Raw genomic sequence first — 56856 nt, forward strand, 5'->3', positions numbered from 1 at the left:
GACGTGGCAGTCGTCGCAGCTGTTGGTGCTGGGGATGTGGTTGCCGGGCTTGCCGGTGGCGGTGCTGCCGTTGTGGCAGCTGGCGCAGGCGCCGGTGACCGAGGCGTGGTCGAAGCGGACGTCGGTCCAGTCGGTGGTGACGTGGCAATCGTCGCAGCTGTTGGTGCTGGGGATGTGGTTGCCCGGCTTGCCGGTGGCGGTGCTGCCGTTGTGGCAGCTGGCGCAGGCGCCGGTCACCGAGGCGTGGTCGAAGCGGACGTCGGTCCAGTCGGTGGTGACGTGGCAATCGTCGCAGGTGTTGCTGCTGGGGATGTGGTTGCCGGGCTTGCCGGTGGCGGTGCTGCCGTTGTGGCAGCTGGCGCAGGCGCCGGTCACCGAGGCGTGGTCGAAGCGGACATCGGTCCAGTCGGTGGTGACGTGGCAGTCGTCGCAGCTGTTGGTGCTGGGGATGTGGTTGCCGGGCTTGCCGGTGGCGGTGCTGCCGTTGTGGCAGCTCGCGCAGGCGCCGGTCACCGAGGCGTGGTCGAAGCGGACATCGGTCCAGTCGGTGGTGACGTGGCAATCGTCGCAGCTATCCGTGCTTGGTACGTGATCACCGGGCTTGCCGGTGGCGGTGCTGCCATCATGGCAGTTGGCGCACGTACCGCCGACGGCGGCATGGTCGAAGCGGACGTCGGTCCAGTCATCGGTGACATGACAGGAATCGCAAGTGTCAGCGCTCTCGACATGGCCCTCGGGTTTGCCGGACGCGCTATCACCGTCATGGCACTCGACACAGTCACCGGTGACGAGGGCATGGTCGAAGGCGAAGGGATTCCAGTTCTGGACGGTGTGACATTGGTCGCAGCTGTCGGAAGCAGGCGGGTGCGATCCGGGCTTGCCGACCGCCATCTCATTGTCATGGCAGCCGACACAGGTTTCCGGGGTGTCGGTCAGGACGCCGTCCAGATGGCAGCTTTCGCAGGCCAGTTCCCCGTGGGCGCCGTCCAATGCAAATCCGGTTGCGCCGTGATTGAAGTCGGAGAAGGCGCCCGCGATGCCCTCCTCATCCTGGGCCCGGAGGCTGGACCCCAGCACGACAAGGCAGATCAGAAGCAGGACCCGAAGACCCCATGCCACGGCGACGGCCAGCCCGGCGGTTTGGGGCCTTCTCTGGACGCCAACGGCGCTTGCGCCATCCGGGTAACACATATGGCAACCCCAGTACCGCTTGAGTACCGCTCAGAGGACCAGATTGCCTTCGAGACGTGCAGCACGGCCTGTGGCCGGGAAACCGGCGGGCAACGCGGTCGTCGAATTGCCCAAAGATAGCTCCAGCCCGATTTTTGAGCAACCTCGGCGTTGGCCGGCTGTGGCCTTCGGCAGCATTTCGCTGTCGTGAGATTGAGGATTGGGTTGCCGATATACTAGATGATCGAGCAATCCACGCGAGGCTTTTGAAGCGTCAATCCTCCTGAAAATCGCGCCTTCGCAACCAGAGGTGCAGGATATTTCGCAGCCCGGCCGCAATGCGTTTCTCTTGGGGAGTGACGCCTTACAGGACGGTTCGTCGTTCACTGCGGGGCGAGAAACATCGACCAAGCCTCTTCATCCGGGTTCCAATACAGGTCGACCCGAGGCCGCCGCGGGTCATTTCCGGGTCAGAGCCCTGCTTCCTATCGAATTGTTTATCCTCAGCGAAGACATCAGCCCACCAAATTTGAAAATTGGCGTTCTCATGAAATACGCCCTCGCAGTTTCCTGCGAGAGCGCATGCCCGTTTTACCGATAGTCAGGGCCATCAGGCCTTGGCGGTCGCCTTCGAGGGCTTCGCCGCATTGACCTCGCCAACCGCCAGCGCGGTCAACTTGGCGTTGGTCGCCTTCTCCTGATCGAGGATCTGGGTCAGCAGGTCGTGCGCCTCATCCTCGCCGAGTTGGCGCGCCCATTCGCGAAGCGTGCCGTATCGGGCGATCTCGTAGTGCTCGACCGCCTGGGCCGCGCCGATCAGCATCGCATCGAGAGCCGCACCCTCGGCTTCCTCGATGATGCCATCGGTCTCCTTGATCAGCCCCTCGATGGCATCGCATTTTTCGCCTTCGGCTTTCTTGCCGATCGCCTTGAAGACCTGGTCGAGCAGCTTGATCTGCTCCTTGGTCTCGGTCAGGTGCGCCTTCAATGCTTCCTGAAGATGGGCACTGCCCGCGGCCTTTGCCATTTTCGGCAGCGCCTTCGTCAATGCGTTCTCGGCATAGTAAATGTCTTGCAGCGTATGCTCGAAAGCGTCGTTCAGCGTCTTCATGATGAGCCTCGTCACTTGCGGGCACCGCGCCCGCGCTGCCGAGAAACGAGCAGAACCGTCCGGCGTTCCCTGCGCTCGGCACGGAAAGCGAGAGATGGCGCATTTGGAGATGAGAGTGCGCGCGGCGACTTGGCCATTCCGCCGAGCCGGGCCGGGGAAGAAGACCAATTCCTGCCGCCGCGACCGACCAATGCGTGATGGAGAAGTGATGAGTGTTCGCAGGCGTGTCGGGCCACCTTGGAGGCTCGCCATGACCGCTTCGGGCTAATAGCGGAGGGAGAGACGCGGCCGAAGCTGTCCCCAGGATGGAGATCCTCAGGGAAACAGCCCTCGGCCGCATTTCATTTCATGGTCAGCCGGACAGGGCCGCCTGCAACGCGTAATAAGAGCTCTTCGGGGTCCGCTCCAGCGTTTCGAAATCGACATGGATCAGGCCGAAGCGCTTTTCGTATCCCCACGCCCATTCGTAGTTGTCGAGAAGCGACCAGTAGAAAAAGCCCTTCACGTTGGCGCCGCCCTTGATGGCCCCGCGCGCGGCTTCGAGATGCCCGGCGATGTAGCTGGTGCGCTCGGCATCGGTCACGGCGCCGTCCGTGACCTCATCGGCCCAAGCCATGCCATTCTCGGTCACGTAGATCGGAAGATCCCCGACATAGTCGCGGGCCATCCGGGTCAGAAGGTTGCTCAGTCCCTCGGGGTAGATCTCCCAGCCCATCTGCGTCTTCGGCAGCGGCCCTTCATGCCCCTTGGTGGCGGGCCAGGGCGCGCCGGGGACGGCGGAGACGATGCCGCGCGAGTAGTAGTTCACGCCGAGCCAGTCGATCGGGGTGGAGATCGTCGCCATGTCGTCCTGCCAGTTCGCCGGCAGATGCGGCTCCAGCCCCTCGAGCGCGGCCTGGGGGTAGGTGCCCTTGGCGACAGACTCGATGAAGAAGCCGTTGTTGATGGCATCCGCCGTCGCCACGGCCTTTTCCTCGCCCTCGCGGAAAGGCAGGATGTCGGCAAGGTTCAGAACGATGCCGAGATTGTCGTGGCCGAGGCCGCGCAGCCGCTCGACGCCGAGCCCGTGCGCAAGCTGGACATGGTGCATGGCGCGGGCGGCGGCGCGGATGTCGCGCAGGCCCGGGGCTTGCTCGCCGAGGTAATGCGACAGCCAGCTGACGCACCACGGCTCGTTGATCGTCGCGGTCCGCTCGATTCGGTCGCCGATCCGCGCCATCACCACTTCGGCGAAATCGGCAAAGCGCAGGGCGGTGTCGCGGTTCATCCAGCCGCCGTGATCGGCCAGCGCCGAGGGCAGATCCCAGTGGTAGAGCGTCAGGAACGGCCGCAGTCCGCGATCGATCATGCCGTCGACGAGACGGTCGTAGAAGTCGAGCCCCTCCGGGTTGACGGTCCTGCCGTCGGGCATCACCCGGGCCCAGCTGGTCGAGAAGCGATAGGCGTCGAAGCCGCCGTCGCGGATCAGGTCGAGATCGCTTTCCCAGCGGTGGTAATGGTCGCAGGCGAGCGACCCGTCCTCTCGGCGCACGACGTTGCCGGGCGTCGCCGCAAAGCTGTCCCAATGCGACGAGCCGGCGCCGCCGAACTTGTGCCCCTCGATCTGGTAGGCCGCGGTGGCCGCGCCGAAGACGAAGCCTTCGGGAAAGCTGGAGCGAGGGGGGATCGGCACATTGCGCGCGGTGCCGGGCTCCGGGCTGCGGTCAATACAGATGGCATCTGACATAGTGGTTCTCTTCGAGTTGGGTGATGGGCGGCATGTCGGCATGGCACTGGTCCATGACCTTCAGGCAGCGCCCGGCAAACGGGCAGCCCCGGCTTTCGGGGGTGCGCATCGGAATTTCCGCCTTCTTCGCCTTGCGCTCGCGGGTCTTGCGGATGCCGGCCTCGGGCACGGCGCTGATCAGCAGCTGGGTATAGGGGTGGCGCGGCGACTGGGTGACGCTGTCGCTCTCGCCCCATTCGACCATATGGCCGAGATACATGACCGCCGTGCGCTCGGCGAAGTAGCGCGCCGTGGCGATGTCATGGGTGATGTACATGAAACCGATCCCCTCGCGCTTCATGTCGTCCATCAGGTTCAGGATCCCCAGCCGGATCGAGACGTCGAGCATCGAGATCGGCTCGTCCGCGAGGATGAACCGCGCCCCCACCGCCAGCGCACGGGCGATCGCGACCCGCTGGCGCTGGCCGCCCGACAGCTCGTAGGGGAACTTGCCGGCGGTCTGCGCGGCCGGCGACAGGCCGACCCGCTCCAGCGTCGAGATGACCCGCGCCTCCACCTCCGCCGCGCTCAGCTCCGGGGCATGGATGCGGATTGGCCGGGCGAGGTGATGGCGGATCGTGTGCACCGGGTTCAGCGAGCCGAACGGGTCCTGGAAGATCATCTGGACCTTGGAGGCGTAGTCGCGCTGGCTCTGCCGGAAACCGGGCGCGGTGATCTCGACCCCATCGACGCGGATCGTGCCACCGGTCGGCGGGGTGATCCGGGCGATGGCGCGGGCGCAGGTGCTCTTGCCGCTGCCGCTTTCGCCGACGATGGCCAGCGCTTCTCCCGCGCGCAGCGACAGGCTGACACCGTTGGCGGCGCGCAGGTACCGCTTGCGGAACAGACCGCCGCCCACGGGGAAGTCGATGACCATGTCCTCGACGGTGATCTCGGCGATATCGCTCATGAGGTGGCCTCCTCGACGACCTTGGTGTCGGCCTCCGTGGCCGCGCTCACCAGATGACAGGCGGCGAGATGCGGCGGCGTCTCGGCCACCGTCACGAGCCGGGGCTCGTCGGTCTGGCAGCGCGAGATGCAGGCCGTGCAGCGCGACTGGAAATTGCAGCCCTGCGGCAACTGAAGCAGGTTCACCGGGTTGCCCGGGATGCCATGCAGCCGCGTCTTCGGCCCATGAATGGTAGGGAAGGAGCCGACGAGACCCTTGGTGTAGGGATGCCGGGGTTGTTCGAGGACCTGCCGGGCCTCGCCCAGCTCGACGAGGTTGCCGGCATACATGATGCCGATCCGGTCGCAGATCTCGCCCATCAGCCCGAGGTCGTGCGAGATGAACAGGATCGCGAAGCCGTAGCGCTCCTTGAGGTCCTGCAACTCGTCCATGATCTCGCGCTCGACCACCACGTCGAGCGCGGTGGTCGGCTCGTCCATGACGATCAGCTTGGGGCGCAGCACCAGCGCGATGGCGATCACCACCCGCTGCCGCATGCCGCCCGAGAGCTGGTGGGCAAAGGAGGTCATCCGCGATTTGGCGATGCCGACCGTCTCGAGCAGCTCCTCGCCCCGGGCCCAGGCCGCGTCGCGGGAAATGTCCTGGTGCGCGAGGATCACGTCGATCAGCTGTTCGCCGATGGTGATCACCGGGTTGAGCGCGTTCATCGCGCTCTGGAACACCATCGCGGTCTCCTTCCAGCGGAACGCCCTGAGTTCCCGGTCGGACATCTTCAGCACGTCGCGCCCCTCGAACAGGATCTCGCCCTCGGAGATCAGGGCGGGCGCGTTGTGCATCCGGGTGATGGCGAAGGCGAAGGTCGACTTGCCGCAGCCGGATTCACCCGCGAGGCCCACGGTCTCGCCGGGATGGATGTCGAGTGTGACGCGGTTGCAGGCCCGCGCGTTGAGATTGCCGACGACATAGTCGACCGAAACGCCGCGACAGCTCAGCAAGGGTTGGGCGAGGGGGGTGGGGTTGCCGTCCATGGTCTCAGGCCTCCTAACGCTTGGCGTTGATCTCGGCGTTCAGCCGGCGCCATGTCCTGAGGTAGGAGCCGGTCTTGAGCTTCGGGTTCGAGATCTGGTCGATCGAGATGTTGATCAGCGCGAGCCCGCCGCCGACCAGCGCGATGAAGCTGCCCGGCACGATGAAGTCCCACCATGCGCCGACGAAGAAGGCCGCCGAGGATTGCGCCCAGTAGAGCATGGTGCCCCAGCTGGTCACCGTCGGGTCGCCGAGGCCGAGAAACTCGAGTCCCGCCTGCGCGCCGATCGCGTAGAGCGCGGTGCCCACGAACATGCCCGCCGCGAGGCTGACGAGGTTGGGCATGATCTCGACCACGATGATCCGCCACTTGGCCTCGCCCATGATCTCGGCGGCGGTGATGAACTCCTTGTTGCGCAGCGCCAGCGTCTGCGAGCGCATCACCCGCGCGCCCCAGGGCCATGAGGTCAGGCCGAGGATCAGCGCGATCACCAGCGGCCCGACATTGCCGAGGAAGGCCGCGAGGATGATCAGCAGGGGTAGCTGTGGGAACACCAGCATCACATTGGTGACGGCCATCATGATCTCGTCGGTGCGGCCGCCGAAATAGCCCGAGGAGACACCCACGGCGAGCGCGATGATCGAGGTCACCGTGGCCGCGGCAAAGGCCACCATCAGCGACACCCGGCCGCCATAGAGCGCCTGCGACCAGACATCCTTGCCGGCGCGGGTCGTGCCCATGACGTGCTCCGCGCTGGGCGGCTGGTGGCCGCGAGCCACGCGCTTGTCGGGATCGAAGCCGGTCAGCGCCGGAGCGGCGAGGCACATGGCGAGGATCAGCGCCACGATGGTCGAGCCGACGATGCCGGCGGTGTTGCCGCGATAGAACCCGGCGATGCCGCCCAGAAGGGAGAGAAGTCGTGTCATGTCGGCCTCATTTGCGCAGTCGGGGATCGAGCCAGACGTAGAGGATGTCGGCGACGAAATTGGCCATCAGCACGCAGATGACGATGAGGAGGAAACAGGCCTGCATCAGCGGGTAGTCACGCGCCGCCACGGATTTGATGATCAGCTGGCCGATGCCGGGATAGTTGAACACGGTCTCGATGAAGACCTGACCCGCCACCGCGAAGCCGAGTGCCATCGAAACGGCGGTGACCACCGGCAGGATCGCGTTGCGGGCCGCGTAATGGGTCATGATCCGGCGCGAGGACAGGCCCTTGGCCTTGGCCATGGCGATGTAATCCTCGCCCAGCACGTTCACCATCGCGTTGCGCATGGTGAACACCCAGGTCGCGATCATCGACAGCATCAGCGTCACCAGCGGCAGCACCGCGTGATAGGCGACATTGGCCAGGAAGCCCGGCCGTAGTCCCGGGTCGAGATCCGGATCGAAGCCGAAGCCGAGGGGGAACCAGCGCAGGGTCAGGGCGAAGACGAAGAAGATCATCAGCGCCGTCACCGCCTGCGGCATCGAGGCGATGAACTGCCAGAACACTGGCATCACCCGATCGACGAAGCCGCCACGATTGTAGGAGGCGTAAAGCCCGATGAAGCAGCCGATCACGATCGACAGGATCGTCGCGATCCCGGCGAGGAACACGGTCCAGGGCAGGGTGTTCGACAGAACCTCGGTCACCGGCGTCGGGAACAGCATGATCGACGGGCCGAGATCCAAGGTCACGACGCTCTGGAGATACTGCAGGTATTGCTGCCACAGCGGCGCGTCGACGAAGCCGAGCATTTCCTTGTAGGCGGCGAGCGTTTCCGGCGGCAGCTTCCCCCCGGCGGCGGCGAACATCGCGTCCACCGGATCGCCCGGCATCAGCCGTGGCATCACGAAGTTGAAGGTGATCGCGACGAAGATCGCGACGCAGTAGAAAACCAGTCGTCTCAGGATGAACGCCATTCGAGAGGCTCCTCCGGGCAAGGGGACGGGCGGGCAAGGGGACGGGCGGGCATGGGGAGAGACGGACCCGGCGGGCAAACCCCGGGCGGCGTCGTCGCAGGCTGGCTGCGCGGTGCGGCTGCGGGTGGACCGAGGACCACCCGCATGCCGGCTCACTTCTGGTAGAGGCCTTCGAAGACCGCCAGCTTGCGCCCGACCGAGTAGAAGACCGGCTGCACCACCGAATTCTCGGCCGTGGGCCAGCCGCCGATCCGGGTGCTGTTGTACTGGTACCAGGTCGGGTTCGAGAACAGCGGCACGAAGGGCATGGTCTCGCCGGTATAGACCATCAGCTCGGCCAGGATCTCCTCCCGGCGGGTGGCGTCGGTGGTCTGGCCGTATTCATCGACGAGCGCGCCCATCTCGGCGGAGGCCTTGCCGTGATTGACGTGCCAGCCCTGGCCCACGCGGCTCGGGTGGTAGTAGTCGTTATAGGTCTGGATCGGATCGACGCCGGCGGTCGACCAGCTCATCGACACCTCGTAGCTGCCTTCCTTGAGGGTGCTGTCATAGACCGACCAGTCGACCGTCTCGGTGCTGGCCCTGATCCCCACCTCGGCGAGGTACTCGGTCACCATCTGCGCCGACTGCACCCAATCGGTCCAACCGTTGACGACCTGGATGCCGAAGTCGATCGGCGCGCCATCGGGCGTCTCGCGGAAGCCGTCGCCGTCGATATCGACAAAGCCGGCCTCGTCCAGAAGCGCGATCGCGGCGTCGGGGTCATAGGCGACGTACTGGTCGTACTCGGCGTCGACCTCGTCGTTGAAGCTGGCCGCGTAGTATTCGCCCAGGCCCGTCGCATGGGTGGCGATGGTCGGATAGCCATAGGCCGCCATGTCGACGATCGTCTCGCGGTCGAGCGCCATCGACATCGCGCGGCGGAACGCCAGGTCGTCGAACGGGGCCTTGCGGGTGTTGAGGTAGAGATTGACGAGGTCGTTGGCCGGGTACCAGAAGCCGTGGTTCTCGGGGTCGCGGGCGACATAGGTGCTCTCGATGTCGGCGATGAAGTTCGAGCCCCAGTCGATCTCGCCGGCCATCAGGGCGGGCTGGATCTGCGCGTTGTCCGAATACTGGCGGAACTTGATGCAGTCGAGGAAGGGCAGACCGTCGCCCGCCTTGTAGTAATGCGGGTTGCGGCAGATCTCGACTTGGTTGTCGCGCATCGTCACGACCTCGGTGATCGGGCCGGAACCCACCGGGTCGGAATTCTTGAAGGTGATCTTATCCTCGACATCGCGCCAGACATGCTCGGGCACGATGTAGATCCCCTCGACATACCAGTCGAAGGTCGAATCCGGGCGGTTGAAGGTCACCCGCACCGTGGTCGGATCGACCGCTTCGACCGAGGCGAGCAGTTCGTCGGCCCATTTGCCGGTCTTGTCGAGGGTCGCGTCCTCCTGGCCGAGGCTGATCGAGTAGGCCACGTCGTCGGCATCGAGCACCTCGCCATCCGACCAGGTCAGGCCATCGCGCAGGGTGATGGTCATCGACATCAGGTCGTCGGCATAGGTGAACCCCTCCGCGAGGCGGAAGTCGATGCCGCCCTGCATCACGTTATGCGCCCAGAGCGGCTCGAACATCGTGCCGCGGACCAGATCCTCCTGCGCGTTCGAGAACGGGTTGAAGTCCTCGACGAAGGTGGCGGTGATGATCGGTACCGTCAGCGTGCCGCCCTGCGGATGCGCGCCTTGCGCGCTGGCGATGGCCGCAGCCGCTGTCGTGGCCATGGCCGACGTGATCAGGATCGAACGCTTCATGATGCTCCTCCAAGCGCAGTCTGTAACGTTACAGTGGGTTCTATAACGTTACAGTACGTCCAATCAAGCGGTATTGAGGCGGGGTTGGCTTTCGGATAGCAACGCAGGATCGAGGAGGGGGCCGTCATGAATGATATCAAGGGCCAACCGCGTGACCGGAGCACCCGGCCGACCCTCAGGACCATCGCCGAGCTGAGCGGTCTCGCGGTGACGACGGTGTCCCGCGCGCTGGGCGACGCCCCCGATATCAGCGCGGAAACCAAGAAGAAGGTGCGCGAGATCGCCGATTCGGTGGGTTACACGCCGAACCGGGCAGGGGTCCGGCTGCGCACCGGCCGGACCAACGTGATCGCCCTCGTTCTGGAGCCCGAGCCGGACGGGCTGAACATGTCGCCACGCATGATCGCCTCGATCGCGCAAGCGCTCGCGGGCACGCCCTATCATTTGGTGATGACGCCCGAGATGCCGAACCGGACGCCGCTGGACGCGGTTCGCTACATCGTCGAGACCCGGTCGGCCGATGCAGTGATCATCAACAAGATCCAGCCCGAGGATCCGCGCGTCGAGTATCTACGCAGGCAGAATTTCCCATTCGTCACCCATGGACGGACCGTCTGGGCGGACGACCATGCTTACTTCGACTACGACAACAGGGCGTTCGGCCGGGTCGCCGTCGAGACCCTGGCGCGCCATGGGCGCAGCAACCTGCTCCTGCTGGCACCGCCGCAGGACCAGAACTATGCGCGGGACATGATCGACGGCGCGGTCGAGGCGGCGGGGGAGCTCGGCCTCTCTTTGACGCTGGCGCAGGAGATGACCAGCGACAGCAGCGAGGCGGAGATCCGGCGCGGCCTCGCCCGCAGTCTCGAGGCGCATCCCGAACTGGATGCCCTTATATCGTCCAACCCGAACGGCACCATGGTCGCAACGGCCGCGATCGAGGCGACGGGACGCGTCATCGGCGAGGATTTCGACGTCTTCTCGAAAGAGACCATTCCGTTCCTGAAGCTGTTCCGCCCGCAGATCCTGACGCTGGTCGAGGACATCCAGAAGGCGGGCACGTTCCTGGCCAAGGCAGCCATCCACGAGGTCGCCATGCAGGGCGGCGACCACATGCAGATGCTCGATCGCCCGGAGAATGGCGCGGAAACGAGCTGACGGACCTGCAGGCGAACGAACTGCAGGTTCTCATGGTGTTTAGGCGACCTCCTGCAACAGGGCCGCAAACTGAGCGCCTTGTGCTTCTTGGTCATCAAGCGCAGTCGATGCCTTGACGGGGACCGTCTAGGGCAACGATTCAGGGCATCGGGTCCGGGACAGTCCGGCTGCGACATCCGCCTTCCTTTCTGCCTGCCTGCCAAGTGGTCCACGTGGCAAGCTCCGCGTCCGGCGGTATGGTGGCTCTGCGTCGGGACGCCAATCTGGCGAGCGGAATCGGCGTCCCACATGCCAATTGGCTCGAGTGTCTCAACACGACCCGGCGCTCAGCGCGATGCCCCTATGTCACCCGCGGTCTCCGTGAAGCGGAGCTGCTGAAGTCAGCTTCCGATCAGCCATCCAACAGAAGCTGGAGTGAACATGTGTTCATAAAATTGCCTGCGGGATCTTACTGTCTGGGCTGGCTACCAGCGCTCTATCTGAAATCTCGAGGGAGCCCATAGGAATTCTTGATCGCGCCACGATGAACAGTTGTGCGACTAGTATATCATATGTTATTACCCGTGGAGGTCCACCGAGGCGCTGGGTGCAAGCCCGTAGCTGCCTGGGACTTGGTTGAGAGCCAATCAGGGGAGGCGACATGGCCGAGATCTATGACCACAAGGGCGATCCAGTCCGCCACGGCAGGGCACGTGTGAACGGGATCCGCATGCACTACGTGACCGCCGGCCAGGGTGAGCCGCTGCTGCTGCTGCACGGCACGCCGAAGACCAGCCATTACTGGTACCGGCTGTTCCCGCTGCTGACGCAGCACTTCACCGTAGTGGCGCCCGACCTGCGCGGCTTCGGCTACACCGACCGGCCACCGGCTTCCGAAGGCTACGACTCGCTGACCAACGCGACCGATGCCGCCGAACTGATGGCGCAGCTCGGCCACGAGACCTACCATGTCCATGGCGAAGACCGCGGCGCGGAGTTTGCCTATGTGCTGGCCGCCAGTTTCCGCGAGCGGGTCCGCACCCTGTCGTTCTGCGAGATGCTGCTCTCGGGGCAGGGGCTCGAGGAATGGTCGAACTTCACCACCGACAACATCTCCGCCCAGTTCCGCCAGAAGGGCGTGTGGGTCTGGCACATCCCGTTCTTCTGGATCCCGCATATCCCCGAGATGCTGATCCAGGGCCATGAGCGCGAGTTCTGGGAGTTCTGGATCAAGGCCGAAACCTACAACCCCAATGCCATCACCGACGAGGCGATCGACGAATGGATCGCGCGGCTGATGGCGCCGGGCGGGTTGCGCGGGGTGCTGGAGACCTATCGCGCCGGGCTGAAGAACGCCGAGATCAACGCGCGGCTCAAGCAGGAGAAGCTGACGCTGCCGATCATGACCGTCGGCGCGCCCGAGTTCTTTGGCCCGCTGGTCGAGGAGCAGATGCAGAAGATGTCGACCGGTGTCGAGCGCGCCGAGGTGTTCGAGGAGTGCGGCCACAGCCTCGCGCTCGAAGCGCCCGAGCGGCTCGCCGGAATGCTCAAGGACCACATGCTCGGCCGGTCGGGCATTGCCCGCGCCGCCGAGTAGCCCCCATCCCGCATAAGCAACGGAGGAGCACGCTTATGTCCACCACCCGTCTCGCCCTTTGGTCGGCCACCATGCTGACCGCCACCGCCCTGCCGCTGTTCGCCCAGGACGGATCCAACATCGGGGATGTCGATCACCCGTTGTGGTACCAGCCGCCGAGCGCCGAGACGCTCGAACTGGCCAAGATCGACGATCTGTCCGACACCGTGGTCAGCGGCGGCCCGCGCGGCGAGGAGGGCGTGCTGGCCTCGACCCTCAACATCACCGAGGAGCAGGCGCAGAAGATCCGCGACGGGAAGTTCACCGCCGCCATCTCGATGGGTTGGCTCGGGGATGACTGGGCGACCCAGCAGCTGATCGGCCTCAACGAGACCTTCGAAAAGCTCGGCATCGAGGTGGTCGCCGAGACTAACGCCAACTGGGACGATGCCAAGCAGCTCGCCGATCTCGACGCGATCGCGGTGCTCAAGCCCGACCTCGTGGTGTCGATCCCGCTCAACACCCAGACCACCGCGAGCGCGTTCCAGTCGCTGGCCGAGGCCGGCTCGGAGATCGTGTTCATCGACCAGGCCGCCGACGGCATGGATGCCCCCGGGGATTACGCGGGCGTGGTCTCGTCGGACAACCTCGCGCTCGGCATGTATCTCGCCGATCTTCTGGCCGAGCGTAACGGCGGCACGGGCGAAGTCGGGGCGATGTACTTCGCCAACGATTTCTACGTCACCAACCTGCGCTATATCGGTTTCGTCGCGCGGCTGATGGCCAAGTATCCCGACATGAAGCTGATCGCCGCCGCCGGTCATGACGATCCCAATAAGGGTCAGCAGGTGGCGCAGGCGATGATCGCCCGCTACCCGGCGATGCAGGGGCTCTACGCCTCGTGGTCGATCCCGGCCATGGGCGCGGTCGCCGCCGCGCAAAGCTACGGCCGGACGCCGCAGGACCTGCCGATCGTCAACGAGAACTTCGATCAGATCGTCGCGGCCGACATGGCCAATGACGGCTTCATCGCGGGCATTTCCTCGCAGCGTCCCTACGATCAGGGCGTGGCCGAAGCGACCATCGGCGCACTGGCGCTGATCGGAGAGGACGTGCCCGACTACGTGGTGGTGCCGCCGCTCAAGGTCAGCCGCGACAATCTGCCGGCCTCCTACGAGACGATCTACCGTCTGCCGCTGCCCGAGCAGATGGCCGCGAACCTCGGCCAGTAACGTCCAGGCATCGGGCGGGTCGCGACCGGCCCGCCCGATGCCCGACCTGTTTGATCCGGAGGAGGTCCCATGACCAACCTGCTCGAACTGCGCGACATCGAGAAATCCTTCGCCACGATCCCGGTGCTGCGGCGCGCCAGCTTCGAGCTGCGCTCCGGCGAGGTTCACGCCCTGATGGGTGGCAACGGGGCGGGCAAGTCGACGCTGATGAAGATCCTTACCGGGGTCTATACCAAGGATGGCGGCAGCCTCGTCTTCGATGGTCGCGAGGTGGAGCTATCGGGTCCGCGTGACGCCGAGCGCCTCGGTATCGCGATGATCTTCCAGGAATTCAGCCTGATCCCGACGCTCACCGTCGCCCAGAATATCTTCCTGCACCACGAGCCCCGTGCGGGCGGCTTTCTCAACGATGCCGAGGCCGAGCGGCGCGCAGCCGGGATCCTCAGCGATCTGGGCGAGGACATCGATCCGCGTGCCTTGGTCGAAACCCTGAGCGTCGGCGCCTGCCAAATGGTCGAGATCGCCAAGGCGCTCTCGAAGAATGCCCGTGTACTGATCATGGACGAGCCCACCTCGTCGCTCTCGGAGGCCGAGGCCCGGACATTGTTCAGCCTCGTACGCAAGCTGAAGTCCGAAGGCATCTCGATCGTCTACATTTCGCATCGTATGGCCGAGATCTTCGAGATCTGCGACCGCATCACGGTGATGCGCGACGGCCATGACGCTCTGACGCGCTCCACCGGCGAAGTGACGATGCAGCAGCTCATCGAGGCCATGCTGGGCGAGGGGGTGGAAGCCTCGATGCAGTATCAAGCGCGGCCCATCTCCGCCACGGCAGCCACCGTGCTCGAGGTCGAAAATCTGACGCTGGAGGAGAAGGTCGTTGATGCGAGCTTCACGATCCGCGCGGGCGAGATCGTCGGCCTCGCCGGACTGACGGCCTCAGGCCGCACCGAGATCGCCGAGGCGATCTTCGGTCTCAGGCGCATCCGCAGCGGCGAGGTCCGGGTCGATGGCAAGCCTGTCCGGGGCACCGATCAGGCGATTGCGGCCGGGGTGGCGCTGGTGCCGGAGAACCGACGCACCCAGGGCCTCGTGCTGGAGCATTCGATGCACGACAACATGGTCCTGCCGAACCTCGCGCGATTTACCCGCGGCCTCTTCGTGCGCGACGGCGCAGGCCGCCGCGCCGCCAACGACGCCATCGCCCGGCTGAAGATTCGCACCGACGGGCCCGACAAGGTCGTCGGGCTGCTCTCGGGCGGCAACCAGCAGAAGATCGTGCTGGCGAAATGGCTCGAGCGGCGACCGCGGCTGCTGATCCTGGATGAGCCGACGATCGGCGTCGATATCGGCGCCAAGTCGGATCTGGTCGAGATCATTCGCGAGATCGCCGAAGCAGGCACGGCGGTCCTGGTGATCTCGTCCGAGTTCGAGGAGCTGCTGGCGATGAGTGACCGGGTGCTGGTCCTGCATGACGGCCGGCTGATCAAGGAATTGGAGCGCGAGGAGATCGCGACGGAGGAGGTGCTGCATCATGCAATCCAAGGCTGAAACCATCGGCGGTCTGCCGGTCCGCGCGCCCCGGCTGACCGGCTTCGACTGGCGCGGCTACATCGTCTACCTGTTCTTCACCGCCGTGCTGCTGTTCTTCGCCGTGACGATCGGCGACAAGGGCTTCCTCACCGTGCCCAACCTGTTCAACATCGCGCGCAACACCGCGATGATCGCGGTGATCGCCGTGGCCATGACCTTCGTGATTTCGGCTGGCGAGCTCGACCTCTCGGTCGGCTCCACCGCTGCACTTTCGGCGCTGGTCGCAGCCCTCGTCATCCAGGCGGGCTTCGGCATGGTCGCCGGTGTCACCGCCGCGCTGGGGGCGGGGCTTCTGGTGGGTCTGGTGAACGGGCTGTTCGTGACCGGACTCGCGATCCCGTCCTTCCTGGTGACGCTCGGGATGATGCAGTTCGTGCGCGGCCTCGACATGCGGCTGACCTACACCAACCCGGTGCCGGTCGCCGACAACACCTTCAACGGCATCTTCGGCAAAGGGTACCTGTTCGGCATCCCCTCGCTGCTGGTGTGGTCCGTGGCGGCGGTGGCGCTCGGCCACGTGGTGCTGCGCTACACGCCGTTCGGCCGGCAGGTGCTGGCCACTGGCGGCAACCGGGTCGCGGCCGCCTATTCGGGCATCCGGGTCAACCGCACCAAGCTCTACTGCTTTCTGCTGTCGGGCGCCGCGGCCGCGTTGGCGGGGCTCCTGTTCACCGGGATGATGTCGACCGCGCGCTACAACTACGGCACCGGCATCGAGCTCGCCGCGATCGCCGCGGTGATCCTCGGCGGCACCAGCCTGTTCGGGGGGCGCGGCACGATCATCGGCACCTTCGTCGGCGCGCTGCTGATCGGCACGATCAACAACGGGCTGATCATCATGGGCCTCGACGTGTCGGAGCAGAACATGGTGGCCGGCGCGATCATCATCCTCGCGGTGGCTTTCGGCAAGAAACCGGCGCGCTGACCCTCCCGCAGCGCGTCTCAGGGGCCCCGAGCGATCGGGGCCCCTTCTTGCGTCAGTCGGGAAGGCGCGGCCCTCTCACGATGCAACGTATGCGCCGGGCCACTGCCGAACGAAAAGCGCCCCGCCGGTCTTCGGCGGGGCGTTCGGTAGTGCAGGCGAGAGCGGACCTGTCAGGCGCAGAGCGCGCGGCCCGTTTCCTCGTCGGTGATCAGCACGTTGGGGGTGGTTGCCGCGATGGCCGCCCGCATCACTTCGTGCTTGTCCGCGCCGCCGGAGACCAGAAGCCGGGTGCGGGCCGCACGCAGTCGCTTGAGATCGGCCGAGATGGCGCGCTGATTGATCGGGTGATCGACCAGCTGCCCATCGGCGTCGATGAAGTTGTACAGGATGTCGCCCACCGCGCCGGCCTCGATCAGGCTTTCCCGCTCCGCCTCGCTAAGATGGCCGGTGCGGTAGGAGGTGGTGAGCTGCGTGATGCCACCGGTCGAGAAGATCGCGAGATCGAGCTTGTCGGCCATCTCGAAGATCGAAGCGAGGCCACAGCGCTCCAGGAGCGCGTGCTTGGTCTCCGGGCTGTCCACCAGCGCGGGGGCGGAAATGAGATAGCCCTCACCTTGGAACATTTCGGCAAACTGCCAGGCAAATTCGGCCGGGTTGAAGCGTCGCGCCGCGGCGATGCCGCCCAGCAGCGAGATGACCTTCAGGTCCTCGAGCGAGCGGCCAGTGATGAAGGGCAGGCTGCTGTGCAGCGTGCGGCCCCAGCCGACGCCCACGGTCATGTTCGCGGTGATGGCCGAGGAGATCCAGGCGCCTGCGGCTGCGGCGATCGCGGGCGTGGGGTCCGCGTCGGGCGCGCTGACCGGGGCGAGGATGACCTCGTCGATCCCGTAGCGCTCGCGCAGCTCGAATTCGGTTCCCGCAAGTTCGGTCAGCGGCGAGCGGATGGTGATGCGCACCTCGTTGCGACGCCGGGCATCGGCCAGCAGCCGCACCACCGTCACCCGGGTCACATCGAGGATCTTGGCGATCTCCGACTGCTTGAGGCCCTCGGCGTAATACAGCCACACCGCGCGCGAGCGCAGTCGATCATTGTCGCTGGTCCGCGCCCTGACGGCGGGCGCGGCTGGATGCTGGTTCATGTCACCCCCGGGATGCCGCTTCGGCGACCCCGAATAGGTCACGAAGCACCTTGGCACAGGCTTCTGGCCGCTCAATATGCGGAATGTGTCCAGCCTTGTCCAGAAGGTGCAGCCCCGCGTGATCGGGTGCGCGTAGCGCGTGGCGCCAAGGCAGGATCGCATCCTGACGTCCCCAGATGACGCGCAGCGGTGCTTCGACGCGGCCCAGCGCCCCGGTGAGGTCGAAGCCCTGCGTTCCATCCGGGAACAGCCTTTCGGCCAGATCGCGCTGGGCCGCGCGCATCTCTTCATCCATGCGCGACAGCATCGCCGCCTGCGCGAAGTCCCAGCTGATCGCATCCGGGTCGGCCGCGAGCCGTTTGAGCCAAGGCGCGAGGCTCTCGGCGCGGCTGGCCCGCGCGATGCCCATCAGCGTGTCGCCGTCGATCTCGGGGCCGAGACCCGCAGGGGCGATCAGCCCGAGGCTGCGGATCAAGCGCGGCCGAATGTCGGCGATGGTGGTGGCGATGGCGCCGCCGAGGGAATGGCCGACCAGATGCGCGGCCTCGAGGTTCAGACCGTCGAAGGCCTGCACCGCAAGGCGCGCAAGGCCCGCGAAATTCTCGATCTTCTTCAGCGGAGAGCGGCCGTGACAGGCGAGGTCGACGCGGATGATCTCGCGCGCGTTGCCCAGCGCCTTCTCGAGGGGTGCCCAGCCGGTGGCGTCGGCGGCAAAGCCATGCACCAGTACGATCGGAGTGCCGCTGCCCTGACCCTTGCGGCGGGTGACGGCGAGATCGCCGGGCCGTTCGCTCCAGCCCGCAGGCGCGGCGAGGGGTTCGGGGTCGGATCGGCGTGCCGCAGGCTCGGGGGCGGCGGGTGCGGCGGGGGCAGGGCGCTGCCGTGCCTCAATCTCTCGCGCCACGTCCTCGGACTGGATCCGGCCCTGCGGACCACTGCCGACGAGCCGCGCGAGATCAAGTCCGGCCTGACGTGCGGCGGCGCGGGCGGCTGGAGTGGCGCGGGGGCGCGGCTCGTCCAGGGCTTCAGGCGCCTCGGCTCGCGATGCCGCCTCCGTCAGGGCGGGTTGCGACGCGACAGTTCCGCATTTGCCCGGCGCTTGCGCCGTAGCAGGGGCGGGTTCGGCCTTGGGTGCCTCAGTTGCGCCGCCGCCCGGTGCCGCCTCGGGGATCGCCTCACCCTCCGCGTAGATCCAAGCCACGGCGTTGCCGACCGGCACCTTGGTGCCCTCCGGCGCGATGATATGGGCGAGGATCCCGCTGGCCGGCGCCTCGATCTCCATCGCGGCCTTGTCGGTCTCGATGTCGAACAGCGCGTCTCCCTTGGAAACCGGACTACCGGCAGCGATGTGCCAGGCGGAAACAAGCCCCGACTCCATGTCCATGTCGACCTTGGGCAGGATGACCTCGGTTGCCATGTCAGACCTCCTTGCGTGCCAGCTTGCGGGCCGCGGCCTCGATGTCGGGGGCTTGGGGCACGGCGGCCTTCTCAAGCTCCGGGTTGTAGGGGATCGGTGCCTCGACGCCGCCGAGCCGGAGGATCGGTGCATCGAGATAGTCGAAGGCCTCGCTCTCGGCGATCATCGCCGAGATCTCGGCGCCGATGCCCAGCGTGCGGACGCCTTCATAGACACAGATCAGCCGGCCGGTCTTGCGGACGCTTGCGATGATCGTTTCGTGGTCGATCGGGCGGACCGAGCGCAGGTCGATCACCTCGACGTCGATGCCCTCTTCCGCGAGCTTTTCGGCTGCGGCCAGTGCCCGATGCACCATGATCGCCGAGGCGACGATGGTGAGGTCACGGCCCTCGCGCCGCACCGCGGCCTTGCCGATCGGCGTGGTGTACCAGCCGTCGGGCACATGGCCTTTCAACTTGTACAGCAGCTTGTGCTCGAACACGACGACGGGATCCGGATCCTCCAGCGCCGCGAGCAGCAGGCCCTTGGCGTCCTCGGGGGTCGAGGGCTGCAGCACCTTGAGGCCGGGGACATGGCCGAACCAGGCTTCGAAGCTCTGGCTGTGCTGCGCGGCGGCGCCGGTGCCCGAGCCGGCCGGCATGCGGAACACCAGCGGCACCGAGGCCTCGCCGCCCAGCATGTAGCGCATCTTGGCGGCCTGGTTGACGATCTGTTCCATGGCCAGCGTCGCGAAATCCGAGAACTGGAACTCGAAGATCGGCCGCAATCCGGTCAGCGCCGCGCCGACAGCCACGCCGGCGCCGCCCAGCTCGGAGATCGGCGTGTCGCGGACCCGGTCGGGGCCGAAGCGCTCGACCAGGTCGCCGGTGACCTGAAACGCACCGCCATAGACGCCGATGTCCTCGCCCATGAGGATGACCCGCTCGTCGCGCGCCAAGGCCATGCCCATCGCTTCGCGGATCGCCTCGGCATAGCTCAGCTCGCGGGTCTGGATTTCGGGATTGCGTGTCGGGGCGTTCATGACCGGGCCTCCGCGTAGACGTATTTCGTGACATCGGCGATCGTCGGATCGGTGCCGCCCTTGGCAAAGGCGATCCCGTCTTCGACCTCCCGGCGCGCCGCCGCCTCGATGGCGTCGGCGCCGCTTGCGTCGAGCACGCCATGGGCGGCCAGTTCCTCGCGGAACCGCAGGATCGGATCGCGCGCGATCCAGCTGTCGATCTCGTCCTTGGTGCGATAGCGGTTGCGGTCCGACTTCGAGTGGCCGCGCCAGCGATAGGTCAGGTTCTCGACCAGGCTCGGGCCCTCGCCGCGCCGGGCGCGATCGACGGCCTCCTGCACCGCTTCGGCCACCGCGGAGAAGTCGTTGCCGTCCACCGTCACGCCGGGCATGGAATAGGCTGCGGCGCGCTGGGCGATGTCCTTGACCGCGGTCGAGCGCTCGGTCGAGGTCGACATGCCGTACTTGTTGTTTTCGCAGACGAAGACGACCGGCAGCTTCCAGACGGCCGCGATGTTGAGCGCTTCGTGGAAAGCGCCCTCGTTGTTGGCGCCGTCGCCGAAGAAGCAGATCGTGACCGCGCCGGTGCCGAGCTGCTTGGCGGTCAGCGCCGCGCCGACGGCGATCGGGATGCCGCCGCCGACGATGCCGTTGGCCCCGAGATTGCCCTTGGTCACGTCGGCGATGTGCATCGAGCCGCCGCGGCCGTGGCAATAGCCTTCTTCCTTGCCGAAGAACTCGGCGAACATCCGGCCGACCTCGGCGCCCTTGCCGATGCAGTGTCCGTGGCCGCGATGAGTCGAGGTGATCTTGTCGTCATCGGTGAGCGGCAGGCAGGAGGCCACGGCCGAGGCTTCCTGACCGATCGACAGATGCATCGTGCCGTGGATCAGGCCGCGGGTGTAGCTGTCCTCCGCACCTTCCTCGAAGAAGCGGATCAGGTACATCTTGCGGAGCGCCTCGCGCAGTGTCTCGGCGTCGTAGCGACGGATCGCGAAGGGGGTGTTGTCGTCCTTGGCCATGGCTGTCCTCACAGGGTGGCGAGCATGTCGTCCTGCCGGGCGCGCAGCGCCGCGATGCGGCTGCCCTCCGGCGGGGTGGCGTTGGCATAGGTGATCAGATCGCCCTTGCGGATCGGCGCGGTGACGGTGCCGCCGGCGAGGAGCCCGCAGGGGATGGCGCGCTGCTCGGCTGCCTCGGGCGCGGTCATGATCCATGCGCGGTAGCTGTACTCGCCGATCTGGTCGAGCTTGTCGCCGGGCTGATGGTCGCGCTTGGCGACGGCGCAGACCTCGGCGACGGGGCGTGCCAGCGGCACCATGTCGGCCTTGCCGTAAAGCACGGCGCGCGCGCAGCTCAGCGGCACCTCGAGCGAGGTTAGGTGATAGGGGCGGAAGAAGGTGAAGTAGGGGCCCTCACCCATCTTCAGGTCTTCCATCCGCTCGCGGATGCGGGGGTGATCCATCTCGGCCACCACGAAGACGCCCGGCGCCACACCCTTTCCGATGGTGTAGTCGACCCGGCCTTCGCCCGACGACAGCACACCGCCATCCTTGGCGGGGATCAGCACCTTCGACAGTTCCTCGCGGGTGGCGGCGGGGCCGTGCATGCCCGGCCTGTCGGGGATGAGCCCGGTCGCGTTCGCGATCGCGGCCATCTCCACCATAGTCTTGGAGCCGTCGACGAACTCCACCAGCATGCGCGGGTTCATGTGACGGCGATGCGCCTCCTCCTCGTATTCGGCGGGGGTGGCGTCGATGTTGAGCGGGTTGTTCTTGCCCTTGCCGGCCGACACGATGCGGTGGCCCATGGCGGTGACGAACTCGATCAGCTCCATGCAGGAGGAGGGCTCGTCTCCGGCGCCGAGCGTGTAGACCACGCCGAGCTTCTCGGCTTGGGCGCGCAGATAGGCACCGATCGTCACGTCGGCCTCGACGTTCATCATCACTAGGTGCTTGCCGCGCTCCATGGCCTGCAGCCCGATCTGGGCGCCGACCGCCGGCACGCCGGTGGCATCGACCACGACGTCGATCTGGCCCGACTCGAGCAGCAACTCGACCTTGTCGGTGGTGGCCACGCGGCCCTGCTCGATGGCATGCGCCATGGCGTCGCCGGTCGAGACCTGCTGGGCGTGACCCTCTTCCCGGTAAGCGATGTCCACGGCCTTGGCTGCGTTGGGCAGGTTCAGCTCGGCGATGGCGCCGATCTCGATGCCCGGCATGTGGGCGACGCGGGTGACGATGTCGGTTCCCATTTCGCCGGCGCCAACGAGGCCGATCCGGATCGGCTTACCGGTCTGGGCGCGCAGTTCGAGATCTCGGGCAAGGCCGGTAAGGGCCACGTTTGTGGGCATAGCGGTTCCTCCTGGGGTGCGCCGCCAACATCCTGAACTTTGGTCACCGTGTCAATACATAGGTTCGATACGAGGCGCGAAAGTTCACTCCTTGGGCGCGCATCCACGTCATCATCACATGGTTTTCGCCCTTATTATACTACAGCGCCTTCAGTCGAGAGAACATATGTGTCTTGACTGATCCAAAAATGCGGCAATACTCAAGCTGCGGATCACAGTCATTTCCGATCCGCCCGGCGCCGTGGTGGCGCGGGCGGCAGGCCGGTGGGGAGCCGGGGAGGACTGGCCGTCGAATTGGGAGGATTACCATGACATTGAACAGGACCGATTTCTCGCGTCGCCGCTTCCTGAGCGCTTCGGCTGCAGCTGGCCTGACCGCCGCCGCCGGCACCGGATTCTCGGCGCGGCCGCTTTTCGCGCAGAGCGATCTGCCGGATCCGCAGAGCGTGCTGGACCGCATCTCGGTGCCGCAATACGTGCGCAAGGATTACCAATCGCTCTACAACATGAGCGGCGAGCCGCTGTGGGATCCGGCGACCGACTGGATCCGGAACGTCGATTGGGAAGCGGTGCGCAAGGAGCAGGCCGGCAAGACCGTGCGCTTCGCCGTCGGTGCCGCCGATCAGGAATCGGCCGCAGAGGCGCTGGTGCCCTTCGAGCAGCTCTCGGGGATCAAGGTCGAGCTGGTGCCGATCCCCGATGACAGCTTCTACGACAAGGCCATCGCCGAGTTCATCTCGGGCAATGCCTCCTTCGATGCGCTGCAGTTCTTCTCGCCCTGGCTGGGCGACTTCGCGGCGCCGGGCTTCCTCGCCAAGCTCGACGACTACGCCGAGAAGTGGAAGCTGCCGCTCGACGACTTCTACGACACCTATCGGCTCAACTACGGCTATTTCGGCGATCAGGGTCTCTACGGCATCCCGTTCGATTGCGACATCCAGATGGTGCATCTGCGCAAGTCGCTGGTCGAGCAGGTCACCGGTGGTCCGATCGATGTGGCCAGCACCGTGCCCACCTATGACGAGCTGATCCGGATCACCGGCGAGCTGGCCAAGGTCGGCGGCAACGTCGCCCCGCTGGGCCTTTTGGGCGCGCGCGGCTTCTGGTCGACATACTCCTGGGAGCACATCGCCGCGCAGGCGGGCATGGAGCTGTTCGACGAGAACTTCGAGCCGATCCTCAATTCCGAAGCCGGCATCAAGGGCATGGAGACGCTGCTCGCGCTGTCGAAAAACGCGATCGAGGGCTTCTCGGGCGCGGGCTGGGGCGAGAATCGCGCGGCTTGGCTCGGCGGACAGGTGGCGGCCAACATCTCGTGGCAGGACAGCGGCACACAGGCCATGCGCCCCGACCAGAGCCAGATCGTCGACGACTTCATCACCATCTACGAGCCCCGCATCGAGGGCGGCCGTTTCGCGCCGCCGAACATCGCCGGTTCGACCTCCTGCGTCGCCGCGACCTCGAAGAACCCCGAGGGCGCCTTCCTGATGCTGGCCTTCCTGACCACCTCCTCGATCATGGCGATGAACGAGGCCAACGCCAACGGCGTGGCGCCGGGCTACCGCTCGGTGCTCACCAACCCGCGGCTGCGCGAGGTCTCCCAGCCCGCCGAGGTCTGGGCCAACAGCCTCGACCATGCCTGGTGCGCACCGCGCATCCCCGGCATGTTCGAAATGGAGCAGGCGCTGGGCAACGAGATCAACAAGGCGCTGGTGGGCCAGATCTCGGGCCGCGAAGCGCTCGAGAACGGCAATGCCGCCTGGCGCAAGATCATGGAAAAGAACGGCTTCTTCTCGAACCGTCAAATTTTCGACTACGCGGCGGTCAAGGACGGTGTCTGGATGGGTGCGGGCAAGCCGCTGCCCTTCTCCTGATCCGATGGCGGTCCTCGACCAGACCGGGGGGGTGGCGCGTGCCGCCCCCGACCGGGCCCGCCCGCGGGAGAAGGCGCTGCGTCGGCGCAGCTCGGCGCTTCGACGCGCCTTTCCCTACCTGCTCGTCGCCCCGGCGGTGATCTACCTGCTGGGCATCACTCTTTATCCCGGCGCCTACGCGATCTATCAGTCCTTCTATCTGGTGCGCTTCACCGAATGGATCCCGGTCGGCTTCGACAATTATGTCGAGCTCTGGAGCGACAGCGAATTCTGGCAGGCGCTGCTGAACACGCTGATCATCGGCGGCATCGCCTTGGCGCTCGAATGCGTGATCGCCATGGCGCTGGCCTTCTTTGCCTATCGCGACGCGCTGATCCGTGTCTGGCGGATCGTGTTCCTGATGCCGATGCTGTTCATGCCCTCGGCAGTGGCCTTCGTCTGGAAGCTTGCCTTCAACGATGGCCGCGTGATCTCCGATCTGCTGCGGAAGATCGGCCTGATCGACGGCAATCTCGACTTCCTCGGCAATGTCTGGCTCGCACGCTCCACGCTGATTGTTGCCGATCTCTGGCAGTGGACGCCGTTCCTGTTCATTATCTTCGTGGCGGCGCTGCAGAGCCAAGACCAGGAGGTCGAGGAAGCGGCGCGGCTCGATGGGGCGAGCTGGCCCGCGATCTTCTGGAACGTGTCTCTGCCGATGATCCGGCCGGTCATCGCGGTGGCGGTGGTGCTGCGCGGCATCGACATCACGACGATGTTCACCAACGTCTTCATCCTGACCAAGGGCACGCCCGGCGGGACCACCGAGACGATCAGCTATTTCATCTATCGGCAGGGCTTCCAGACCTTCAACTTCGGCTACGCCTCGGCAGCTGCCGTGGTGATGCTCGTCGTCACCATTCTCGCGGCCCAGCTGGTCGTGAAGCGGGCCTTCAGATCGGGGAAAGCGTGATGGAAAAGCGACGCAAGTCCAAGGGCGACAACCTCGTGCTGCGCTACCTCGTGCTCGGCTCCTGGGCGCTGTTCTGCCTCGTGCCGATCCTGTGGTTCCTGTCGATCGGCTTCCGGCCCCGTACCGAGATCATCACGCCCGAGCCGATCTACTGGCCGACCTTTTCGCTCGACGCCTGGAGGCTGCTTCTGGCCGACTGGCCGATCTTCGACTACCTGCGCAACTCGGTCGTCGCGGTCACGGGCTCGGTGGTGATCGATCTGATACTCGGCATCCCGGCGGCCTACTCCTTGACCCGCTACGAATATCGCGGCCGCGACGATATCGGCTTCTACATCCTGTCGACTCGGATGATGGCGCCGGCGATCGTGGCGATCCCGATCTTCTTTCTGTTTCGCAACATGGGTCTGCTCGACAGCGTCTGGGCGTTGATGCTGATCTACGCGGCGGTCAACCTGTCAATCGTGGTGTGGATCATCCGGTCCTACATGCTCGACATTCCCAAGGAGCTCGAGGACGCGGCGCGCACCGACGGGGCAGGGGATCTGCGTATCCTGTGGGAGATCATCATCCCCGCCTGCCTGCCGGGCATCATCACCGCCTCGGTGATCGCCGCGATCTTCGCGATCAACGAGTTCCTGTTCACGCTGCTGATCGCCTCGACGAAGAGCGCCTATACCATGTCGGTGGCGCTGGCGAACTTCACCGGCGGCTCGGACGGCGTCATCTACAACGCAATCGCACTGGTCTCTTTCCTGGCCTTCCTGCCGATCCTGGTTCTGATCGTCCTGATCCAGAAGCACCTGTCGCGGGGCCTGACCATGGGCGCGGTAAAAGGATAATCCAATGGCACGCATCGAACTGAGAAACGTGGTGAAGCGCTATGGCAGCTTCACCGGGGTCCGGCGGATGGATCTGGACATCGCGGACGAGGAGTTCCTCGTGCTGCTCGGCCCATCGGGCTGCGGCAAGACGACGACCATGCGCATGATCGCGGGGCTCGAGGAGCCGAGCGAAGGCGAGGTGGTGATCGGCGGAGAAGTTGTGAACGAGGTCGATGCCCGCGACCGCGACGTGGCGATGGTGTTCCAAGGCTACGCCCTCTATCCGAACATGTCGATCTACGAGAACATCCGCTTTCCGCTCCGGATGCGCGGGATCGGGAAGTCCGATCAGGACGCGCTCATCCGGCGGGCGGCCGAGATGGTCGAACTCGGCGATTTCCTCGATCGCAAACCCGGCGCGCTCTCGGGCGGCCAGCGCCAACGCGCGGCGCTCGCCCGGGCCGTGGTGCGCCAGCCGCAGGTCTTCCTGATGGACGAGCCGCTGTCGAACCTCGACGCCAAGTTGCGCAGCTCGATGCGGGTGCAGATCAAGCACCTGCAACGCCAGCTCAGGATCACCACCGTCTACGTCACCCATGACCAGATCGAAGCGATGACCCTCGCCGACCGCATCGTGATCATGGAAAAGGGCGTGATCCGCCAGATCGGCACCCCTGACGAGATCTATTCGGATCCCGCCGACACCTTCGTCGCGGGCTTCATCGGCGCGCCGCCGATGAACCTCGTCGAGGGCAAGGCCGAGAATGGCCGCTTCACCGCGCCGGGTCTGGTCGCGGCCTGCCCGCCGGATATCTCGGGCAGGATCACGCTTGGCGTACGCCCCGAGGATTGCCGCGTCGTGACCGACGGTCCGGCCGAACTGGCGGGTGCGGTCTACGGGGTCGAGCCGACCGGCGAGACGACCTATCTGACCCTGCGCACCGGAGAGACGCTGTTCGAGGTCAAGGCCGCGCGTGACGCACGTTTCGATCTCGGTGCTCCGGTGAAGATTTGCTTCGATCCCGAGCGGATCTATTTCTTCGATACCGAGACGGGCGTGCGTTTGCGCGCCCAGCCGCAAAGGAGCGCGGCATGAGCAGCTTCGACTATACCTCGATGGGTTTCATCACCTTCGACGCACTGTGCCGCCCCGTCGAAGCACTGCCGCCCAAGGGTGGCACCTACTTCGTCGAGGAGTTCGCCCTCGCGGTCTCGGGTGCTGCCGGCAGCCCGGCCATCGTCGCCGCCAAGAACGGTCTGAAGGTCCGGGCCGTGGGTGGCGTCGGCGAGGACGACATGGGCGACTGGGTGATGATGAAGCTCGCGAAGTACGGCGTCGATACGGAGTTGATGCAGCGCTGCCCCGGCGTCGCGACCTCGTCCTCGATCGTGACCACCCGCCCGGACGGGGCCCGGCCTGCGCTGCACAAGAAGGGTGCGACCGGAGCCTTCTACGTCGAGGACCGCGATATCGACGCGGTGCTCGACACGAAGATCCTGCATGTCGGCGGGGTCGGGTTGATGGATCGGATGGATCAGGGGCGCACCGCGGAGATCCTGCAGGAGGCGCGCGCACGCGGGGTGGTCACCACGCTCGACGTGTTCGCCTCGAGCGCGGACGACATGCCGGCACTCCGCCGCCTACTGCCCCATGCCGACTATTTCCTGCCCTCCGAGGAGGAGGCGATGGCAGTCACCGGGCGAGAGGACCTGGGGGATGTCACCGCAGCTCTCCTGGATGAGGGGGCGGGCGCCGTGGTGCTGACGCTCGGGGCCGATGGCGCACTCTACCGCGACGCAAGGGGCCGACGCTACTACACCTCGGCGTTTCAGATCGACGTCAAATGCACCTGTGGATGCGGTGACGCGTTCAACGCGGGCTTCGCGACAGGGCTGCATCTCGGCCTGTCGATCGAGGACTGCGTGACCTACGGCCAGGCGGCTTCGGCGCAGAACGCGACCGGGCTGGGCAGTCAGGCCGGAAATCGCGATCTCGCCACGACGCGACATTTCATCGAGACGACGCCTCGCCGACCAGCCTCGGCGCTTTTCGCGGCGCTGGCGGATTGATATCATGGAGTTGGCCGGCGCGCCGTGCCGCACGGCCGATGGGGAGGAGACCATGACGCCAATGTCACGCCGACGCCCGGGGCCGGAACTTCCGGGTGCCGTGGTGCTGCGCGAGGCATTGCGGAGCATTCGCCATGTTGCGCGCGAGGGGCGCGATGTCGTCGCCGAAGCCGCGAGCCATGGCGGGGTGCCGGTGGCACAGGTGGCCAATTTCGCGATCAGCGGGGCTGAGCGGATGGCCGGGGTGGCCGAAGACGTCGTCGGGCTGTTGATCGGCTCCGGGGCCGCGCCGCTGGACCTGTCGCTCTCCGAGATGCCCGCCGACGAAGCCAGTGCGGCCTGCTTTGCCGCTGCTGCCTACACGGCGCTGGGCCATGTGCTGCGCGGCCTCGGGGCGCGTCATGCGTTGGTGTCTGAGCTGCGGCTGCGCGCGGCGTTTCTGCGGGTCGGCGGCGAGAACGCGTCGACGCGACCGGCCAAGCTTTTCGTGGCGCTACGCGAGGCAGAGGTCATCGCCGACGTGCGGATGGAGCCGGCCGCCGATCTGTCGGCCGACGAGGCGGGGCGGCTGGCTCTGTTCACGCTCCTGCTCTGGATGCTGAGCGACCGCGACGTGGGCGACGCGAGCGAGGCGCTCGACGCGGCGCAGATGATCGGTCTGGCGCTGCGGACCGAGCTCGCCGAAGCGGGCCATGATGAAACCGCCGTTGCAAAATTGTTGCAGGAGTTTCGGCACCATGTCTGACCTGGCTTTCCGCGACCTCGAGATGCCTGCGACGCAGGAGCCGGTGCGGGTGGCGGCGCGACGGCTGCGCTGGTTCCGGGCGGCCTTCCGCTCCGCCGTGGATCGGGTCTCGGCGGAGACCGGTCTGCGCTTCGCGATCGACGAGGGCAAGCTCGCGGCCGGTTTCGTGCGCTGGCTGCGTGCCGTCGAGCGCGCCAACCCGCATAATCGGGGCGCACGCCACGCCTTTTTCGACCATGCCGCGGGGATGATGCTGCGCGAACTCCTGCGCCAGTCTCCGCTCACCGTGACCGGCAAGCCCGGCATGGCCGACAAGGAGAGGCCCGAGTATTTCTGGCCCGAGGGCTACTGCTGCACGGTGTTCTGCCTCAACGTCTACGCCTTGGCCGTGCGCCAGGAGTTCGGGGATTCCGCCGCGCTGGGCGACGCTTTCGGTGATTTGCGGACGTGGTGGTCGTTCCGCGAGAACGCCCACCACGACTCCGCCTACGCCATCGCCTTCTTCAAGCTCTTCGCCGGGGTCGAGCCGAATTGGGACTTCCCCGACATCTTCCGCTGGCCGAAGGGCGAGCTCGAGGGGCCGATCCCGGTCAGGCCGCTCGGCTGAGCGGAAGCTGGTCGAGCGCATCGCGCGTTTCGCCCTCGTCCCAGCCCAGCTCCTCCGCCAGCAGACCGGCGATCTCGGCGGCGACCTCGGGGGTGAGGCGGCCCGACATCGCGATCGCGCTGCGCCGCAAAAGCAGATCCGACAGGGTCCCGACCCGCTCGGTGCGCGCCAGATGCAGCAACTCCTCGCGGCCGTGATCCGGCAGGCTGGACAACGGCGTGTCGCTTTTGGTCAGCACTTTCAGCATCGCCTCCGCCCGGGTGCCGTACCGCGCCAAAAGCGTCTCGACCCGCCGCTGGGGAAGGCCTAAGCGCCGTGCGCGCTCGGCCACCCAGACCGCGCGGGTCTCCTTGGTGGCGGGGAAGTCCCGTCCGCCGCCAATGGCCATGGTCTCGGTGGTCCGGTGGCGGGCGCGGCCGATCCGCGCCAGCACCGCGTCGGCAGCCTCCTCCGAGAACTTGCGGAATGTGGTCCACTTGCCGCCGATTAGGCAGAGCACATCCGGGCCACCGGGCAGACGCAGCTCCGCGATCGAATGGTCGCGGGTCACCGAACCCACCTCGCCATCGGCTCGCGGCAATGGGCGCACGCCACTGAACCGGTAGCGGATCTGTGTCTCCTCGACAGGGATGTCCGGAAAGATTTCGGTGACCACGCGGCGCAGATATGCGGCCTCTTCCGCCTCGCAGCGGGCGGCATCGGGGTCGTCGATCTTGATGTCGGTCGCCCCGATGAGGACCTTGCCCATGAACGGGTAGAGCAGGTTTACCCGCCCGTCGCGGCTGCCGAAATAGACCATGTGGCCGTTCAGCGCCGCGAGCAGCGCCTCGTTCTCGACCACGATATGGGCCCCTTTGGAGCCGCCCATCAGCCGGGTTTCGAGCCCCAGCGCCGCGTTGACCTTGTCGATCCAGGCGCCGCCGGCATTGATGATGACCCGTGGCCGGACGCTGTGGGTTGCGCCGCCATGGCGATAGGTCACGACGCCGTCTTGCTGGCCCAGGATCTCGACATGGTTCAGTGCGCGCGAGGCGGAATGCATCGCCTCGCCATCCAGGATCAATTCAAGCCCGAGCCGCTCAGCATGGCTGAGTTGGCCCTCGTAGTAGAGACCCGCGCCGATCACGATCGGCTCGAGCCCGGCCACTCGCGTGTCGAGCGCGCGCCGCGAGAGCATCTTGTGACCGGGCAGCGCGTTCACCTTGCGCCCATAGAGGTCGTAGAGGGTGAGCCCCGCGCGGGTGATCAGGGAGCCGCGGTCGGTCAACGACGCCTTGGCGCCGAGGAAGCGACGGATCGAGGGGACGATGCCGCCGAAGCGGCTGCGCAGGGGCAGGATCGAGGGCAGGGGGCTGACGTAATGCGCAGCGTTGCGGAGCAACCGGTCGCGTTCCTCGGCGCTCTCGCGCACCAGGCGGAACTCGCCGGTTTCCAAGTATTTCAGCCCGCCATGCATCAGCCGCGACGAGCCCGCCGAGGCGCCCGAGCAGAAGTCGTCCCTCTCGAGCAGGAGGCAGTCCACGCCCTGCGCGCAGAGATCGCGGAAAGTGCCGCAACCATTGATCCCGCCGCCGAGGATCAGCGCTTCGACCTGTGCGGGTTCAGTCATTGACGATCGCCACCTTGATCGCCGTCCCGCTCTCGGCCGTGTCGAAGGCGGTGAGTGCGTCGTCCAGCGCGAAGCTGTGGGTGATGAGCGGTCGGACGTCCAGCCGACCCGAGGCAATCAGTTCGAAGGCCCGGTCGTAATCGTTGCGCGACAGGCCGAAGGCACCTGTGACGGTGATCTCGTTGTAATGGATGGCGTTGACGTCCATTTCGGCGGTCTCGCCCTTGGAGAACCCGGCGAAGAGGCTGACCCGACCGCCATGGGCGGCAAAGTCGGTGGCCTGCCGGGCCAAGGCGGGCAGGCCGATCGCGCAGATCACCACATCGGCGCCGCGCCCGCCGGTTTCGGCGCGCACCCGCTCCACGAGGTCGGGCAGGGTGGCATCGAGCGCGAGATCGGCGCCCAGCGCCTGGGCCATCGCCCGGCGGTGATGGTTGGGGTCCGTGGAGATGATCCGCGTGGCGCCGCGGAGCCGGGCCATCGCCACGTGCAGCAGGCCGATCGGTCCGGCTCCCAGCACCACCACGGTTTCGCCAAGCCCGAGGCTCACGCGGTTCTGGCCGTTGAGGACGCAGGCCAGCGGCTCCACAAGGGCCGCCTCGGCAAAGCTCATGTGATCCGGCAGATGACGGATATTGCCCGCGCGCGCCGCACGCTCGGGGATGCGGATCAGCTCGGCAAAGGCGCCGTCGACCTCGTAGCCGATATTGGCGCCCGCGGTGCAGAGGTTTTCCTGGCCGCGCTTGCAGCGGTCGCAATGGCCGCAGGCGATGGCGGGACAGAGCGCGACCCGGTCGCCGGGGGTAAGATCGGCATGGCCGCCGGTCTCGACGATTTCGCCTGCGAATTCGTGCCCGAGTATGGAGGGGTAGCGTACCCCGGCGGTCTTGCGCCCGCGCAGGATACGGATGTCGGTGCCGCAGATCGTGGCCGCGCGGACGCGCAGGACGACATCGCCCGCCATCGGCACCGGGGCGGCGGCTTCTTCGAGACTCATGGCGTTCGGAGCTGTGAGGATGGCGGCTTTCACGATCTTATCCTTAGCTGAACATTTGTTTACAGTGTGCGTAGCATGTTGCATTGAATTCGGGAAGGAGAATTTCCGGTGCCAGCGTGGTGCGACTATTATATAGGGGCCTCTGCTATAGGCGAACCCGTCAGCGGCCATACTTATGGAATATGGATGCAACATATGTATTGACGTAGAGACGGGTGTATGGGCAGTCTGCTGCATCCACTTTGCGCCGAACGCGGGAGAATCGAATGCCGTGGGATTACGCCTCGATGGGCTTCTACACCTACGACTGCCTCGGATGGCCGGTCTCGACGATCCCGCCGGGCGGTGGCACGATCCTGATCGACGATCTCACCATCGCCGTCTCCGGGGCTGCCGGAACTGCCGCCATCGCCGCCGCCAAGCTCGGCGTCACCACCAGCGCGATCGGCGGTGTCGGCCAGGATATGATGGGCGACTGGGTGCTCGAGCGGGTCGCAGGCTTCGGCATCGACACGGTCGACCTCGTGCGCTGCTCCAACGCGCCGACCTCCAGCTCGATCGTGCTCACCCGCGAGGACGGCTCGCGTCCGGCGTTGCACATGAAGGGCGCCACCGGAGCCTTCACCGTGCCGCGGCATCGCTTCGATGCGGTGACGGATGCGAAGATCTTCCACCTCGGCGGGGTCGGGCTCATGGACGCCATGGATGGCGCCCCGAATGCCGAGTTGATGGCCCATGCCAAGGCACGCGGCTGCATCACCACGGTCGACGTCTTCGCGGGCTCGCCCGATGACCTGCCGGATGTCGCGGCCGTGCTGCCCTATACCGACTACTTCATCCCTTCGGTCGAGGAGGCCGAAGCGCTGACCGGCCTGACCGATCTGGGCGACATGGCGCGCTTCTTCATCGAGCGCGGCGCAGCCTGCTGCATCTTCACGCTTGGTGCCGAGGGCGCCTACTACCATCACCGCGATGGCACCGTCTTCACCGTACCGGCCTTCGAGATCACCCCGAAATGCACCTGTGGCTGCGGCGACGTGTTCAATGCGGGGTTCGCGGTCGGGCTGCTGCGCGACATGGCGCCGCGTGACGCGGTGCGCTTTGCCCAGGCCTGCTCGGCGCTGAACGCCACCGGTCTCGGCAGCCAGGCCGGGATCACCGATTTCGACGCTGCCATCGCCTTCATGAACGATTGCCCGGTGCGCTCGACGCACCGCCTGGCTGCCGCGGAATAAACGCCGCGACACGACTTCGCTGACATCGCGGCCGGAGGAGGGCCGCGACCCCAACCCCCGAGGAGGACCCCAGTATGACCCCCATCAAGACCGCCACCGCGGCCGCCGCGCTGATCGCGGCGCTGAGCGCGCCCGCCCGGGCCCAGGACCAGGCCGAACTGATCACGCCGGTCGACGACAAGCTGACCTTCGTCTTCGTCCCCAAGGTGATCCACCCCTGGTACGACGTGGTGCGCGAAGGGGCCCAGTTCGCGGTCGAGGAACAGGCCAAGCGCGGCGTCGAGATCGAGATGATCTGGGACCAGCCGCCGATGGCCGACGTGGCCGACCAGAACCAGCGCATCGAGGCCAATATTGGCCGCCAGCCCGACGGCATGGCCATCGCCTGTCTGGATCGCGCCACCAACGTCCAGATGATGAACGAAGCGGTCGAGGCCGGCGTGAACGTCATCAACTTCAACTCGTTCTGCGACGATGCCTTTCCGTTCATCGGGCCCAAGTCGAGCGTGCAGGACGGCTACGATCTGGGCGAGTATCTGGCCGAGGAGCTTGGCGGCAAAGGCAAGGTCGCCATTCTCTCGGGCAGCCTGACCGCCTCCGACCATGTCGAGCGCATCACCGGCTTCAAGGACGCGCTGTCGAAGCATCCCGAGATGGAGATCGTGTTCGAGCAGCCCGATGACGACATCCTGGAAAAGGCCGTTTCGCTGACCGAGAACCTTCTGCAGGCGCATCCCGACATCAACGGCATCTTCGCGTCGAACGCCTCCAACCCGATCGGGGCGGCGCGGGCGGTCAAGAACGCCGGCAAGGCGGGCGAGGTCGCCATCGTCGGCATGGACGATCTGCCCGAGGCCGTGGAGTTCGTCTGCGATGGCACGATCAACGCGCTCAAGGCGCAGCGCCAGTGGGACATGGGCTATTGGGCGATCAACTACATGGTCGCCATGAACGAGAACCACACCATCCCGATGTTCCACAACACCGGTTCGCGCTTCCTGACCAAGGACGACTGCGCGGGCTGATGCGCAGGAGGGGCGGGGCCGCAATCGCGGCCCCGTCACACCCCCATCCAGAGGGCCCAAGCCATGACTCCTGAAAGTCCCGCCGTCTTCGAGGCGCGAGGCATCACCAAGCGTTTCGGCCCGATCACCGCGCTCAGCGACGTGTCGATCTCGATCCGCGCCGGCGAGGTGCATTCGATCATCGGCGAGAACGGCGCCGGCAAGTCGACGCTGATGAACATCTTCTGCGGCAAGCTGCGCCCGACCGAGGGCGAACTGCATGTCGACGGCCAGTCTTTGATCTTCAACACGCCGCTCGAGGCGCAGCGCCACGGCATCGCCATCGCGCCGCAGGAAATCAATCTCGTGCCGCATCTCACGGTGGCCGAGAACATCCTGCTCGGCGCCCAGAAGGGCCGCGCCGCGGCGATCGATTGGGCCGCCACCCGCGAGGAGGCGGCGCGCTACCTGCACGAGGTCGATGACGATATCGATCCGCGTCAGAGGGTGTCGCAGCTTTCCAAGGCCCAGCAGCAGCTGGTGCAGATCGCTCGGGCTGCCGCCACTCGGGCACGCATCCTGATTTTCGATGAGCCGACGGCGACGCTGACCTATCGCGAAACCGACAAGCTCATGGCCTATATCCGCCGGATCACCGCCGAGGGGCGCTCGGCTTTCTATATCTCGCATCGGCTCGACGAGGTGCACGACCTGTCGCAGCGCATCACCGCGCTGCGCGACGGCGTCAATGTCGGGACCATCGGACCGCAGGAGGCCAGCCGCGAACGCATGGTCTCGATGATGGCGGGCCGCCCGCCCAAGGCGCTGACGCGCGGCCGCCGGGACTTTGCCAATGCACCGAATGTGCTCGAGGTCGAAGGGCTGACCCGGCGCGGCGAGTTCAAGGATGTCTCCTTCGCGCTGCGGCGTGGCGAGATCTTGGGCGTGTCCGGGCTGATCGGTTCGGGTCGAACCGAGATGGCCAAATGCCTGTTCGGCGCGACCGGCATGGAGGCGGGACGGGTTCGGCTCGACGGCAAGGAGGTCGCCTTCCGCGCGCCTTACGAGGCGATCGCTGCCGGCCTCATTTACCTGCCGGAGGAGCGCAAGCAGGAGGGGATATTCCCGCTCCTGTCGATCGCCGAAAATACGGCGCTGCCCACGCTCGACCGCTTCGGAGGTTGGCTGACCATCCGCAACCGCGAGATGTTCGACGAGGTCGGTCAACTCGCCAAGCTGCTCAAGGCCAAGTTCGGTGCGCTGAGAGACCCGATCACCAGCCTCTCGGGGGGCAACCAGCAGAAATTCATCATCGCGCGCTGGCTGATGCAGGACGCGAAGGTGCTCATCATGGACGAGCCCACCCGCGGCATCGATGTGAACGCCAAGGCCGAGATCCAGGCCGTGCTGCGGCAGCTGACCGAGGAGCGGGGGCTGTCGATCCTGCTCATCTCCTCGGAAATGGAAGAGCTCCTCGACGTCGCCGACCGGATCCTCGTGATGCATGAGGGTCGGGTGAAGGGCGCGCTCGATCACGACGAGGCGACCCAGGAGGGCCTTCTCGAACTGGCGATGAGCTGAGACAGGGAAAGTTTGATATGATGCAGAACATGTCCACTCGAGCGCCGGCCGAGGCGCGCTTCGCGGGGCCAAGACAGGCTCTTGTCCGTTTCTGGCGCTGGGAGGCGAGCGGCATTCTCGTGGCCCTCGTCGTGCTGGTCGCGGCGCTGTCGCTGGCGACCGACAACTTCCTGTCGACCTACAACATGTCGGTGGTGGCGCGACAGGCAGCCTTCGTCGGTCTCGTGGCGCTGGGACAGACGCTGGTGCTGCTGGTGGGGGGCATCGACCTCTCGGTCGGCGCGGCAGCTGGGCTGTCGGCCATCGTCGGCTCGATCGCGCTGACGCAATGGGGCATCCACCCATGGCTGATCATTCCGTTCACCATGGGCTTCGGCTTCCTGCTTGGTTCGGTGAACGGGGTCTTCGTGGCCGGTCTCAGGCTCAATCCCTTCATCGTAACATTGGCGACCTGGGAGATCTTTGCCGGTCTCACACTGGTGATCACCAAGGGCTACCCGATCCGCCCGCTCGGGCCGGGCTTCACCTGGTTCGGCCAGGGCGAGGTCTTCGGCGTGCCGCTGCCGGTCGTGATCTTCCTGGCGATCTCGGCCCTGCTGGTGTGGATGCTGAGCCAGACACGGTTCGGCCGCAACATCTTCGCGGTGGGTGGCAACCGCGATGCCGCACTGCTCGCCGGTATCCGGGTGCGCCGGGTCGAGTTCCTCGCTTTCGGCCTCGCCGGCACCCTGTCAGCGCTGGCGGGCATCCTGTTCGCCAGCCGGATGGATGCAGGCCAGCCCTCGGTCGGTGAGGGATGGCTCATGGGGGCGATCACCGCCGCCATTCTGGGCGGCACTTCGCTGCGCGGCGGTCAGGGCTCGATCGTGGGCACCGTCCTCGGCGCGCTGCTCCTGGCGGTGCTAGCCAACGGCACCGTATTGATGAACGTGTCGGGGTTCTGGCAGCGTGTCATCGTCGGCTGCGTGGTGCTGGTCGCGGTGCTGGTCGACCTGCTGCGGCGGCGCGACTGACGCTTGCTTGCGAATGGAATGCCGCCAGCGCCAGAACTGCGCTGGCGGCAAGTAGAGGGGCGAACGCTTGGCTGGGAACGACACGACGGAGGACCTGCGCACCCGTGTCGCGTGGCTCTACTACGCCGAAGGCATGACGCAGGATGAGGTGGCCCAGGCGGTCGGGCTGACGCGGGCGCGGGTGCTGCGGATCCTCGCCAATGCGCGGGCCGACGGGACGGTGCAGATCCGGGTGACCACCAAGCTGTCGCATTGTGTCGAGCTGGAGCGGCGGCTGGAGGAGAAGTGGGGGCTCGAGCGGGCCGTCGTGATCCCCGATCCGCAGGATCAGTCGCAGATTCCCAAACTGATCGGCCAGGAGCTCGGGGCGATGCTGTCACGGGAAGTGCGCCCGGACAGTTCGATCGGCCTCGGCTGGGGACAGACGCTCACCAATGGTGTGCCCTCGATCGAGCCGCGCGAGGCGAGCGGGATCAAGATCATCTCGCTACTGGGCGGGCTGACCCGGGTCGAGAAGGTGAACCCATCCGAATTCGCCTGGCGCGTGGCCGACCGGCTTGCGGCCGAGTGCTACCTGATGGCCGCCCCGGTCTACGCGCCGACCCCTGAAATCCGCGATGCACTGCTCGACCACTCCGGCATCGCCGAAATATTCGAGCGCGCCCGCAGGCTCGACCTGGCGATCCTGTCGCTGGGGGACCTCACGCCGCATTCGATCTTCGTACAGTATGGATTGCTGACCACCGAGGAGATCGCCTCTCTCGAACAGGCCGGCGCCGTGGGCGACGTACTGTGTCACTTCGTCGACGCGGAGGGCGAAGTGGTCGACCACCCGGTGAACCGACGCGTGCTCGCGGTTGATCCGCGCGAGCTTCGCTCCGCGAGGCGGATGGTCCTGGCGTCCGGCGGGTGGCAGAAATTCACCATCATCCGGGCCGCGCTACGCATGCTGTCGCCGGCCGTGTTGATCACGGACGAGACGGTCGCTGCGCGGCTTTGCGCGAGTTAAGGGTGCAATTCGGCACCGGTGATGGTCGCCATCTGCAGGTCGTCCGGTAGAGATCGCAACGACGTCAACCACCGCTTGGTCCATTGGATCAGGTCCCGATGCAAAGGGTCGAATTGTGGCAGCGCAGCCGAGTTCGGGAGCACTCCGAGGCAGGAAGGGTGGGCCCTCTGCACTTCCCGCGCATCGCAACCGTCTCCGGCCATGTGCTCAAGATCGACGGCCGGCTACCTACTCGGGCTGCGCGAGCAGCGCGGTGAAACCCGACACGCCGGTCGCGCTTTCCATGCCACTCACCTGGTCGGACAGCTGTTGCGCCACCCTCGCTCCAAGCAAGGCTTCGGACTTCTCCCGCAGCCGGTCGGCGATGCCGTCGATATCGCCCGAGTCGAGAATGTCGTGGGACGCCTCGTGCACCTCGCCCGCCGCGCGCAGCCGGACGCGGGAGGCCGTGTCGCTTAGCCCCTCGTCGGTGACGACGCGGACCTTGTCCCGGAGCGCGATCAGGTCGGGCCGGGCGCAGGTCGCGTCGCTGTAGCTGTCGAGCGCCGCGGTATCGATCCCCAGGAGCTGCATCGCCGCCGTGACCCGGTAGCTGAACTTGGCGCCGAGCCCGGTCTCGGGGGCGGGCTGGTTGCAGACCGCGAGCCAGCGGGGATGGGTGGTGATCTCGATCTCCTCGACCTGGGCCGGATCAATGGGGCCCAAGCCGCGCAGCGCCTCCAGCATGGCGTGGAGGCCGTGACAGCAGGCGTGGAACTTGTAGGAAATCCCCTTGAAAACCCAGCGCTCGCCGAGGCCTGCCCAGGCAGCCTCCTGCATGGCCGCCGCGTGGGTCGGGCCGAAGCCCTGCGATCCCTCGATCGCCATCTCGGAGGAATGCGCACCTGCACCGGCCAGCAGAGCGCAGGTCACGCCCGCCTCGGCGGCGAGGCCCGCGTTGAGCGGCTTGCCCATGGTGCCGAACTGGCTCTTGAGGCCGGAGGCCCGCGTCGCGGTCAGGCCCAGCGCATGGGTCATGGCGTCGGCGTCGAGGCCGAGGAGCCGCCCGGCCGCGACGCAGGCGCCGAAGGCGCCCGAGGTGCCGGTCTGGTGGAACCCCGCCTCGTAATGCGACCGTCCCAGCCAATCGCCGATGCGGCAGGCCGTCTCCAGCCCGACCGCGAGCGCGTCGAGAAAGACGGCACCGTCGATATCCCGCGCCTCCGCCACGGCGAGGGCGGCCGGGATGACCGCGACGCTGGGATGACCGATATGGCCGAAATGCGTGTCGTCGTAATCGAGCGCATGGCTGATCGCGCCATTGGCCAGCGCCGCCGCGCGCGGCGCGGCGCGACCGCCGCCGATGAGGGTCGCGCCGTCGCCCCCCTCTGTCAGCGCCACGGTGCGCGCGGCGCGCGAAACCGGCTCGTCACGCCCGGCGATGCCGACCGTGGCCCAGTCGAGCAGCGACATCCGCACGTAGCGGGCCATCTCGGCGTCGGGGGCGACCGGCTCGGTGGCGAATTCGGCGATGCGACGGGCGATGCTCATGCTTGCTCCATGGCCTGGAGGATGGCGCGGGCGCGGATGCGGACCGGCTCGTCGACCATGGCGCCGTCGACGGCGACCGCGCCATCGCCAGAGGCCAGGACGCGGCGGGCCCAGTCGATCTCGGCCTCCGAGGGCAGGAAGGCCGCGCGCACCGGGGCGATCTGGCGCGGGTGGATGCAGAGCTTGCCGGTCATGCCCAAATCACGGGCATGGCGGGCATCGGCGCGGGTGATCTCGGGGTCCGACAAATCGGCGGTCACGCCGTCGATCGGCGCGGCGATCCCGGCGAGGCGCGAGGCCAGCACCAGCTCGGCCCGGGCGGGCAGCAGCACCTCACGCAGATGCGCGCAGCCCAGATCGGCGCAATAGTCGATCGAGCCGAAGACGAGCCGCGCGACGCCTTCGGTTGCGGCGATGGCGCGGGCATTGGCCAGCCCGCGCGCGCTCTCGATCAGCGCCAAGAGCGGCATGCCGCCCAGCTTCGAGGCAAGCGCCGCGATCATGTCCGGCTCTTCGGATTTCGGCAGCAGGATTGTAGCCAGGGGCAGGGCGCGCGCCGCCGCAATGTCGTCCTCGTGCCAATCGGTGCCCATGGCGTTGACCCGCAGGATCACCGGCAAATCGGTGAAGCCGGACTCGACCATGCCGCGCGCCGTGGCCTTATCGTCCTGGGCCACCGCATCCTCCAGATCGAGGATCACCGCGTCGGCGCCGGAGGCCGCGGCCTTGGCAAAGCGCTCGGGGCGGTTGGCCGGCACGAAGAGCGGGGCTCGTATCATCGACAGATCTACCATTCGGCGCGCGCCTCCATCGCGACCGGGCCGCCCGCGCGGGCGGTCCATAGTTCGAGCGCCGCGCCGTCATCCTTGGCGTTCAGCGCGAAATCATCGGTATCGAAAAGCGGCGACAGGCTGCGGAAGGAGAACCGCGCCGGGGGCGCACCGCGCAGCTCCGCCGCCAGATGCACCAGCATCGTCGCCTGCATCGGCCCGTGCACGATCAGCCCGGGATAGGCTTCGACCTCGCGGGCATAGGGCGCGTCGTAATGGATGCGGTGGCCGTTGAAGGTCAGCGCCGAATACCGAAACAGCAGGGTCGGGCTGGCCGCCACCACGCGGCGTATCGTGCCTTCGGCGGCGGCGGGCGCGGGCGGCGGGGCCGCCGTGCTGTCGGAGCGATAGACGATGTCGTGGCGTTCGGTCACGGCAGGCCGGCCACCGCTTTCGATATGATGCATCACGGTGACGAAGCAAAGCGGGCCGGTGCGGCCGTGCTTGAGGCGGACATCCTCGATCACCGAGCGCCGGCGCACGACCTCGCCGATCCGGATCGGTTCGTGAAACTCGAGCGCGCCACCGGCCCACATCCGGCGGGGCAGGGGCACCGGCGGCAGGAACCCGCCCCGCGCCGGATGACCGTCCGGGCCGAGCGCTGCGGTGGGCGCGGCGGGCTGGCACAGGCAGAGATGGATCATCGGCGCGGCCTCAGCCCCATCGTCGAGCGAACCGGCGCGGTCGAAGGTAGCGTCGAAGCGCTGCGCCAGTGCCGGGGTCAGAAGCTCTTCCTGCCGCTCCTCGCGGCCGATCCAGCCGCGCAGCTGCGCGATGTCGATCTCGGTGCTCATGCAGGTTCTCCAAGTGCCGGCGACCTCATCAGAATGACCTCGGCAGGCCGAGCACGTGCTCGGCGACATAGGACAGGATCAGGTTGGTGGAGATCGGCGCCACCTGGTAGAGCCGGGTCTCGCGGAACTTGCGCTCCACGTCGTATTCGGCGGCGAAGCCATAGCCGCCATGGAATTGCAGGCAGGCATTGGCGGCCTCCCAGGACGCCTTGGCGGCGAGGTATTTGGCCATGTTGGCCTCGGCCCCGCAGGGTTCGCCTGCATCGAACAGCCGACAGGCCTTTTCGCGCATCAGGTTGGCGGCCTCGATCTCGATATAGGCCTCGGCGATGGGAAACTGCACGCCCTGGTTCTGGCCGATCGGCCGGCCGAACACCTCGCGGCCAGAGACATAGTCCACCACCCGGTCGGTGAACCAGTAGCCGTCGCCGATGCATTCGGCGGCGATCAGCGTGCGCTCGGCGTTGAGCCCAGTGAGGATGTATTTGAAGCCCATCCCCTCCTCGCCGATCAGGTTCTCCTCGGGGATCTCGAGCTCGTCGAAGAAGATCTCGTTGGTCTCGTGGTTGACCATGTTGAGGATCGGCTTGACGGTCATGCCGGTCTTCATCGCCTGCGCGATGTCGACGAGGAAGATCGACAGGCCCTCGGATTTCTTCTTCACCTCCGACAGCGGCGTGGTGCGCGCCAGCAGGATCATCAGGTCGGAATGCTGGACGCGGCTGATCCAGACCTTCTGACCATTGACCACGTAGCGGTCGCCGCGCTTCACGGCGGTGGTCTTGATCTTGGTGGTGTCGGTGCCGGTGGTGGGCTCCGTCACGCCCATCGACTGCAGGCGCAGCTCGCCGCTGGCGATCTTGGGCAGGTACTTCTGTCGCTGTTCTTCGGAGCCGTGCCGGACCAGCGTGTTCATGTTGTACATCTGGCCGTGGCAGGCGCCGGAGTTGCCGCCCGCGCGGTTGATCTCCTCCATGATCACGCTGGCTTCCATCAGCCCGAGGCCCGAGCCGCCATAGGCTTCGGGAATGAGCGCCGCCATCCATCCGGCCCGGGTCAGCGCCTCGACGAACTCTTCGGGGTAGCCGCGTTCCTGGTCGATCCGGCGGTGATACTCGGCCGGAAACTCCGCGCAGAGCGCGCGCACCGCCTCGCGGATGTCCTGATATTCATCGGTCCTGTTGCGATACATTCTATCCTCCGGGGAGCGTGCTCTCGCCCTGTCTGCGCCTCGACGGTCGCGATGGCCAATACGCAAGCGGCCTGAGCGTCATAGGCAGGGGCGATGGTGTGGTGGGTCAGTCGAACTCGATCACCTGCCGGATGGCGGTGCCGTCGGCGAGCTGGTCCATGGCGAGGTTGACCTGATCGAGACGCAGCCGATGCGTCAGCATCCGCTCGACCGGCAGCTTGCCCGCCGCGTGCAGCGACAGCATCCGCGGCAGGTCGCGCTGCGGCACGCAGGAGCCGATATAGCTGCCCTTGAGCTGGCGCTCCTCCGCCACCAGCTTGAGCGGGCTGAGCGCCATGCGCTCGCTGGGATGCGGCAGCCCGGCGGTGACGGTGGTGCCGCCGCGCGCGGTCACATCGAAGGCGGTCTCGAGCGCGCGGGCCGAGCCCGCCATTTCCAGCGCCACGTCGACGCCGCCCGCCGTCAGCTCGCGCACAGCCTCGACGGTGTCGGCATCGGCCCTGACGCAATCGGTGGCGCCCATGGCGCGCGCGGCGTCGAGCTTGCTCTCGAACGGGTCGATCGCGACGATCCGGCCCGCCCCGGCCGCCGCAGCGCCCAGGATCGCCGAGAGGCCGACACCACCGAGGCCCACCACCGCCACCGTGCTGCCCGGCGCCACCCGCGCGGTGTTGAAGGCCGCGCCCGCGCCGGTGAGCATGGCGCAGGAGAACAGCGCCGAGAGATGCGGCGCGATCTCGTGCTCGACCTTGATCAGCGACGGCCGGGCCAGCACCGCATGGGTCGCGAAGGCCGAGACGCCGACATGGTGGTGCACCGGGGTGCCATCCATCGACAGCCGCCGCTGGCCGGTCATCAGCGCACCGACCCCGTGATGCTCGGCCGCCGTCACGCAAAGCGCCGGGCGCCCCTCGGCGCAGGGCCGGCAGCGGCCGCAGCCGGGGGCGAAGATGCACAGCACGTGATCGCCCGGCGCCAGATCCTCGACGCCCGGCCCGGCCTCCTCGACGAAACCCGACGCCTCGTGACCCAGAACCATGGGCAGGGGCCGGGGGCGGGTGCCGTTGATCACTGACAGGTCGGAATGGCAGATCCCGGCAGCGGCCATGCGGATCAGCACCTCGCCCGGCCCCGGCGGGGCGAGATCCAGCTCGCGGACCGTCAGTGCCTGATTGGCCTCGAACCCGCTTTCGATGCCGCCTTCGGTCAATACCGCGCCGGTGATCTTCATGGCCCGCGTCCTCCCCTTCGCATACTGCCCCCATGCTAGCCGAGCCGCGCGGGATCGAAAGCCGCATGACCGAGCAATAGGCTGAGCCTATGCCCGAAATCGTACCTTGATATGGGGCGGGGGGCGGCAACCCCCGTAATGTTCCGGAACAGCCGGTCCGGGGAGTGGGCCGACGGCACGCCAGCGCATCGATCGCCGGAGCGTGCAGCGAGGGGAGGACGGGCCGTGCCGGGAGGGCACGCGCTCGCGGAACGGGCGGCGCCGGGGAGGCGCCCAGCCCGGTTCCGGCAACAACTGGAGGACCAAGCCGATGAAGACATTGTTCGTGACGACCGCGCTTTGCGCCGCGCTGCCGATGGCGGCGCTGGCCGCCGAAAAGCCCGAGACGCTGAAGATCGGGATGACCACCTTCCTGACCGGCCCGGCCTCGGTGTTCGGGGTGCCGGCGCAGGAGGCCGCGAAGATCATCGTCGAGAACATCAACGCCGAGGGCGGCATCAACGGCGTGCCGCTCGAGGTCAGCTTTATCGACGAGGGCGCCGGCGCCGAGGCGCTGACCTCGGAATACCGCCGGCTGGTGGAGAGCGAGGGCGTCGAGGTGATGTTCGCTTCGATCTCCTCGGGCAACTGCCAGACGCTGGCGCCGCTGGCCGAGGACCTGCAGGTGCCGAACTTCATGTGGGACTGCGGCACCCAGAAGATCTTCGAGGAGCAGGATTACGAATACGTCTTCCGCACCCAGGCCAACGCCACGCCCGAGATGCTGGCCGCCGTGATCTACCTTCTGAAGACCAAGCCCGACTTCAAGACCATCGCCGTGGTCAACCAGGACTACGCCTGGGGCCGCGACAGCTGGAACATCTTCTCGACCGCGCTCAAGGCGATGAAGCCCGATGTCGAGGTGGTGGGCGAGTTCTTCCCGAAGTTCGGCGCGCCCGATTTCTCGACCGAGATCTCGCGGCTGCAGGCGCTGCGCCCGGACGTGATCCTGAGCACCTCCTGGGGCGGCGATCTCGACACCTTCGTGCAGCAGGCTTCGCAGCGCGGGCTGACCAACAGTTCGACCTTCGTGCTGCCGCTGGCTGAATCCTCCTTCGAGCGGCTGGGCGCGAGCCTGCCCGCGGGCCATATCGTGGGCGCGCGCGGCGACCATTACTTCCTGCATCCCGAGCGCCGCGAGGACGCCGACTTCAAGGCCTTCATGGAGGAGTATGAATCCCGCACCGGCCAGGTCTCGGTCTATCCGGTCTTCCACACCAGCCAAGCCTTCGCGGCGCTGCAGGCCGCCTACAGCAAGGCGATCGAGGAGAACGGCGTCGACTGGCCCAGCGAGGAGCAGCTGCTCGCCGCGATGGAGGGGCTCGAGTTCCAGGGTCTCGGCCGTCCGGTGAAGATCCGCGAGGATCACCAGGGCGTCGAGGACCAGATGATGGGGACCACCGTGCAGAATGGCGACTACCCCTTCGCCACGATGAAAAACATCATGATCTTCGACGGCGACGACATCACCACCCCGGTGGGCGAGGAGTCGATCGAATGGGTCAGCGGGCTCGATGCGAGCTTCATCGACACGGTCGCTGTCGACAGCTTCGAGAACTGAGCCTGCCGCGGCGGGCCATGCGCCCGCCGCATTCCTTCGCCAGCCATAGCGGGAGCCGCCATGAACCTGACGATCTTTCTCCTCGCCCTGTTCGACGGGATCGCCTACGCGGCGCTCGTCTTCATCGTGGCGCTGGGCCTCACGCTGATCTTCGGCGTGATGCGCATTCTCAACGTCGCCCATGGTTCGCTTTACGCGATCGGCGCCTATGCCACCGTGGCGCTCACCGGCTTCTTCCTGTCGCTGGGCCTCGCGCCCGCGCTGTCCTTTCCGCTGATGCTGGTTGCGGCGATCCTCGTCGGCATCCTCCTCGGCGGCCCGATCGAATGGCTGCTGCTGCGCCGGATCTATGACAAGCCCGAGGTGCTGCAGCTCCTGGTCACCTTCGCGGTGTTCATGATCCTCGAAGACGTGCAGCGCCTGGTCTGGGGCACGCAGCCCTATTTCGAGGCGCGGGCCCTGCAGGCGCTGGGCAACGTCACCGTCTTCGGCGTCACCTATACCGTCTATCAGCTGATCCTGCTGCCGGCGGTGGCGCTGGTGCTGCTGCTCGGCCTGCGCTTCTTCCTGCGGCGCACCATCCTCGGCAAGCTGATCACCGCGACCACCGAGGACCGCGAGGCGGCGCAGTCGATCGGCATCGACGCCGACAAGGTGTTCCTGCTCACCTTCATCGTCGGCGCGGCGCTGGGGGGCTTGGGCGGCGCGCTGGCCTCGCCGACCACGTCGATCCTGCCGGGCATGGGCGCCGACATGATCGTGCTGTCCTTCGCGGTCGTCGCCACCGCCGGCCTGGGCCAGATCGAGGGCGCGGCGCTGACCGCGCTGATGATCGGGCTGGGACGGTCCTTCGCCGTCTATGTCTGGCCCGAGGTGGCGGTGCTGGTGCCGTATCTCATCATGGTTCTGGTGCTGCTGGTTCGCCCCGAGGGGCTGTTCGGCAGCCCAGCCGCCCGCAAGATCTGAGGAGGCCGCGATGTCGATCCATTCCGATGCCGGGGCGATGTCCCGAAGCCCCGCCGAGAAGGAGACGCGCATGACCGCCGGGACATGGCTGGCGATCGCCGGGCTGGTGCTGCTCGCCGCGGTTCCGATCTTCGCGCCGAGCCTGCAGCTGCTGGTCAACCTCGCGCTGGCCAAGGGGCTCGCCGTGCTCGGCGTGACGGTGCTGCTGCGCGCGGGGCAGGTCTCCTTCGGCCACGCGCTCTACTTTGCCGTCGCCGCCTATGCCGGGGCCTTTCTGCTGGCCGCGTGGCCGGGCGCCGACCTTCTCGTGGTGCTGCTCGCCGGCGCGCTGGGCGCCGCCGTCTCCGGCCTGCTGGTCGGGCTCTTCGTGGTCCGCTACCGCGGCATCTTCTTCGGGATGCTCAACCTCGCCTTCTCGATGATCTTCTGGTCGATCCTCGAGAAGTTCTACCACGTCACCGGCGGCGCCGACGGCATCCGCCTGCCGCGCCCCTCCGTGCTGGGCATGGAGATGGGGCGGCATGATTTCGAATTGGTGCTGTTCTGGCTGACGCTGGCCCTGGTCGGCGGGCTGGGTTGGTTCACGCTGCGCTGGCTCGCCTCGCCGGTGGGGCAGCTGTTCCGCACCGTGAAGACCAACGAGACCCGGCTTGAATACCTGGGCGTCTCGCCGCGCCGGGCGCTGCTCTCGGGCTACCTGCTCTCGGCGGTGCTCTGCGGGGTGGGCGGCGCGATCATGGGCGTGGCGCAGGGCGTGGTGACGCCGGAATACGCCTGGTGGATCCGCTCGGGCGAAATGGTGTTCATCGCCGTTCTCGGCGGCGCGGGCTCGGTGCCGGGCGCGTTCATCGGCGCGCTGATCTACGAATTCGTGCGGGTCTTCGCCTCGGCCTTCGCCGGCGATGTCTGGCAGATGCTGCTGGGTGGGTTCCTGCTGGTCATCATCCTGTTCGCGCCGGGCGGCGTGGTGGGGCTGTTCGAACGCGTCACCCGCCGCGGGGCCGCCAAAGGGGAGGAGGCCGCATGAGCGCGCCGCTGCTGGAAACCCGCAACCTGATGATCCGCTTCGGCGGCGTCATCGCCGCCAACGACGTCTCGCTCAAAATCGAGGCCGGGCGCAACCTCGCCATCATCGGCCCCAACGGGGCGGGCAAGACCACCTTCCTCAACATCTGCACCGGCTGGATCAAGCCCAAGAGCGGGCAGGTGCTGTTCGAGGGCGAGGACATCACCCCGCTGCCGCCGCGCAAGATCGTGCGCCGCGGCGTCGCCCGGGCCTTCCAGATCCCGCAGCTGTTCACCGAGCACACCGCGCTCGAGAACCTGCTGATCTCGGCCGCCGCCCGCGAGGGGATGCGCCACCCGCTGCGCGACCTGTCGCGGGTGCCCGAGCGCGAGGAGATGATGCACTTGCTCGAGATGGTGAACTGCGCCGACGTCGCGCATCGCACCGTCGACGAGCTGTCCGAGGGCCAGCGCAAGCTGATCGACATCGCGGTGGCGCTGGCGCTCAGGCCGCGGCTGCTGCTGATGGACGAGCCGACCTCGGGCGTGGCCTCGTCGCAGAAGCACAAGATCATGGAGATCCTGATCCGGGCGCTGGCCGAGGCGCGCGTCACTTCGGTCTTCGTCGAGCACGACATGGGCATCGTCGGCGACTATGCCGACGAGGTGGCGGTCTGGAACGCCGGCAACGTGCAGCTGCGCGGCACGCCGACGGAAATACTGGAGCATCCGGACGTGATCCGGGACGTGATCGGGGAGGTGGCGTGATGCTGGAACTTCGGGACGTGAACGCCTCGATCGGGATCATCCCCATCTTGCGAAACCTCGACTTCTTCATCGGCGCCGGCGAGACCGTGGCGCTGATCGGGCGCAATGGCGCGGGCAAGACGACGCTGCTGCGCACCATCATGGGTTTCACCAAGATCACCGGCGAGATCCGCTTCGACGGCCGCCCGATCGGGGCGATGCCGCCGCCGGCGCGGCCCGGCCTCGGCATCGGCTACGCCCCCGAGGACCGGCGGCTGTTCTCGGCCTTCACGGTCGAGGAGAACATCCTGCTGCCGGCCCAGGCGGCGCGGCTCTCGGCCGAGGAGACCAAGCGAAGGCTGGATCGCGCCTACAGGATCCTGCCTGAGCTGCGCGAGATGGCGGGGCGTCCCGCCGGCAACGTCTCGGGCGGGCAGGGCAAGATGGTGGCGCTGGCCCGCGCGCTGATGCTGGGCACCAAGCTGGTCATGCTCGACGAGCCGTTCCAGGGCCTCGCCCCGGCGCTGGCGCAACGCTACGCCGAGGCGCTCCGGGCGCTGCGCGACGCCGACCGCTCGGTGACTCTGATCATCACGGAATCGAACCCGGCGCTGCTGCGCGGCTTCGCCGACCGCACGCTCGTGATCGAGCGCGGCGAGGTGGCCGAGGGCGCGCTGGAGCCCGAGACGACCCCGGCGTGACGGGGTCGAAGAGCAACAGGGAGGATGGGAATGAGACTTGAGGGCAAGACGGCGCTGGTGACGGGCGCCGCATCGGGCTTCGGCCGGGGCATCGCCGAGGCCTATATCCGCGAGGGCGCGCGGGTCGCCATCGTCGATTTGAACGAAGAGGGGGCGCGGCGCGTGGCGGAGGAGCTTGGCGACAACGCCATCGCCCTGCGCTGCGACGTCAGCCGCGCCGAGGATGTCGAGGCGGCGGTGGCCGCCACCATGGAGGCCTTCGGCAGGCTCGACATCGTCGTCAACAACGCCGGCTGGACCAACCCGAACCGGCCCCTGATGGAGACCGACGAGGCGACCTTCCGCAAGATCTACGACATCAATGTCGTTTCGATCTTTCACATGACCAAGACCTGCGTGCCGCTCTGGCGCGAGCAGGGCGGTGGGGTGATGCTCAACGTGGGCTCGACGGCGGGCATCCGGCCGCGTCCCGGCCTCACCTGGTACAACTCGTCCAAGGGCGCGGTGAACCTGATGACCAAGTCGCTCGCGGTGGAGCTGGCGCCGGACCGGATCCGCGTCTGCGGCATCGCGCCGGTGATGGGGGTCACGGGGCTTCTGGAGCAGTTCATGGGCGTGCCCGACACGCCGGAAAACCGCGCGAAATTCATCGCCACCATCCCGCTGGGCCGGCTGTCGGAGCCCCGCGACATCGCCAATGCCGCGCTCTATCTCGGCTCGGACGAGGCCGAGTTCATCACCGGGGTGATCCTCGAGGTGGATGGCGGCCGCACCGTCTGAGCCGACTGGACCTTCGGTAGACACGGGCCGCGGGATGATCCCGCGGCCCGTGTCATGTCAGGCGAGGATCGGCACGTCGCGGCGCCAGCGGGCGGGGCCGCTGAGGTGCACCGAGCGGCCCTGCGTGTCGACCGCGACCGTCACCGGCATGTCCTCCACCTCGATCTCGTAGATCGCCTCCATGCCGAGATCCTCGAAGGCCACCGGCCGGGCCGACCGGATCGCCTTCGACACCAGATAGGCCGCGCCGCCCACCGCGATCAGGTAGGCCGCGCCGTGCTCGCGGATCGCCTCGATCGCTTGCGGGCCGCGCTCGGCCTTGCCGATCATCAGCTTGAGCCCGCTGGCGGCCAGAAGCTTCGGCGTGAACTTGTCCATCCGGGTCGAGGTGGTCGGTCCGGCCGGTCCGATCACCTCCGATCCCACCGCGTCCACCGGCCCGACATAGTAGATCGCGCGTCCCTTCAGATCGACCGGAAGATCCTCACCCCGGTCGATCATCTCGACCATCCGCCGATGCGCCGCGTCGCGCCCGGTATAGAGCCGCCCCGACAAAAGCAGGGTCTCGCCGGGCTCCAGCCCGTCCAGTGTCGCCTGATCGAGCGTGTCGAGATCGACCCGACGGCCGCCGGCCTCGCCCAGCCCCAGATCCGGCCAGAGCGACAGGTCGGGGGGCGTGAAGACCGGCGCCTCGCCCGACAGGGTGAAGTGCAGGTGCCGGGTGGCGGCGCAGTTCGGAATGAGCGCCACCGGCAGCGAGGCGGCATGGGTCGGGAAGCTCGCCACCTTGACGTCGAGCACGGTGGTCTGGCCGCCGAGGCCCTGCGCGCCGATGCCCAGCGCATTGATCCGCTCGTAAAGCTCCAGCCGCAGCTTCTCCTCGGCGGTCTCGGCCCCCCGCGCGCGCAGCTGCGCCATGTCGAGCGGCTCGTTCAGCACCTTCTTGGCCATCGCCATCGCCTTGTCGACGCTGCCGCCGACGCCCAGTCCGATGACCCCGGGCGGGCACCAGCCGGCGCCGAGCTTCGACACCGTCTCGACCACCCAGTCGGCGACCGAATCCGAGGGGTTCAGCACCGCGAACTTGGTCTTGTTCTCCGAGCCGCCGCCCTTGGCCGAAACGGTGACCGACACCGCGTCGCCGGCCACCAGCTCGGTCTGGATCATCGCCGGTGTGTTGTCGCGGGTGTTGCGGCGCGCGCCGAGCGGATCGGCCACGATCGAGGCGCGCAGCGGGTTGGCCTCGAAGGCGTAGGCGCGGCGCGCCGCCTCGTCGACCATCTCCTGCAGCGAGCGGGTCCAGTCGGTGCGCGCCTGCACGCCGACCTCGATGAAGACGTTGACGCTGCCGGTGTCCTGACAGATCGGCCGCTTGCCGATCGCGGCCATGCGCGAATTGACGAGGATCTGCCGCATCGCATGGCGCGCGCTTTCGCTCTCCTCGCTCTCGTATGCGGCAGAGAGCGCGGTGATGAAGTCGGCCGGATGATAATGCGAGATGAACTGCAGCGCCTCGGCGATGCCGTCGACCAGATGCGCTTCGGTGACGACACGGCTCATGCGGCGGTTCCTCGGACGGGGCGGAGCGTGCTCATGCGGGCCTCCTTGGCGGGTGGGGGCGCGACGGACGCGCCATGATCTGGGCCGCTATATACCCCCGGCGCGGCCCCTCCGGCCATTCGATTCAGCGATGGCCCCCAGAGCGCCGGGCTATTCCCGCAACCGGTTTTCCATTTCTCTTCGCCCTGCGGCCTCTTCTCATCCGGCGGCCTTCTGTTCACACTGGCCTCGGGAGGACCGTCATGAACCTGCGCCAACTCAAGTACTTCGTCGCGATCGCCGCCGAAGGATCGCTGTCCTCGGCCTCGCAGAAGCTCAACGTGGCGCAGCCATCGCTGTCGCAGCAGATCCGCAAGCTCGAGGAAGACCTCGGCGTCGAGCTGTTCCTGCGCTCCTCGCGCGGGGTGGCGGTGACCGAGGCGGGGCAGCTGCTGCTGCAGCGCGCCGGCCAGATCCTCGACTGGGTGGCCGAGACCGAGACCGATCTGAAGCAGATGGGGGCCGATCCGGTGGGCGAGGTGAGCTTCGGCCTCCCGTCCTCGATCTCGATGGTGCTCTCGGTGCCGCTGGCCGAGACGGTGCGTATGCAGCTGCCCAAGGTGAAGCTGCGGGCGGTCGAGGCCATGTCCGGCTTCATCCAGGACTGGCTGGTCGAGCAATCGGTCGACATGGGGATGCTCTACGACGTCTCGGCGGTGCGCCATCTCGCCTACAAGCCGCTGATGACCGAGGAGCTGTGCTTCTTCTCGGCGCCCGACGCCTGGCCATTCCGCAGCCGCGCCGGTCAGCCGGTGCGGCTCGCCGATCTGGCCGAGGTGGAGCTGGTGCTGCCCTCACGCTCGCACGGGCTTCGGGCACTGATCGACCGCGCCGCCCGCGCCAACAGGGTCGATCTGAACGTGGTGCTGGAGATGGATGCGCTCAGCCAGATCAAGGCGCTGGTGGCGCGCGGCAGCGGTTATACCATCCTCGCCCCGGCGGCCGCCTTCGACCGTGTGCAGCGCGGCGAGTTGCTGATGGCGCCGATCGTCGACCCGGCGATCAGCCGGTCGATCTACCTCGTGCGCAACCCGGCGCGGCCGCAGACCCGGGCCGCCCGTGCGATCGAGGAGGTCACCATGGAGGTGATCTCCGATCTCGTCCGCCGCGGCATCTGGCGGGCCGAGGAACTGCACACTCCATAGCTTCCGCCTATGGCCTCCATGCCACGCCGGTATTTCCGCGCCGGGTCCCGCCGCTGCTAGTCCTGTTCCCGGAGAGGAAGGCCGCATCGCTGAGCGAGCGGTCGGCACCGGGGAGGCAGGCATGAACATCCAGGCAGATGAGGCGACGCTTCGCATCGCCGCCGTCTCGGACGGGATCTTCATCGACAACGCCTTCCACGGCGCGGCCTCGGGCCGCAGCCTCGCCGTGCTGGACCCCGCCACCGGGCACGAGATCGCCCGCATCGCCGACGGCACCGCCGCCGATATCGACGCCGCCGTTGCCGCCGCTCGCCGGGCGCTTTCGGGCGAGTGGGGCGCATGGTCGGCGTTGGAGCGGGGCAGGGTGCTGGCCGAGGTGGGCCGCGCCATCCTCGCGCAGGAAGAGGATCTGGCGCGCCTAGAATCTGCCGACACCGGCAAGCCGATGGCGCAGGCGCTAGGCGACATCCGGGCCTGCGCGCGCTACTTCGAATATTACGGCGCCGCCGCAGACAAGCTGCATGGCGACACCATCCCCTACCGGCCTGGCCATCTCGCGCTGACCGAAACGGTGCCGCATGGCGTCACCGGCCATATCATCCCGTGGAACCTGCCGGCCCAGATGTTCGGCCGCACCATCGCGCCGGCCTTGGCGATGGGCAATGCCTGCGTGCTGAAGCCCGCCGAAGATGCCTGCCTGACACCGATCCGGCTGTGCATGATCGCGGCCGAGGCCGGGCTGCCCATGGGCGCGCTCAACTGCGTGCCGGGGCGCGGCGAGACGGCCGGAGCGGCGCTCTCGGCCCATCCGGGCATCGACTTCATCTCCTTTACCGGCTCGCCCGAGGTGGGCGAGCTGGTGCAGATCGCCGCCGCCCGCAACCATATCGGCTGCACGCTGGAGTTGGGCGGGAAGTCGCCGCATCTGGTCTTCGACGACGCCGATCTCGACGCCGCGGTTCCGGCCATCGTCGCGGGGATCGCCGCCAATGCCGGGCAGACCTGCTCGGCCGGCAGCCGCGTGCTGGTGCAGGAAGGCATCCGCGCCGCGCTGCTCGCGAAGCTGGCCAAGGCCTTCTCCAAGCTGGAGGCGGGGCCGCCGGGCAGCGACAGCCAGCTCGGCCCGCTGATCAGCCTGACCCAGAAGCGCCGGGTGGAGCGCTTCTTCGCGCAGGCCGAAGCCGACGGGCTGCCGCTGCTGGCGGCGGGCCGGATCGCGGCGGGGGCCGAACCGGCAGGCTTCTTCGTCGAGCCGCGTGTCTACGGCCCGGTGCCGCATGACAACCGGCTGAACCAGGAGGAGATCTTCGGTCCGGTCCTCTCGGTGACGCTCTTCGCGGACGAGGAGGAGGCGCTGCGCCTCGCCAACGGCACCGATTACGGCCTCGCCGCCGCTGTCTGGAGCGTGGATGGCGGACGCGCCCTGCGCGTCGCGCGCCGGATCCGGGCGGGGCAGGTCTTCGTCAACGGCTACGGCGTCGGCGGCGGCGTCGAGCTGCCCTTCGGCGGCATGAAGAAATCCGGCCATGGCCGCGAAAAGGGGTTCGCGGCGCTGCGCGACTTTTCGACCACCCGCACCCTCGTGGTCCGGCACGGCTGAACGACACCGCCCGGGGCCTCGCGCGTCGCGGGCCGGGCGGACCAATTCCCGAAACGGCATCGATCTCTGGGAGGAGACAAAATGGGACTGAAGACATATCTCGCCAGCGCCGCCTTCGCGGCCGGCAGCCTCGCCGCCCCGGCGCTGGCGCAGGACGACCAGGTCAAACTCTTGGTGCTCGACGACATGACCGGCACCTATTCCGGCAATGGCGGTCCGAACACGCTGCTGGCGGTGCAGATGGCGGTCGAGGATTTCGGCGGCGAGGTGCTGGGCCAGCCGATCGAGGTGCTGAGCGCCGATCACCAGGGCAAGCCGGATATCGGCTCCTCGCTGGCGCAGCGCTTCATCGACGAGCAGCAGATCGACGTGATGACGCTGGGCGGCTCCTCGGCCGTGGGCCTCGCCGCGCAGGGCCGCGCCGCCGAGGCCGGCATCGTGACGCTGGTCAATGGCGGCTACGCGCCGAACTTCTCGGGTGACCAATGCGCGCCCTTCGGCAGCCAGTGGGCGCCGACCACGCGCGAGCTGGCGCGCGGTGTCGCGGGCGCCGTGGTGAACGAGGGCGGCGAGAGCTGGTACATGCTGACCGCCGACTACGTCTTCGGCCACGGCCTTTCGGCCGATGCCGCGGCGGCGGTGGAGGAGGCCGGCGGAAAGGTGCTGGGCGAGACCGTGCACCCGCTCAACACCACCGACCTTGCCTCGGCGCTGCTCTCCGCCCAAGGCTCGGGCGCCGACGTGATTGGCCTCGCCAATGCCGGGCCCGATCTCGAGACCGCGATCAAGCAGGCCCGCGATTACGGCCTGTCCGACAAGCTGGTGGCGATGCTGGTCTTCACCAACAACGTGCAGTCGCTGGGCCTCGAGGCCACGCAGGGGATCCGCATGGCGGCGTCGAGCTACTGGGACATGAACGACACCACCCGCGAATGGGGCACCCGCTTCATGGAGCGCAATGGCGGCGACGTGCCGACCATGGGCCACATCGCGGCCTATGCCTCGGTGACCCATTACCTCAAGGCCGTCGCGGCCGCCGGCACCGACGACGCCGAGGCCGTCAACGCGAAGATGAAGGAGCTGCCGATCGACAGCGGCTTCTTCGAGAACGCCAAGATGCTCGATAACGGCCGGGTGGTCTATGACATGCTGCTGGTCGAGGTGAATTCGCCCGACGAGTCCACCGGCCCCGCCGATCTCTACGAGATCGTCGCCCGCATCCCCGGCGAGGAGCTGTTCCTCACCGCCGAGGAGAGCGGCTGCCCGCTGACCGCAAAGACCAACTGATCCCATGACCCGCCCCGGCCTTCGTGGTCCGGGGCGGGTCTCCCGCGCCCCGGCGCGCCTTCCATGAGGATGACCCCATGAAGCTGATGAAGAGCACGACATCGCCCTATGGCCGGCTCGCCCATGCGGCGCTGATCGAGGCCGGGGCCGAGCCCGAGATCGACCTGCTCAACCCCTGGGCCGATCCGGCGGAGCTGATCGAGATCAACCCCGCCCGCCGGGTGCCGACACTGATCCTCGACGACGGCACGGTGCTGACCGAATCCTACGTGATCGCCGCCTATGCCCGCGACATCGCGCCCGAGGGATCGCATCTGAAATCCCCCGCGCCCGGCGCCTACGAGATCGCCGGTCTCGCGCAGGGCGTGATCGACGCCGCAGTCTACATCATGACCGGGCGCAAGATCACCTCCGACGACCTCGCCAACCCCGCCTTCGACGCCCATCCCGTGGCCGCGCGCCGCCGCCGGGCCATGGTCGAGGGGCTGACCCGGCTCGACGCCATGGCCGACCGGCTGAGCGAGACCGAGATCGGGCTGGCCGAGATCGGCGTGGTCAACGCGGTCCAGTATATCGACTTCCGCTTTCCCGGCGCCGATTGGCGGCCCGAGATCCCGGCGCTGGATGCTTATGTCGCGCGCGTCATCGCGCGGCCCTCGCTGCAGCGGACGATCCCATCATGAGCGCGCCGGCCATCGACACCGCCGCGCAGCCGATCCTGAGCGCGCGCGGCCTGGTGAAGTCCTTCGGCGGCTTCAAGGCGGTCGACGGCGTCGATCTCGACGTCGCGCCCGGCTCGATCCACGCGCTGATCGGACCGAACGGCGCCGGCAAGTCGACGCTGTTCGGCCTGCTCACCCGCTTTCACACGCTGAGCGCGGGCAAGATCACGCTCGACGGGCACGACATCAGCCACACCAAACCGGCCGAGGTGGTCCGCCTCGGCATGGTGCGCAGCTTCCAGATCTCGGCGATCTTTCCGCATCTGACGGCGCTGGAGAACGTGCGCGTCGCGCTGCAACGCCGGCACGGCTTCGACCGGCAGTTCTGGAAGCCGGTGGCCAGCCTGCGCGCGCTCGATGCCGAGGCGATGTCGTTGCTCGAGGCAGTGGGCCTTCAGGACCTGCGCGACCACGTCGCGGTCAACCTCTCCTATGGCCGCAAGCGGGCGCTGGAGATCGCCACCACGCTGGCGCTCGACCCTAAGGTGATGCTGCTCGACGAGCCGATGGCCGGCATGGCCGCCGCCGACGTGGCGGTCGTGGCCGAGCTGATCCTCAAGGTCCGCAAGGGCCGCACCGTGCTGATGGTCGAGCACAATCTCGGCGTGGTCGAGGACCTGTGCGACCGGGTCACGGTGCTGGCGCGCGGCCGGGTGCTGGCCGAGGGCGGCTTCGACGAGGTTCGCGCCGACCCGGTGGTGAAAGAGGCCTATATCGGAGCGTCCGACGATGACTGAGCCGATCCTTCAGATCGAGAACCTGCACGGCTGGTACGACGAGAGCCACGTGCTGCACGGCGTCACGCTCGAGGCGCGGCGCGGCGAGACCGTGGCGCTGATCGGCCGCAACGGCGCGGGCAAGACCTCGACGCTGCGCGCGGCGATGAACCTGCTCGGACGCCGCGAGGGGTCGATCCGCGTGAACGGGCGCGAGACGATCGGCATGCCGCGCCACAAGGTCGCCTATACCGGTCTCGGCTACGTCCCGGAGGAGCGCGGCATCTTCGCCTCCCTCTCGGTGCAGGAGAACCTGATGCTGCTGCCGAGCATCGGCGAGAACGGCATGAGCGTGGCCCGGATATACGAGATCTTTCCGAACCTGCGCGAGCGCCGCCGCGCCGCCGCCGGCACGCTGTCGGGCGGCGAGCAGCAGATGCTGGCCATGGCGCGGGTGCTGCGCACCGGGCCGCAGCTGCTGCTGCTGGACGAGCCGACCGAGGGGCTCGCTCCGGTCATCGTCAAGGCCATCGGCAGCCTGCTCGCGCAGCTCAAGGCCGACGGCATGACCATGCTGCTGGTCGAGCAGAACTTCCATTTCGCGCGGCGTCTTGCCGATCGGTTCTACCTGATCGAGAACGGCCGCATCACCGATCATTTCGACCGCGAGGGCCTCGAGGCCCATGCGGATCGCGTCGCCGACGTGGTGGGGGTGTGACATGACCGAACTGTTCGGAATCCCGATGCCGGTGCTCTCCGGCCAGATTCTCCTGGGGCTGTTCAACGGCGCCTTCTACGCGCTTCTGAGCCTCGGCCTCGCGGT

At 67.2% G+C, this 56856-nt stretch carries 51 protein-coding genes (1 of these 51 cut by a window edge); 30 read left to right on the forward strand and 21 right to left on the reverse strand.

All coding sequences use genetic code 11. From position 1 onward, the window contains the following. From FHS00_RS00105 to FHS00_RS00140, 8 genes are all read right to left on the reverse strand, one after another. A partial coding sequence (locus tag FHS00_RS00105) for a hypothetical protein (protein ID WP_221188666.1) occupies window positions 1-990 on the reverse strand: 990 nt, incomplete at its 3' end. Between the two features lie 790 nt (window positions 991-1780). Then, window positions 1781-2533, reverse strand: a complete 753-nt coding sequence (locus tag FHS00_RS00110) for a YciE/YciF ferroxidase family protein (protein ID WP_343064572.1) — start codon at window positions 2531-2533, stop codon at window positions 1781-1783. A gap of 100 nt (window positions 2534-2633) precedes the next feature. Further along, window positions 2634-4007, reverse strand: coding sequence for a GH1 family beta-glucosidase (locus FHS00_RS00115; protein WP_221188667.1), 1374 nt, complete (start codon window positions 4005-4007; stop codon window positions 2634-2636). Beyond that, complete coding sequence (locus tag FHS00_RS00120) at window positions 3985-4956, reverse strand: ABC transporter ATP-binding protein (protein WP_183468673.1); 972 nt, start codon at window positions 4954-4956, stop codon at window positions 3985-3987. The genes FHS00_RS00115 and FHS00_RS00120 overlap by 23 nt, the downstream gene beginning before the upstream one ends. After that, the gene (locus FHS00_RS00125) at window positions 4953-5984 is read right to left on the reverse strand and encodes an ABC transporter ATP-binding protein (protein WP_183468676.1); all 1032 of its coding nucleotides are present in this window, start codon (window positions 5982-5984) and stop codon (window positions 4953-4955) included. Before FHS00_RS00125 ends, FHS00_RS00120 begins: the two co-directional genes overlap by 4 nt. 13 nt (window positions 5985-5997) lie before the next feature. Continuing rightward, window positions 5998-6909: an ABC transporter permease gene (locus FHS00_RS00130; RefSeq protein WP_183468679.1), complete on the reverse strand. Its 912-nt coding sequence runs from the start codon at window positions 6907-6909 to the stop codon at window positions 5998-6000. Between the two features lie 7 nt (window positions 6910-6916). Next, window positions 6917-7891, reverse strand: a complete 975-nt coding sequence (locus FHS00_RS00135) for an ABC transporter permease (protein ID WP_183468682.1) — start codon at window positions 7889-7891, stop codon at window positions 6917-6919. Between the two features lie 152 nt (window positions 7892-8043). Then, window positions 8044-9693 (reverse strand): ABC transporter substrate-binding protein, encoded by a 1650-nt coding sequence (locus tag FHS00_RS00140; protein ID WP_183468685.1) that lies wholly within the window; start codon window positions 9691-9693, stop codon window positions 8044-8046. A gap of 126 nt (window positions 9694-9819) precedes the next feature. Here FHS00_RS00140 and FHS00_RS00145 point away from each other — a divergent pair, with 126 nt between their 5' ends. The 5 genes from FHS00_RS00145 (at window position 9820) to FHS00_RS00165 (ending at window position 16159) form a co-directional block, all read left to right on the forward strand. Next, a complete protein-coding gene (locus tag FHS00_RS00145) occupies window positions 9820-10851 on the forward strand; it encodes a LacI family transcriptional regulator (RefSeq protein ID WP_183468688.1) in 1032 nt (343 codons plus the stop codon). A gap of 640 nt (window positions 10852-11491) precedes the next feature. Next, window positions 11492-12427 (forward strand): alpha/beta fold hydrolase, encoded by a 936-nt coding sequence (locus FHS00_RS00150; protein WP_183468691.1) that lies wholly within the window; start codon window positions 11492-11494, stop codon window positions 12425-12427. 35 nt (window positions 12428-12462) lie between these two features. Beyond that, on the forward strand, window positions 12463-13638 hold the full coding sequence (locus FHS00_RS00155; RefSeq protein ID WP_183468694.1) for a substrate-binding domain-containing protein: 1176 nt from the start codon (window positions 12463-12465) through the stop codon (window positions 13636-13638). A 69-nt stretch (window positions 13639-13707) separates the two neighbouring features. Beyond that, on the forward strand, window positions 13708-15192 hold the full coding sequence (locus FHS00_RS00160) for a sugar ABC transporter ATP-binding protein (protein ID WP_183468697.1): 1485 nt from the start codon (window positions 13708-13710) through the stop codon (window positions 15190-15192). Next, the gene (locus FHS00_RS00165) at window positions 15176-16159 is read left to right on the forward strand and encodes an ABC transporter permease (protein ID WP_183468700.1); all 984 of its coding nucleotides are present in this window, start codon (window positions 15176-15178) and stop codon (window positions 16157-16159) included. Before FHS00_RS00160 ends, FHS00_RS00165 begins: the two co-directional genes overlap by 17 nt. 170 nt (window positions 16160-16329) lie before the next feature. Here FHS00_RS00165 and FHS00_RS00170 read toward each other — a convergent pair whose 3' ends face one another. The 5 genes from FHS00_RS00170 to FHS00_RS00190 are packed head-to-tail and all read right to left on the reverse strand — an operon-like array spanning window position 16330 to window position 22068. After that, on the reverse strand, window positions 16330-17298 hold the full coding sequence (locus tag FHS00_RS00170; protein WP_183468703.1) for a sugar-binding transcriptional regulator: 969 nt from the start codon (window positions 17296-17298) through the stop codon (window positions 16330-16332). 1 nt (window position 17299) lies between these two features. Then, the gene (locus FHS00_RS00175) at window positions 17300-18715 is read right to left on the reverse strand and encodes an acetoin dehydrogenase dihydrolipoyllysine-residue acetyltransferase subunit (protein ID WP_183468706.1); all 1416 of its coding nucleotides are present in this window, start codon (window positions 18713-18715) and stop codon (window positions 17300-17302) included. A gap of 1 nt (window position 18716) precedes the next feature. Continuing rightward, window positions 18717-19736, reverse strand: coding sequence for an alpha-ketoacid dehydrogenase subunit beta (locus tag FHS00_RS00180; RefSeq protein WP_183468709.1), 1020 nt, complete (start codon window positions 19734-19736; stop codon window positions 18717-18719). After that, entirely contained in the window at window positions 19733-20737 is a 1005-nt protein-coding gene (locus FHS00_RS00185) for a thiamine pyrophosphate-dependent dehydrogenase E1 component subunit alpha (RefSeq protein ID WP_183468712.1), read from the reverse strand. Before FHS00_RS00185 ends, FHS00_RS00180 begins: the two co-directional genes overlap by 4 nt. 8 nt (window positions 20738-20745) lie before the next feature. Continuing rightward, window positions 20746-22068 (reverse strand): NAD(P)H-dependent oxidoreductase, encoded by a 1323-nt coding sequence (locus tag FHS00_RS00190; protein WP_183468715.1) that lies wholly within the window; start codon window positions 22066-22068, stop codon window positions 20746-20748. A gap of 308 nt (window positions 22069-22376) precedes the next feature. On the opposite strand from FHS00_RS00190, the gene FHS00_RS00195 reads away from it, so the two are divergent. The 7 genes from FHS00_RS00195 to FHS00_RS00225 are packed head-to-tail and all read left to right on the forward strand — an operon-like array spanning window position 22377 to window position 29140. Beyond that, window positions 22377-23942: an ABC transporter substrate-binding protein gene (locus FHS00_RS00195; RefSeq protein WP_183468717.1), complete on the forward strand. Its 1566-nt coding sequence runs from the start codon at window positions 22377-22379 to the stop codon at window positions 23940-23942. Window positions 23943-23946: 4 nt separating this feature from the next. After that, window positions 23947-24894 carry a carbohydrate ABC transporter permease gene (locus FHS00_RS00200; protein ID WP_183468720.1) on the forward strand — a complete coding sequence of 316 codons (948 nt, stop codon included), beginning with the start codon at window positions 23947-23949 and terminating at the stop codon, window positions 24892-24894. Continuing rightward, window positions 24894-25736: a carbohydrate ABC transporter permease gene (locus FHS00_RS00205; protein WP_183468723.1), complete on the forward strand. Its 843-nt coding sequence runs from the start codon at window positions 24894-24896 to the stop codon at window positions 25734-25736. The genes FHS00_RS00200 and FHS00_RS00205 overlap by 1 nt, the downstream gene beginning before the upstream one ends. Window positions 25737-25740: 4 nt before the next feature. Next, the gene (locus tag FHS00_RS00210; protein WP_183468726.1) at window positions 25741-26814 is read left to right on the forward strand and encodes an ABC transporter ATP-binding protein; all 1074 of its coding nucleotides are present in this window, start codon (window positions 25741-25743) and stop codon (window positions 26812-26814) included. Continuing rightward, the gene (locus FHS00_RS00215) at window positions 26811-27788 is read left to right on the forward strand and encodes a carbohydrate kinase family protein (RefSeq protein ID WP_183468729.1); all 978 of its coding nucleotides are present in this window, start codon (window positions 26811-26813) and stop codon (window positions 27786-27788) included. Before FHS00_RS00210 ends, FHS00_RS00215 begins: the two co-directional genes overlap by 4 nt. A gap of 52 nt (window positions 27789-27840) precedes the next feature. Beyond that, window positions 27841-28533, forward strand: coding sequence for a hypothetical protein (locus tag FHS00_RS00220; protein ID WP_183468731.1), 693 nt, complete (start codon window positions 27841-27843; stop codon window positions 28531-28533). Then, window positions 28526-29140 carry a hypothetical protein gene (locus FHS00_RS00225; protein ID WP_183468734.1) on the forward strand — a complete coding sequence of 205 codons (615 nt, stop codon included), beginning with the start codon at window positions 28526-28528 and terminating at the stop codon, window positions 29138-29140. Before FHS00_RS00220 ends, FHS00_RS00225 begins: the two co-directional genes overlap by 8 nt. Here the strand turns inward: FHS00_RS00225 and FHS00_RS00230 are convergent. Both FHS00_RS00230 and FHS00_RS00235 read right to left on the reverse strand, forming a co-directional pair. Then, complete coding sequence (locus FHS00_RS00230; RefSeq protein ID WP_183468736.1) at window positions 29124-30749, reverse strand: glycerol-3-phosphate dehydrogenase/oxidase; 1626 nt, start codon at window positions 30747-30749, stop codon at window positions 29124-29126. The two genes, FHS00_RS00225 and FHS00_RS00230, sit on opposite strands and share 17 nt — an antisense overlap. Further along, window positions 30742-31779, reverse strand: a complete 1038-nt coding sequence (locus FHS00_RS00235; RefSeq protein ID WP_183468738.1) for a zinc-binding dehydrogenase — start codon at window positions 31777-31779, stop codon at window positions 30742-30744. Before FHS00_RS00235 ends, FHS00_RS00230 begins: the two co-directional genes overlap by 8 nt. A gap of 233 nt (window positions 31780-32012) precedes the next feature. Here FHS00_RS00235 and FHS00_RS00240 point away from each other — a divergent pair, with 233 nt between their 5' ends. From FHS00_RS00240 to FHS00_RS00260, 5 genes are all read left to right on the forward strand, one after another. After that, on the forward strand, window positions 32013-32981 hold the full coding sequence (locus FHS00_RS00240) for a carbohydrate kinase family protein (RefSeq protein WP_183468740.1): 969 nt from the start codon (window positions 32013-32015) through the stop codon (window positions 32979-32981). 74 nt (window positions 32982-33055) lie between these two features. Next, window positions 33056-34006 (forward strand): substrate-binding domain-containing protein, encoded by a 951-nt coding sequence (locus FHS00_RS00245; RefSeq protein WP_183468742.1) that lies wholly within the window; start codon window positions 33056-33058, stop codon window positions 34004-34006. Window positions 34007-34069: 63 nt separating this feature from the next. Continuing rightward, window positions 34070-35566 (forward strand): sugar ABC transporter ATP-binding protein, encoded by a 1497-nt coding sequence (locus FHS00_RS00250; RefSeq protein WP_183468744.1) that lies wholly within the window; start codon window positions 34070-34072, stop codon window positions 35564-35566. A 29-nt stretch (window positions 35567-35595) separates the two neighbouring features. Continuing rightward, on the forward strand, window positions 35596-36579 hold the full coding sequence (locus FHS00_RS00255) for an ABC transporter permease (protein WP_246390853.1): 984 nt from the start codon (window positions 35596-35598) through the stop codon (window positions 36577-36579). A 67-nt stretch (window positions 36580-36646) separates the two neighbouring features. Continuing rightward, window positions 36647-37588 (forward strand): sugar-binding transcriptional regulator, encoded by a 942-nt coding sequence (locus tag FHS00_RS00260; RefSeq protein ID WP_246390856.1) that lies wholly within the window; start codon window positions 36647-36649, stop codon window positions 37586-37588. A 228-nt stretch (window positions 37589-37816) separates the two neighbouring features. On the opposite strand, the gene FHS00_RS00265 is transcribed toward FHS00_RS00260, so the two are convergent. The 5 genes from FHS00_RS00265 to FHS00_RS00285 all read right to left on the reverse strand — a co-directional run bounded on the left by FHS00_RS00265 (window position 37817) and on the right by FHS00_RS00285 (window position 43165). Beyond that, complete coding sequence (locus FHS00_RS00265; protein ID WP_183468746.1) at window positions 37817-39118, reverse strand: MmgE/PrpD family protein; 1302 nt, start codon at window positions 39116-39118, stop codon at window positions 37817-37819. Next, on the reverse strand, window positions 39115-39897 hold the full coding sequence (locus FHS00_RS00270) for an HpcH/HpaI aldolase/citrate lyase family protein (protein WP_246390859.1): 783 nt from the start codon (window positions 39895-39897) through the stop codon (window positions 39115-39117). The genes FHS00_RS00265 and FHS00_RS00270 overlap by 4 nt, the downstream gene beginning before the upstream one ends. 8 nt (window positions 39898-39905) lie before the next feature. Further along, on the reverse strand, window positions 39906-40742 hold the full coding sequence (locus FHS00_RS00275; RefSeq protein WP_183468748.1) for an HTD2 family dehydratase: 837 nt from the start codon (window positions 40740-40742) through the stop codon (window positions 39906-39908). A gap of 28 nt (window positions 40743-40770) precedes the next feature. Beyond that, window positions 40771-41934 (reverse strand): acyl-CoA dehydrogenase family protein, encoded by a 1164-nt coding sequence (locus FHS00_RS00280; RefSeq protein ID WP_183468749.1) that lies wholly within the window; start codon window positions 41932-41934, stop codon window positions 40771-40773. Window positions 41935-42040: 106 nt separating this feature from the next. Next, window positions 42041-43165, reverse strand: coding sequence for a zinc-binding dehydrogenase (locus FHS00_RS00285; protein ID WP_183468750.1), 1125 nt, complete (start codon window positions 43163-43165; stop codon window positions 42041-42043). A gap of 310 nt (window positions 43166-43475) precedes the next feature. Between FHS00_RS00285 and FHS00_RS00290 the strand changes: the two genes are divergently transcribed. From FHS00_RS00290 to FHS00_RS00315, 6 genes are read left to right on the forward strand one after another with little or no spacing between them, the layout of a single operon-like run. After that, the gene (locus tag FHS00_RS00290) at window positions 43476-44765 is read left to right on the forward strand and encodes an ABC transporter substrate-binding protein (protein WP_183468752.1); all 1290 of its coding nucleotides are present in this window, start codon (window positions 43476-43478) and stop codon (window positions 44763-44765) included. A 60-nt stretch (window positions 44766-44825) separates the two neighbouring features. Continuing rightward, window positions 44826-45731 carry a branched-chain amino acid ABC transporter permease gene (locus tag FHS00_RS00295; RefSeq protein ID WP_183468754.1) on the forward strand — a complete coding sequence of 302 codons (906 nt, stop codon included), beginning with the start codon at window positions 44826-44828 and terminating at the stop codon, window positions 45729-45731. A 10-nt stretch (window positions 45732-45741) separates the two neighbouring features. Continuing rightward, window positions 45742-46758 (forward strand): branched-chain amino acid ABC transporter permease, encoded by a 1017-nt coding sequence (locus tag FHS00_RS00300; RefSeq protein WP_246390863.1) that lies wholly within the window; start codon window positions 45742-45744, stop codon window positions 46756-46758. Then, window positions 46755-47504 carry an ABC transporter ATP-binding protein gene (locus FHS00_RS00305; protein ID WP_183468756.1) on the forward strand — a complete coding sequence of 250 codons (750 nt, stop codon included), beginning with the start codon at window positions 46755-46757 and terminating at the stop codon, window positions 47502-47504. The genes FHS00_RS00300 and FHS00_RS00305 overlap by 4 nt, the downstream gene beginning before the upstream one ends. Beyond that, window positions 47504-48184, forward strand: a complete 681-nt coding sequence (locus FHS00_RS00310) for an ABC transporter ATP-binding protein (RefSeq protein WP_183468758.1) — start codon at window positions 47504-47506, stop codon at window positions 48182-48184. The genes FHS00_RS00305 and FHS00_RS00310 overlap by 1 nt, the downstream gene beginning before the upstream one ends. A 30-nt stretch (window positions 48185-48214) precedes the next feature. Continuing rightward, on the forward strand, window positions 48215-48964 hold the full coding sequence (locus FHS00_RS00315; RefSeq protein ID WP_183468760.1) for an SDR family oxidoreductase: 750 nt from the start codon (window positions 48215-48217) through the stop codon (window positions 48962-48964). Window positions 48965-49021: 57 nt separating this feature from the next. On the opposite strand, the gene FHS00_RS00320 is transcribed toward FHS00_RS00315, so the two are convergent. Then, entirely contained in the window at window positions 49022-50524 is a 1503-nt protein-coding gene (locus FHS00_RS00320; protein WP_183468762.1) for a fumarate hydratase, read from the reverse strand. Between the two features lie 242 nt (window positions 50525-50766). Here FHS00_RS00320 and FHS00_RS00325 point away from each other — a divergent pair, with 242 nt between their 5' ends. The 7 genes from FHS00_RS00325 to FHS00_RS00355 all read left to right on the forward strand — a co-directional run. Further along, window positions 50767-51708: a LysR family transcriptional regulator gene (locus tag FHS00_RS00325; RefSeq protein ID WP_183468764.1), complete on the forward strand. Its 942-nt coding sequence runs from the start codon at window positions 50767-50769 to the stop codon at window positions 51706-51708. A gap of 121 nt (window positions 51709-51829) precedes the next feature. Continuing rightward, window positions 51830-53308: an aldehyde dehydrogenase family protein gene (locus tag FHS00_RS00330; protein WP_183468766.1), complete on the forward strand. Its 1479-nt coding sequence runs from the start codon at window positions 51830-51832 to the stop codon at window positions 53306-53308. Window positions 53309-53389: 81 nt separating this feature from the next. Continuing rightward, complete coding sequence (locus FHS00_RS00335; protein ID WP_183468768.1) at window positions 53390-54595, forward strand: ABC transporter substrate-binding protein; 1206 nt, start codon at window positions 53390-53392, stop codon at window positions 54593-54595. A gap of 77 nt (window positions 54596-54672) precedes the next feature. After that, on the forward strand, window positions 54673-55278 hold the full coding sequence (locus FHS00_RS00340) for a glutathione S-transferase family protein (protein ID WP_183468770.1): 606 nt from the start codon (window positions 54673-54675) through the stop codon (window positions 55276-55278). Further along, window positions 55275-56054, forward strand: coding sequence for an ABC transporter ATP-binding protein (locus FHS00_RS00345; protein WP_183468772.1), 780 nt, complete (start codon window positions 55275-55277; stop codon window positions 56052-56054). The genes FHS00_RS00340 and FHS00_RS00345 overlap by 4 nt, the downstream gene beginning before the upstream one ends. Continuing rightward, window positions 56047-56751 carry an ABC transporter ATP-binding protein gene (locus FHS00_RS00350; RefSeq protein WP_183468774.1) on the forward strand — a complete coding sequence of 235 codons (705 nt, stop codon included), beginning with the start codon at window positions 56047-56049 and terminating at the stop codon, window positions 56749-56751. The genes FHS00_RS00345 and FHS00_RS00350 overlap by 8 nt, the downstream gene beginning before the upstream one ends. A gap of 1 nt (window position 56752) precedes the next feature. Next, window positions 56753-56856: the 5' end (the start) of a branched-chain amino acid ABC transporter permease gene (locus FHS00_RS00355; RefSeq protein ID WP_183468776.1), read on the forward strand. The gene runs 784 nt beyond the window's last position; 104 of the gene's 888 nt are visible here — the first part of the coding sequence; it begins with the start codon at window positions 56753-56755; its stop codon lies beyond the right edge, outside the window.

Origin of the sequence: Limimaricola variabilis, from assembly GCF_014195545.1 — a bacterium.
Taxonomy (GTDB): domain Bacteria; phylum Pseudomonadota; class Alphaproteobacteria; order Rhodobacterales; family Rhodobacteraceae; genus Limimaricola; species Limimaricola variabilis.

Coding starts and splice junctions, on each gene's coding strand:
- FHS00_RS00270 (WP_246390859.1), bottom strand. CDS start 39,897: ATGATACGAGCCCCGCTCTTCGTGCCGGCCAACCGCCCCGAGCGCTTT.
- FHS00_RS00250 (WP_183468744.1), top strand. CDS start 34,070: ATGACTCCTGAAAGTCCCGCCGTCTTCGAGGCGCGAGGCATCACCAAG.
- FHS00_RS00195 (WP_183468717.1), top strand. CDS start 22,377: ATGACATTGAACAGGACCGATTTCTCGCGTCGCCGCTTCCTGAGCGCT.
- FHS00_RS00300 (WP_246390863.1), top strand. CDS start 45,742: ATGTCGATCCATTCCGATGCCGGGGCGATGTCCCGAAGCCCCGCCGAG.
- FHS00_RS00255 (WP_246390853.1), top strand. CDS start 35,596: ATGTCCACTCGAGCGCCGGCCGAGGCGCGCTTCGCGGGGCCAAGACAG.
- FHS00_RS00245 (WP_183468742.1), top strand. CDS start 33,056: ATGACCCCCATCAAGACCGCCACCGCGGCCGCCGCGCTGATCGCGGCG.
- FHS00_RS00330 (WP_183468766.1), top strand. CDS start 51,830: ATGAACATCCAGGCAGATGAGGCGACGCTTCGCATCGCCGCCGTCTCG.
- FHS00_RS00145 (WP_183468688.1), top strand. CDS start 9,820: ATGAATGATATCAAGGGCCAACCGCGTGACCGGAGCACCCGGCCGACC.
- FHS00_RS00135 (WP_183468682.1), bottom strand. CDS start 7,891: ATGGCGTTCATCCTGAGACGACTGGTTTTCTACTGCGTCGCGATCTTC.
- FHS00_RS00275 (WP_183468748.1), bottom strand. CDS start 40,742: ATGAGCACCGAGATCGACATCGCGCAGCTGCGCGGCTGGATCGGCCGC.
- FHS00_RS00125 (WP_183468676.1), bottom strand. CDS start 5,984: ATGGACGGCAACCCCACCCCCCTCGCCCAACCCTTGCTGAGCTGTCGC.
- FHS00_RS00345 (WP_183468772.1), top strand. CDS start 55,275: ATGAGCGCGCCGGCCATCGACACCGCCGCGCAGCCGATCCTGAGCGCG.
- FHS00_RS00180 (WP_183468709.1), bottom strand. CDS start 19,736: ATGAACGCCCCGACACGCAATCCCGAAATCCAGACCCGCGAGCTGAGC.
- FHS00_RS00280 (WP_183468749.1), bottom strand. CDS start 41,934: ATGTATCGCAACAGGACCGATGAATATCAGGACATCCGCGAGGCGGTG.
- FHS00_RS00150 (WP_183468691.1), top strand. CDS start 11,492: ATGGCCGAGATCTATGACCACAAGGGCGATCCAGTCCGCCACGGCAGG.
- FHS00_RS00215 (WP_183468729.1), top strand. CDS start 26,811: ATGAGCAGCTTCGACTATACCTCGATGGGTTTCATCACCTTCGACGCA.
- FHS00_RS00200 (WP_183468720.1), top strand. CDS start 23,947: ATGGCGGTCCTCGACCAGACCGGGGGGGTGGCGCGTGCCGCCCCCGAC.
- FHS00_RS00155 (WP_183468694.1), top strand. CDS start 12,463: ATGTCCACCACCCGTCTCGCCCTTTGGTCGGCCACCATGCTGACCGCC.
- FHS00_RS00350 (WP_183468774.1), top strand. CDS start 56,047: ATGACTGAGCCGATCCTTCAGATCGAGAACCTGCACGGCTGGTACGAC.
- FHS00_RS00315 (WP_183468760.1), top strand. CDS start 48,215: ATGAGACTTGAGGGCAAGACGGCGCTGGTGACGGGCGCCGCATCGGGC.
- FHS00_RS00190 (WP_183468715.1), bottom strand. CDS start 22,068: ATGCCCACAAACGTGGCCCTTACCGGCCTTGCCCGAGATCTCGAACTG.
- FHS00_RS00265 (WP_183468746.1), bottom strand. CDS start 39,118: ATGAGCATCGCCCGTCGCATCGCCGAATTCGCCACCGAGCCGGTCGCC.
- FHS00_RS00320 (WP_183468762.1), bottom strand. CDS start 50,524: ATGAGCCGTGTCGTCACCGAAGCGCATCTGGTCGACGGCATCGCCGAG.
- FHS00_RS00210 (WP_183468726.1), top strand. CDS start 25,741: ATGGCACGCATCGAACTGAGAAACGTGGTGAAGCGCTATGGCAGCTTC.
- FHS00_RS00175 (WP_183468706.1), bottom strand. CDS start 18,715: ATGGCAACCGAGGTCATCCTGCCCAAGGTCGACATGGACATGGAGTCG.
- FHS00_RS00225 (WP_183468734.1), top strand. CDS start 28,526: ATGTCTGACCTGGCTTTCCGCGACCTCGAGATGCCTGCGACGCAGGAG.
- FHS00_RS00295 (WP_183468754.1), top strand. CDS start 44,826: ATGAACCTGACGATCTTTCTCCTCGCCCTGTTCGACGGGATCGCCTAC.
- FHS00_RS00285 (WP_183468750.1), bottom strand. CDS start 43,165: ATGAAGATCACCGGCGCGGTATTGACCGAAGGCGGCATCGAAAGCGGG.
- FHS00_RS00230 (WP_183468736.1), bottom strand. CDS start 30,749: ATGACTGAACCCGCACAGGTCGAAGCGCTGATCCTCGGCGGCGGGATC.
- FHS00_RS00335 (WP_183468768.1), top strand. CDS start 53,390: ATGGGACTGAAGACATATCTCGCCAGCGCCGCCTTCGCGGCCGGCAGC.
- FHS00_RS00110 (WP_343064572.1), bottom strand. CDS start 2,533: ATGGCGAGCCTCCAAGGTGGCCCGACACGCCTGCGAACACTCATCACT.
- FHS00_RS00120 (WP_183468673.1), bottom strand. CDS start 4,956: ATGAGCGATATCGCCGAGATCACCGTCGAGGACATGGTCATCGACTTC.
- FHS00_RS00305 (WP_183468756.1), top strand. CDS start 46,755: ATGAGCGCGCCGCTGCTGGAAACCCGCAACCTGATGATCCGCTTCGGC.
- FHS00_RS00240 (WP_183468740.1), top strand. CDS start 32,013: ATGCCGTGGGATTACGCCTCGATGGGCTTCTACACCTACGACTGCCTC.
- FHS00_RS00115 (WP_221188667.1), bottom strand. CDS start 4,007: ATGTCAGATGCCATCTGTATTGACCGCAGCCCGGAGCCCGGCACCGCG.
- FHS00_RS00140 (WP_183468685.1), bottom strand. CDS start 9,693: ATGAAGCGTTCGATCCTGATCACGTCGGCCATGGCCACGACAGCGGCT.
- FHS00_RS00220 (WP_183468731.1), top strand. CDS start 27,841: ATGACGCCAATGTCACGCCGACGCCCGGGGCCGGAACTTCCGGGTGCC.
- FHS00_RS00325 (WP_183468764.1), top strand. CDS start 50,767: ATGAACCTGCGCCAACTCAAGTACTTCGTCGCGATCGCCGCCGAAGGA.
- FHS00_RS00310 (WP_183468758.1), top strand. CDS start 47,504: ATGCTGGAACTTCGGGACGTGAACGCCTCGATCGGGATCATCCCCATC.
- FHS00_RS00170 (WP_183468703.1), bottom strand. CDS start 17,298: ATGAACCAGCATCCAGCCGCGCCCGCCGTCAGGGCGCGGACCAGCGAC.
- FHS00_RS00130 (WP_183468679.1), bottom strand. CDS start 6,909: ATGACACGACTTCTCTCCCTTCTGGGCGGCATCGCCGGGTTCTATCGC.
- FHS00_RS00160 (WP_183468697.1), top strand. CDS start 13,708: ATGACCAACCTGCTCGAACTGCGCGACATCGAGAAATCCTTCGCCACG.
- FHS00_RS00185 (WP_183468712.1), bottom strand. CDS start 20,737: ATGGCCAAGGACGACAACACCCCCTTCGCGATCCGTCGCTACGACGCC.
- FHS00_RS00290 (WP_183468752.1), top strand. CDS start 43,476: ATGAAGACATTGTTCGTGACGACCGCGCTTTGCGCCGCGCTGCCGATG.
- FHS00_RS00340 (WP_183468770.1), top strand. CDS start 54,673: ATGAAGCTGATGAAGAGCACGACATCGCCCTATGGCCGGCTCGCCCAT.
- FHS00_RS00205 (WP_183468723.1), top strand. CDS start 24,894: ATGGAAAAGCGACGCAAGTCCAAGGGCGACAACCTCGTGCTGCGCTAC.
- FHS00_RS00165 (WP_183468700.1), top strand. CDS start 15,176: ATGCAATCCAAGGCTGAAACCATCGGCGGTCTGCCGGTCCGCGCGCCC.